Source organism: Paludibacterium yongneupense DSM 18731 (genome assembly GCF_000422925.1).
GTDB classification, from domain to species: Bacteria; Pseudomonadota; Gammaproteobacteria; order Burkholderiales; family Chromobacteriaceae; genus Paludibacterium; species Paludibacterium yongneupense.
This window is the reverse complement of sequence record NZ_AUGZ01000004.1, coordinates 282,715-339,657: the sequence shown is the minus strand read 5'-3', so window position 1 is coordinate 339,657 and position 56,943 is coordinate 282,715. Positions and strand designations below refer to the sequence as shown.

Sequence of the window (56,943 nt, the reverse complement as noted above, 5' to 3'; positions counted from 1 at the left end):
CTTCACAGTAGACGATGCCTTCGCGCAGCAGGGGTATCGCTTCCATTTCGAGGCGCAGATCACAGGACAGCATTTCGTGCGGATTCTCACCGATATAGAGCTTGCCGAGATCCTGCAGATTGGGCAGCCCTTCCAGGAACAGAATGCGCTCGATCAATGCATCGGCATGCTTCATCTCGTCGATGGACTCGTGGTACTCGTGCTCGTTCAGGCGCGCGAGGCCCCAGTTTTTGTACATGCGGGCATGCAGAAAATATTGATTGATGGCGGTCAGCTCGTTGCGTAGCGCCAGATTGAGAAACTCGAGAACCTTGGGATCGCCTTGCATGTTTGCCCTCCCTTGCAGTAAGTTGCTTCAGTATGACAGAGCGGGCGAACGAGACAAGACAAATCAGGCGGCCTGGTCTGCCGCGCCGAACACCGGCTCCGGCAGCGCGGCCAGCGCAAGGTCGAGCTCGCGCTGCGCCGCCTCGGCGCAGCACCCGCACCCCGTCGCCACACCCAGCTCGCGGCGCAGGTCGCACATCCGCGTTGCGCCGTTGTTCACGGCGTCGCGGATCTGATGGTCGGTGACCGATTTGCACAGGCAGATGTACATGGCTTTCAATGATAACGAGTCTCATTAGCATAGTAGGATCATCGCTCATGACTGTCAACCCGAAGGGCCCCGAGACGCGCTGGAAACCCAACGTCACCGTTGCCGCCTGCATTGAGCGCGAGGGCCGTTTCCTGCTGGTGCACGAGCATACGCAGCAAGGGCTCCGCTACAACCAGCCTGCCGGCCACCTCGAGCCCGGCGAGACCCTGCTCGAAGCCGTCTGCCGGGAGGTGCGCGAAGAAACGGCCTGGCAAGTCGAACCACAGGCCCTGCTCGGCATCTATCTGACACATGGTGCCGCGACGCAGTACTTGCGCTTCTGCTTCGTCTGCCGTCCGCTGGAAGACCTCGGTACGCCACTGGACGATGGCATCGTCGCGGCCGACTGGTTCAGCTACGAGCAGATCCTCGCGCTGCGCCCGCTGCACCGGACCCCCGCCCTGCTGGCCGGCATCGAGGACTTCCGCCGCGGGCAGCGCCACCCGCTGGAACTGCTGCACGATCTGGCGGCCACTTGAGCGCAGGCGGTGCAAGCGCGGCGACGCTCTGCTACCATAAGGCACGCGGACGGCGCAAACGGCCCGCCCGCGCATTGCAAGGCCAGGCCCCGCGAGGGGCCTTGTCGATTCAGGGAAAAGGAAGCCCCCGTGACGGGTAAGAAAAAGATTGTCGTCGGCATGTCCGGCGGCGTCGACTCATCGCTGACCGCCTGGCTGCTCAAGCAGCAGGGGCACGAAGTGATCGGCGTATTCATGCAGAACTGGGAAGATGATAACGACAGCGAGTACTGCTCGATCAAAGAAGACGCGCTCGATGCGATGAGCGTGGCCGACATCGTCGGGATCGACATGGAGGTCGTCAACTTCGCCAAAGAATACAAGGACCGGGTCTTCTCCTACTTCCTGCGCGAGTACGCCGCCGGACGCACCCCGAATCCGGACGTGCTGTGCAATGCAGAAATCAAATTCAAGGCCTTCCTCGACCACGCGATGGAGCTCGGCGCCGACTGCATCGCTACCGGCCACTACGCGCGCAAGGCCGTGCGCGATGGCAAGCACTACCTGCTCAAGGCGGTCGACGAAAGCAAGGATCAGAGTTATTTCCTCTACCGCCTGAACCAGGCCCAGCTTTCGCGCTCGATCTTCCCGCTCGGCGATATCCGCAAGAGCGAAGTGCGCCGCCTGGCGGCCGAGGCCGGCCTGCCGACCGCCGGCAAAAAAGACAGCACCGGCATCTGCTTTATCGGCGAGCGGCCGTTCCGCGAATTCCTGCAGCGCTATCTGCCGAAGCAGCCGGGCGAAATGGTCACGCCGGAAGGCCGCGTAATGGGCGAACACGCGGGGCTGATGTATTACACGCTAGGGCAGCGCAAGGGGCTGGGCATCGGCGGCTTGGGCGAACCCTGGTTCGTTGCCGGCAAGAATATTCCCGAAAACAAGCTGATCGTCGTTCAGGGGCATGATCACCCCTTGCTGCTGAAACACGAACTGGCCATGACGGATATGAGCTGGACCCTGGACGGCCCCCCCGAGGCCGGCGCCTACAGCGCGAAAAACCGCTATCGCATGCCGGACGCACCCTGCACGCTGTCCTACCCCGACAATGAAGCGATATTGCGTTTCCGCGATGCCCAGTGGGCGATCACGCCGGGACAATCGGCCGTCCTCTACCAGGGCGATGTCTGCCTGGGCGGCGGCATCATCGTCTGAAACCGGACTGCGGCGCAGGTCTGCACCGCAGTCCGGCGCTCAAGCCGGATTGCGGTTCAGCTTCAGTTTGCCCGACAACCAGGTATGGTCGTAGCTGACGATTTCGAATGGATTGCCGAAAGGATCGACAAAAGAAATCGAGCAAAAAAACTGATGATCGCGCACCGAATCGCGCGCGATGTTCTGACCGTCGCGGCTGGCGACCCGTTCGCCGGCCAACTGATCGATCCAGTCGAGGAAATCCTGACCGTTGACGACAAACGCGACCGCGCCCGGCAATGCCGTTGTTCCGGCGTCCTGGCCAACCGCGAGGCGAACCGTCCCGCTCGGGTTCGCCATCATGGTCATGGCGTGTTCCCCGTCCTGCAAGGGTTTGTAGCGCGGGTCGGCGCTCAGGCCAAGCACCCGGTGGTACCAGGCGATGGCTTTGGTGACATCCGAAACACGGATGTGTATGTGGTCGATCTTTCCTAGCGACAGCATGCTTTCCTCATCGTGTGCAACTCGTCCATTCCGGACCACGGTCATTCTAACGTGTTTTCGCGCCGGGCCGACTATTTCATGCCCGGCGATCGACCGCGCCGCGAAGCTCAAGAATTCAGCATCGCACGCAGATAATGCCCGGTATGGCTGCCTTCGAAGGCGGCCACCTGTTCCGGCGTACCCGACACCAGGATGCGGCCGCCACCCTCGCCCCCCTCGGGCCCGAGATCGATCAGCCAGTCGGCGGTTTTGATGACATCAAGATTGTGCTCAATCACAACAATGGTATTGCCATTTTCCCGCAAGCGGTGCAAAACCTTGAGCAACAGGTCGATATCGTGGAAGTGCAGACCGGTCGTCGGTTCGTCCAGAATATAAAGCGTACGCCCGGTATCACGCTTGGATAACTCCAGACCGAGCTTCACGCGCTGCGCTTCGCCCCCCGACAAGGTTGTCGCCGACTGCCCGAGCCGGATATAGCCAAGGCCGACATCCATCAGCGTCTGCAGCTTGCGCGCCACGGACGGCACGGCGCTGAAGAACTCCAGTGCCTGCTCCACCGTCATTTCCAGCACCTGCTGGATCGTCTTGCCCTTGTAATGCACTTCGAGGGTCTCGCGGTTGTAGCGTTTACCGTGGCACACATCGCAGGGCACATAGATATCCGGCAGGAAATGCATCTCGACCCGGATCACACCATCGCCCTGGCAGGCTTCGCAGCGCCCGCCCTTTACGTTGAACGAAAAACGGCCCGGCCCGTAGCCGCGCTCGCGCGACAAGGGCACACCGGAAAACAGTTCGCGAATCGGCGTGAACAAACCGGTATACGTCGCCGGATTGGAGCGCGGCGTCCGGCCGATCGGGCTCTGGTCGACATTGATCACCTTGTCGAGCAGGTTCAAGCCGGTGATCTCGCGGTAAGGCGCCGGCTCTTCGCTTGCGCCATTGAGTTCGCTCGCGGCGATCTTGTACAGGGTATCGTTGATCAGCGTCGACTTGCCCGAGCCCGAGACGCCGGTCACGCACACGAGCATGCCGAGCGGCAGTTCCAGCGTCACGTCCTTGAGGTTGTTGCCGCTGGCGCCCGCCAGCGTCAACAGACGATCGGGATTGACTGCACGCCGCTCGGCCGGCACGTCGATGCGGCGGCGCCCGGACAGAAACTCGCCGGTCAGCGAACCTTCGGCCACCAGAACTTCCTGCGGCGTACCGGCAAACAGGACATGGCCGCCATGCTCGCCGGCCCCCGGCCCCATGTCAACCACATAATCGGCCGCGCGAATCGCATCTTCGTCGTGCTCGACCACGATCACGCTATTGCCCAGATCCCGCAGGCGGCGCAAGGTGCCGAGCAGGCGATCATTATCGCGCTGATGCAGGCCTATCGACGGCTCGTCCAGCACATACATCACCCCGGTCAGGCCCGAGCCGATCTGGCTGGCAAGGCGGATGCGCTGCGCCTCTCCCCCCGACAGGGTATCGGCGGAACGGGCGAGGCAGAGATAGTCGAGACCGACATTGTTGAGGAAGGACACCCGGTCCCCAACTTCCTTGACGATACGCTCGGCCACCGCCTGCTTGTGCCCTTCGACCCGCAACTCGGCAAAGAATTTCGCAGCGGTGCGCAAAGGCATCTGGCTGATGGCGTGCAAGGTCTTGCCGCCGACCAAGACATTGCGCGCCTCCAGCCGCAGCCGCGTGCCCTCGCAATGCGGACAGGGCTGATTGTTCTGATACTTGGCCAGTTCCTCGCGCACGGCGCTGGACTCGGTCTCGCGGTAACGGCGCTCCAGATTGGGGATGATCCCTTCGAACGGATGGCTGCGATTGAAACGCGTGCCACGCTCGGACATATACGCAAACTCGATGCTCTCACGCCCCGAGCCGTGCAGCACCACATGCTGGACATTCTCCGGCAGCGAGTCGAACGCCTGTTCTAGCTCGAAACCGTAGTGGGCGGCCAGACTCTGCAGCATCTGGAAATAGAACTGGTTGCGCTTGTCCCAGCCCTTGATCGCGCCACTGGCAAGGCTGAGGTCCGAATGCGCGACCACGCGGCGTGGATCGAAGAAGGTGATTTCGCCCAGGCCGTCGCACTTCGGGCAAGCCCCCATCGGATTGTTGAACGAAAACAGGCGCGGCTCCAGCTCCGGCAGGCTGTAGGAGCAGACAGGGCAGGCGAATTTGGCGGAGAACCAGTGCTCCTTGCCGCTGTCCATTTCGACAGCGATCGCGCGCCCCTCGGCGTGGCGCAGCGCGGTCTCGAAACTCTCGGCCAGCCGCTGCTTCATGTCCTCGCGCACCTTGACGCGGTCGATGACCACCTCGATGGTGTGCTTTTTATTCTTGTCGAGTTTGGGAACGGCATCGACCTCCACCACCTCGCCATCGACGCGCACCCGCACAAACCCCTGGGCGCGCAGCTCTTCGAACAGGTCGATGTTCTCGCCCTTGCGCCCCATCACCGCCGGAGCGAGGATCATGACGCGGGTTTCCTCGGGCAGAGCCAGCACATGATCGACCATCTGCGACACGGTCTGCGAGCACAGCGGGACATGATGGTCGGGGCAATGCGGCTCACCGACGCGGGCGAACAGCAGGCGCAGATAGTCGTGGATCTCGGTCACCGTGCCGACGGTGGAACGCGGATTGTGGCTGGTCGCTTTCTGCTCGATCGAAATCGCAGGCGACAAGCCCTCGATCAAGTCGACATCGGGTTTTTCCATCAGCTGCAAAAACTGGCGGGCATACGCCGACAACGACTCGACATAGCGGCGCTGCCCCTCGGCGTAGAGCGTGTCGAAAGCCAGCGACGACTTGCCGGAGCCGGACAGCCCTGTAATCACGACCAGCTGGTTGCGCGGCAGATCGAGACTGATATTTTTAAGATTGTGGGTGCGTGCGCCACGAATGCGGATGGTGTCCATGCCTGACTCACAGGATCGGGGAACCTGTTAATATACCCGAGTTGGTAAGGCGGACTCCACCCGCTTATCTCAAACCAGCCAATTTAGACGAATCCGTTCCAACAATCGCAGCGCCTTCGGGCATATGGTTTACGATCACGATGAATCCGCTTGAGTTACGTGCCAGTCTTGGCCTGTCCGGCATTTATGCGCTTCGCATGCTCGGAATGTTCCTGATACTGCCTGTCTTCGCCCTCTACGCCAAGACGCTTCCCGGCGCTTCCAGCGCCACCGAAATCGGTTTCGCCCTGGGCGCCTACGGCATCATGCAGGCCCTGTTGCAGCTGCCGCTCGGCATCCTGTCCGACCGGATCGGCCGCAAGAAAGTGATCTACGGCGGCCTGCTGCTGTTCGCCGCAGGCAGCTTCGTCGCCGCCTCGGCACACGACATCGTCTGGCTAACCGTGGGGCGCGTGGTGCAGGGTTCGGGCGCGATCTCGGCCGCCGTCACCGCCCTGCTCGCCGACCTGACACGCGAAGAGAACCGCACCAAGGCAATGGCGATGATAGGCATGAGCATAGGAACCACCTTTGCCGTCAGCCTGGTGCTCGGCCCGCTGCTCGGCCACTGGATAGGCGTCGACGGCATTTTCGCGCTGACCGGCATTCTGACGCTGCTCGCGCTGCTGGGTGTGCGCTTCATCATTCCCGACCCGGTGATTTCGCGCTTTCACTCGGACACCGGCACCAATACCGGCCGCCTGCGCGATGTCCTGCGCGACCCGCAGCTGCTGCGCCTTAATTTCGGCATCTTTGCGCTGCACAGCGCGCAGATGGCGATGTTCGTGGTCATCCCCTTCGTTCTGATCGACGCCGGCCATCTGGACAAGGCCCGCCACTGGCTGGTCTATCTGCCGGTCTGTGTAATCGGCTTTCTGCTGATGGTGCCGGCGATCATTTATGGCGAAAAAAAGCAGCAGCTCAAGTGCGTCTTCGTCGCTTCGGTCGCATTGATGGCGGTGGCTCAGCTCGGAATGGCGCTTGCGCTGAGTTCGTTCTGGCAGATCGTCGTCTGGCTGACCTTCTATTTCATCGCTTTCAATGTTCTGGAAGCGACCTTGCCGTCGCTGATTTCCAAGATCGCCCCGGCCGACGCCAAGGGAACCGCGATTGGCGTGTATAATACGGCCCAATCCATAGGTATCGCCGTCGGCGCCGCACTCGGGGGCTGGTTGTACGCCCACTGGGGCAGCGGCGGCGTGTTCGGCTTCACCACCGCCATCATGCTGTGCTGGCTGTTGTTCGCCTGGACCATGCGCGCGCCGCAGGCGGTCAAGTCGATGATGTTCCATATCGGCGAGCAGTGGCGTGGCGACCCGGTTGCGCTATCGCGCATGCTGGCGTTGCAGGATGGGGTCAAGGAAGCGGTGGTCATGCGCGACGAGCGCGTAGCCTATCTGAAAGTTTCCCAGCACAGCTGGGACGAAGCATCGGTTAAACAATTGATTCAGGAGACCTATTAATGGCGTCCGTCAACAAAGTCATCGTCGTGGGCAATCTCGGCCGCGACCCGGAAGTCCGTTACATGCCGTCGGGCGATGCCATCGCGACCCTGTCGGTCGCCACCACCGACAACTGGACCGACAAGACCACCGGTCAGCGGCAGGAAAGCACCGAATGGCACCGCGTGGTGTTCTTCGGCAAGACGGCGGAAGTCGCCGGCCAGTATCTGAAGAAGGGTTCTCAGATTTACGTCGAAGGCTCGCTGCGCACGCGCAAGTGGACCGACAAGGAAGGTCAGGAGCGCTTCACCACCGAAATCCGCGGCGATCGCATGCAAATGCTGGGCGGTCGTAGCGGCGGCGGCAGCAGCGCGCCGATGGACGACGGCGGCGACTACGGCGACTACTCGCAGCAGCAGGCTCCGGCCCAGGCCCCGCGCCAGGCGCCGGCCGCTCCGCGCCGCATGGAAGCCAAGCCGGCTCCGAAAATGGACGATATGGACGACGATATTCCGTTCTGACGGTTACTAACACGTCACGGTAAACATCAAAAGCCAAGCTATTCATTTAGCTTGGCTTTTTCCTTGTTATGTTTTCAAAACTGTGGCATTGAGAACAATCATGCCAGCACATTTGCTAAACAGCGCCATCAGCATTATTCACGGTCAGCTCGAAGCGTTCTACGCTGTCCAGTACGACATCAAACGACGGTATTTCACCGAAAACCATCCCGGCCATTGCTTCGTAATCTCTTTCAAGTGCGTCACGCATGGCGGCGCTCGGCGTTAATGTGAACGTGCCGGGTACTGCAATATCCAGCCCCAGATCGGCACTACCGAAGAACAGCCTCGCATGGCGGGCGCAGTCGATCGCCAGCGCGTAATCGTTTTGCCATACTGCCGCCAATTGAGCTTGCATCAGTTGATGTACGTCGTAGTAGTGGCGCGAGACACGTTGGCCACCGTGCCGTAGCTCGCCGCGACGGTCGTGCCACTGGCGTAGTCCGTGCAAGATCATGACCTTGTCCCAGAAGGTGCGTTCCGGCTTCACCGTGATTACGTTCCTCACGGTCAAGTCCAAGTTGGGCAGATCCTGAGTGACATACGGCGTGACTGTGGCCGCAACATGTGGATCGAGTGCTGATTTGGCGCCGGCTTCAATCTTGACAGCTGAGCGGATGTAATCGCCGGCGTTGGCTGTGACCGCCTGATACCAGAACAGCAGGCTCTGACCATCCTTGTCGTCAGGGTCGAGCTCCAGTCGAAACGATCTTCTGGGATGATGGATGCCGCAAGATGATTGAACCGCGCTGTCAACGGCCCCGCGATATAGGCCTGGCATGCATCGCGGATGGCATCGAGACGTGCACGGCGCTTCTTCCCGCTCAGCGCATCCAGGTCAGCAACTTCAGCTCCCTGTCCCAAGTCATCACGAAACACTGTGATGTCAATGTCTTCAGAAAAGCGGGAGATCAGGTCAAAGGCCTTGGAAAGTGATGTGCCGCCCTTGAACAACAGGCGAGGATCTCCGGCTTCCAGACCGTTGAATAACGCATCCAGTGTCCAGCAGACCCAGAAGTCCTTTTCGACGTTCTGGACGGCCGTGCCAAGGCGAGCTGCAGCGCCAAGGAACAAATCTCGCCGCTCGGCGTCGCTGGCGGTGACGACAGTATGGGATGCTGGGGTCAATGGGCCTCCCCGAGGTTGACCGAACGGTGGCATGCAGACGGTGGCTTTTCATCACAGGGGGATTGAGGTATTGCGGTTGAGACCGTCTGCGGGTCGCACCCGGGGAGTTCTCGGACCAGACTTTGCATCCACGCTGGCAACGCATTGAAACCATCAAGCAGATCCTGGCGGATCACAGCGCCGTGAGCTGGGTCGAGTAACACATTGGCCAACTTACTCAGGATAAGATGATTTCAACCACAGGCAAGAACGACACCATGGTTGACGGTAGTGCGCCGAGCCCGCTCCACCGAACAGCGAAATCACCCTCCACTTGATCAAGGCATGTTGGCGAGACTGCTGTGACACAGGTACAAAGTGTAAACAAAACAGCCAGACCGACACGTGTTGTTGACGACTTATCGCAAGCATTCACTCACACCCTATGCCAGCCAAAGCGCACAGCACTGTTTGCGTTTTTTAGTCACCACAACCGTTCTAGACCTGAAAGTCATGACGGTTTAGAAACCCTGGCCATTGATGTAGCTAGGATTTTTTCGTTTGAGCAATGCGGGCTCGAGCTTGACCCGCTTGCTCCGTTTCGGTTCGCCCATTGCTGCTCCTATGCAGACACCCTGCCGGATGACCGTATACACCGAACGGGTCACACCCTCGATTGGCATCGCTGTAGCGGCGGCCACGTATCCTATTTGCGAATAACAATATCAATTTGTAATCAAATGTAATCCCCTGTAATGGAGCGCCCGCCCTTGCGTGAGCATAGTGAACTCCATCAACGGCGGCCCTCAACTCGGCCGGTCCTGACGGCAACCCTGTCGCTCGGGCCCCGGTTGCGAAATCAGCCCGAATCCCGGCTGTCGACGCGTTGCGCAAGCCGCCGTTGAAAGCATGGCAGGACTGGACACGCGTCCGGCTTTCAGTGCGGGGAGTCGCATCCTCTCAGGGAGAGTCCGTCCAGTCGGCCGTCGAGCCCGCAGAATGACTCAGGCATGACCGTGGCAGGGCGGGCAGACCTTCTCATCCCCAAAGCAGGAGTATCGACAATGGCTACAAATTACAACCTCCACCTCATCAACGAGTCCGATAGCCCGCAACTCTTCTGGCTGTTTCTGCAGCCCCCGGAAGAGTTGGCTTCCGATCCCGATGTCTATGCCAATTCCAGCGTTTCTCTCCTGGTCAAACCAAACACATCCGGCAGCAACATTTTTACCGTCCCGGTTCAGTATATGGTGGGGGCCGGTGCCAGCAATAAAGCGGTTGGTCTGGGTATTAAAGTCACATCGGATACCACCCAGCAAGCCGAGTTGCAGCAAGTCTTCGATGCGACCTACTACGATACGCCTCCCAATCAAGGCCCTGATCTGGAACTGGCGGCCGGCGCCGCTCCGAAGAACATGATTTCCATCGTGACCAACGCCTATGAAAAAGCGCACAACGAAAACGACGGCTGGTACAGCAACCAAAGCTTCGGGATCGAAACCGAAGCCGGATACATCGGAATGAGCTGGTCACCTGCGCCCAATAAGAAGCGTACCCTGACGCCGAAGCTGGCGTTCTATGTCAGCATCGGCAGCTATGGCAGCAACCGCCTGGCGGACTGGACCGATGTTTCCAATGATGCGGCAACGATTCTGGTTCCAAAGGACTTCGACCATCTTGATTGCACTGTGACGTATACCAGCAATGGAACCTGGGTAGTCAGCAAGGGAAAACCCGAAAACAGGGTATCCGCGCAGTCTCAAGACTTGCTATCCAGTCACCTGTCGCTTTGCCGGGCTCATGAACGCCTTGTCGCCTCGAGCCTTGATTCCGCCAGCATCGCCCCACTGGCCGATGGGCAAACTCAAGTGGATACGCTTACCGAGGTCGTCTGGAACAATGATGAAAACAGGCTTATTGCTGATACGGGCCTGAATTTCATAACGGGGACGATAAGCGTTCAAACCGCACTTCTTGCCAGTTTCGCCTTTTTCGTCATCAATGGAATCGACTTCAAGATCACGAAGAACACAAAAGGTCAGAGCTCGGTCAGCTTCAGTTACTCGGGGACCCGCTCGTTGGCAGAGATCAAAAAACTGTTCGTGAAGGGGGTTACTCTGCTCTTCAAGAATAAATAAGTCCCGGCTTAGAGCGCACTGTCTACTGCCTTTCAGATGCCGGCCTCAACTACCGGCATCTGAATTCCCGAAAGAGCTGGAAAGGTCCATGCACTGGCTGCGCACGGAACTGAACATATCATCGTTCAAACCATAGCCCAGCTATCCGACCTGCCTTTGTGGATACCATATCGCCATGCCGTTCAAACCGACCGTCACTCAGCTAGCCTACGCCAATCAGCGTTTCCCACCCCTTCTACCGCAAACACGTCTGACAATGGCAGAGTTGCCAGATACCAGCGTTAAAATAAGTTGCACAAATGATCAAGAAATCGGCCTAGGTGTGGCTTTTGCCGCAACAGGCACAATACAGGGCACAATGAGACTGGCCGGCATTCAGACTGTAGATACATTTGTCGTCATAGATTTCAACCAGCAACTTCCATTGTACTGGATGGCTTCTGTCCTCAGAAAAGGAGAAATAAGCCCAAATCAGATGATACAGCCTTACACAGGAGACAGCGATGAATTCGACATGAAATTCAATTCATCGATCGCGTTAGAGCATAGCGATACAGGGTGGAAAATTCCAATATACGATTCGACCAAGTATGAAATATATATTGGATATGGCATGGGAAGCAGCCTCGTATGCTGGGGCTATACCATCCTCTGCAGTCCGAACAAAAACATCAAAATCAATGCTGGTCCTTATATTATTTTCCGCCTGGATGGATCTGAAGAAATCGGCAACATAGTGACCCCGTCACCGTCAGATAGCTGGGACATATCCATGGCCTGCCATTATTTGCTGGACTTCAACTCACAAGGCGTCGGGACTTTGAGCAAGCTGTAACTTTCGCCTTGAAGGCAGATCAACACTCTCGTCGGCTGAAACTTATTTTCATCTTCCACATGCGATCAAAGTAAAAAAAGCATATGTTATTAAAAAAACCATAGCACCATTTTTATTTAACGCAGCGCCGATTTTAATTCTTGTACATCAGACACAGGCAATGTATTTAGACAGCGAAAATATTCATTCGCTCACAAATACCATCCAGCATTTCCATCCACACCATGGGAACAAGAACCATAGCAAAATCAACATTTGATATTATACAAAATTCAGATACAAGCATGTTACATCAAACAAAAACAATCCAGGGTCATGGTTCTGCTGCGCCAACCGTTTCCCGAAACGTTCAAGTGCACCGGAACAGACTAGCCGCCTGTTAATTTTAAATACGAGTCGTCTCTGGGAAAATCAAGAAAGCTCCCATTTTCAGTCCGAGACAATTATTTAAAACTAGATAAAACCCAGGAGCACTGACCATGAAACAAGCCGGACATCCATTTAATTTTGACGATATTGCTTCGATTGAAAGTGCACTGTTTCTTGAAAATGACATCATCGCCAAACCCGGGAAAAACCGCTATAGTTTGCATGTCAACAAGCTGGCTGGGCAGGCGAATGCAATCCAGGCTTGTTCACCTCCCCGAATACTTCTGATCTCTTTTTTCATGAGCACTAATGAGGAACATACCAAGATTCGTATTCGTCTGGTCGATGAGGCCATCGATCTGGGAGAGCGGGAACATCACTACCTGCTAGCGACACTCGCACGGAAACGGCTGGCGGATTTTTCTGCCGGCATCGACTCGACTGCGCAAGGCTGGCTGGAACGCCCGGAACTGGCGACCATGCTGGGGATAGATGTCCAGCATGCTAATATCCATATCTTCAGGGCGCGGCAGCAAATAGCAAAACTGGCTCCGAGCCACGGTGAACTCAATCACATCATCGAATGCCGCCGTGGCGGCATTCGCCTGGCGGCCGTGCCGTTCGAGATCTATCGCGGGGCCCGCATCGAGGGCAGCTACGCGCCTTAGCACTGCCATGGCGGGGCGGCGATACCGGTTCCGTTTCGGGGCGGAACCGTAACGTAACGACGCGCCGGGAGTGCTCCATTCGAGCCCGTATCGTGCCAGAAGCTGAGGACAGGGCCGATGCGGTCCGTCCTGCGAGCCGCCCGCGCTCTACCGGAACACCCTTCTTCCCGCTACCGATGCCCGTCCCATCCCGGACCCGCCTTGGCTGGCGCCTTCCCGCATCTCAGCCAACTTGCACTTCAGCCGCCCGACGGCCTCATCCCGATAGCACAGTCCGGCCGGCGCGGACTTCATGCGCGCCCATTCTGGCCAGCCGCCCGCGGCGAAGCCGGGCTCGCGCCCGTGCCGGCTGCGGCCATGCCCAGCTGCACGCACAGCACACTGGCGAGCACCACGAACAAGCCCAGCAGGGAAAGCGGCGACAAGGCCTGACCGAGCAGCCCCCACCCCAGCAGCACCGCCGTCAGCGGGCTGAGCAGCCCAAGCGAGGACACGGCCACCGGCGACAGGCGGGCGATGCCGCGAAACCACAGCAGATACGCAAACAGCGCGCCGAACAGACTCAGATACCCATAGCCCAGCCACTCGCGCAGGGCGAGAGCGGGCAAAGGCGGATCGCAAGCCAGGGCCAGGGGCAGCAACATCAGTCCTCCCAGCAGCAATTGCCAGCCGGTCATGGCGAGTACGGGCATGCCTGACTGCCAGCGCCGCCCCAGAAACGTCCCCCCGGCCATGCTGACGGCGCCGGCGATGGCCGCCACGATGCCGAGTCCGTCCCAATGGCTGCCCGGCGACACGAGCAGCGTCGCCATGCCGGCCACGCCGGCCAGGCCGCCCAGCACCAGCCGACGCGAGGGCCGTCTGCCATCCAGCCCCCAGGCGAAAAGCATCACCAGCAGCGGTTGTGTCGCACCGACGACGGAGGCCAGCCCGCCAGGCAGGCGGTAGGCGGCCACGAACAGCAGTGCCTGAAATGCGCCGATATTGAGTGCCGAGAGGGCCAGGATTCTCCCCCATAGCGCGCGCGGCAACCGATGACGGCTGGCGAGCACCAGCAACAGGCCGGCCGGGAGTACGCGCAGCAAGGCGGCGGTAAACGGACGGTCAGGGGGCAATAGCTGGGTCGTGACGATATAGGTGCTGCCCCAGATGGCGGGGGCAATGCCGGTCAGCAGTACATCGCGCCAGCGGTGCGCTGTCGAGGTCGACGCCATGACTTCTCCTTGTTGCGGTATAATCCGGGCACGGAATTTACTTGAATTCAAGATAACATATATGTTGAATTCAAGACAAATAAACCTTGAATTCAAGACAAATATGACCCAAGCCAACAATGAAGACGCGGTAGAGCACATTCTGGAGCAGTGGCACAAGGAGCGGCCCGATCTGGATGTATTTGCCATGGGTGTGCTGGGCCGCATGAAGCGCTGCACCCTGCTGCTGGAGAAACGGCTGGATGCGGTGTTCGCCGATTTCGGGATGAACGCCTGGGAATTCGACGTCATGGCGACCTTGCGCCGCTGCGGCGCACCCTACTGCCTGTCGCCGACGGCGCTGTTCTCGTCGCTGATGATCACGTCGGGCACCCTGACCCACCGCCTGCGGGTGCTTGAAGAAAAGGGCTGGATCGTCAGGGTCGACAGTCCGCAGGATGCGCGCAGCACGCTGGTCAGGCTCTCGGATGACGGCTTTCGGCGGATCGATGCGGCGGTGACCGCGCACGTCGCCAACGAACAGTCGCTGTTGCAGGGGCTGAGCGCGTACAAACAGCAGGGGCTGAATCAGCGCCTGGCCGAGCTGCTGGCCAGTCTTGAAGGCGAGAATCGCAAGGACTGACAGGCCGACGCGACCGAGCCCGAGGCACAACGACGCGCGGGTCGCATCGACGCCGCTGCGACCCGTGGCTGCAGGCCTTGAACGCGGTCGCGCGCGGCTGCTCCGATCGAAGGCCGTCGCCTGCGCATCCGATTGCGCCGCCCGCCCACCGTCAGTCACCGACTCTCACCGTGCATTGGCCGAATTCAGGGCGTCACAAGGCCGGTGTTTCGCCAGAATGGCGACACGCTATCCCGCGACACGCCTGAAAGGAACGACCATGCACAACCTTGCCATCGCATCCGCCGACCGGCGGCGCCTGCACCAGCGCAAACATCTGCTAGCCGGAAGCGCGTTGATCGTGATCGGAACCGCCCTGGCCCTGGCCGGCCAGGGGCTGATCCCGTTCGCCACCGCCTGGGATCTCATTCCCGCACTGATTGCCCTTTCGGGTATCCTGCGTATCGTGACCGCGCGGCATTACTACCCCGCCGCCAAGGGTGTTCTGCACCTGGCCTTTGCCGCCTGGCTATACCTCTGCCTCGGACAGCGCTGGGGCTGGAACTTCCATGACAGCTGGCCGACCGTCCTGATTCTGCTCGGCGCCAGCGCCTTGCTCAAAGGCTTGGGCAAACGCAACAAAACGATTCGACAAGAAGGAACAGACTAATGCGCAATCATCACAGCCACGACTGGCAGAGCCACCAGCGACGGCGCATCGTCCTCGGCCTGTGCTTCGTCCTCGGCGGGATACTCGCGCTGCTGGGCAATCTGCGGCTGATCGATATCGGCAATGTCAGCAACTACTGGCCATTGCTGTTCTGTGTCATCGGCCTCGTGCGTCTGACTCATCCACGCCGCGTGTCGGGCGTCATGTTCGGGCTCGGCCTCATCGCGCTGGGCGTGGGCTTGACCCTGCAGAAGCTGGGGCTCGTGCATCATGTCATGGCGATCCTGATTCCGATATTCCTCATCCTCGGCGGCATCGGCGTCATCGTGCGCGGCTTCATGCCACGGCGCAGCGACAAGCGCTGCAATCCTTTGCCGCCGCCGAGCATGGAACACAAGGACAGCATCAACAGCTCGGCTATCATGGGCGGCGCCAATGTGCGCTGCGACTCGCCGGATTTCAAGGGCGGAGAGCTGAACGCCATCATGGGGGGGATAGAACTCGATCTGCGCCAGGCGTCCATCCAGTCGCAGGCCGTGCTGCGCGTCTATTGTGTAGCCGGCGGCATCGCGATCCGAATCCCGACGGACTGGCAGGTCGTACGGCGCGTTTCATCCGTGCTCGGCGGCGTCGACGACAAGACTATCCCGCCGATGCAGGCGGATAAAACCCTGCTGCTGCAAGGCGAGGTCATCATCGGCGGCATCGAAATCAAGAACTGAGTCCGACATCCATGCATCCGATTCTGGCGGATCTGCGCAAGCTCCTCGTCTATGTCCTGGCCTGCCTGCTGGCCGGCTCGGTCGCCGCCGGCCTGCTGTGGTTCGGCGGGACTGCCGATGGGTCGCCGGCGCTCGCGTTCGCCCTGCCTTTATGCCTGGTCTATGGCTTTATCGTCCTGTCCGCCTACCCCGTCTGCCGCGCCCTGCCCTATGTGCGTCGCCGCCCCGTCGCCGCGCTCGCCCTGTTCGGAGGCACGACACTGGTATCGGCCAGCGCCTGGCTCGCGCTGGCCACCGCCTGGAACGTTGCCGGCCAGGCCTTCGGGCTGGATGCGGGGTTTATCGCCATGAATGCCAATCTGCGGCTGATCCTGTTCCTGGCCGGTGCCGGCGCATATGTATTATCTCTCCTCGCGCACGATGTGCTGATCGCCTTCGAGAACGTGCGTGCCGCCGTGGCCGGCGAGGCCGAGTCGCGGCTGATGGCGCGCGATGCCGAGTTGCGCATGCTGCGCAGCCAGATCGATCCGCACTTTCTGTTCAACTGCCTGAATTCGATCAGCGCGCTCACCAGCCTCGATCCGGCCGCCGCACGCGACATGACGATAGACCTCGCGCAATTTTTCCGACGCACCCTGGCGCTGTCGACCCGCGAAACGATACCGCTGTCCGAGGAGATGGCCTTGTGCGAACACTACCTGGCGATAGAGAAACGGCGCTTCGGCTCCCGGTTGAATGTCGAGTTGACGATAGCGCCGGGGGCTCTGCACTGCTTGCTGCCGCCGCTTACCTTGCAGCCCTTGCTCGAGAATGCCCTCAAGCATGGCATTCGCGAGCTCGACGAAGGCGGCACGGTGACGGTCGTGGCGCTGGCCCGCGACGAATGGCTGCATCTCGCGGTAAGCAACCCGCTCGCCTCGCATCCGGCGACGGCCAGCGACAGCGGGCTGGGACTGAAAACCTGCCGCGCACGGCTGACGACGCTGTACGGCGAGCGCGCACGCATCGTCTGGCAGCGCAAGGACGGGCAATTCAAGATCGAACTCGCCATCCCGCAACCGAAGGAGATCGAAGCATGAGCCGCCGTTTAAGCGCCCTGATCGCGGACGACGAAGCGCTGGCCCGTCATCTGATCCGCGACTACCTCAGCCGCCACATCGATATCGAGCTCGTGGCCGAATGCGACAACGGCCTGCAAGCGGCCAAGGCGATCGCCGAACGCACGCCCGATCTGGTATTTCTCGATATCAGGATGCCGAAGCTCGACGGCCTCGAAGTGCTGGAACTGACCGGGCGCCGCAGCGGCGTGATATTCACCACCGCCTACGACGCGCATGCGCTCCAGGCCTTCGATCTGCATGCCGTCGACTATCTGCTCAAGCCGTTCTCGCAAACCCGCTTCGACGAGGCGCTGCACAAGGCCCGTTCCTTGCTGGGGCACGCCGCATCCGCGCTCGACACGCTGCTGCAGAGCGCGCCGCCCTTGAAACGGGTCCTGATTCGCGACCGCGACCAGGTGCAGATACTGGCGGTCGAAAGCATAGACTATATCGAAGCCCAGGACGATTACATCGCCATCTGCGCCGGCGGCAAGGTCTATCTGAAGACGCAAAGCCTGGCCGATATCGAGGCACGGCTCGACCCGCAGCTATTCGTGCGCGTGCACCGTTCCTATCTGATCAATCTCGCGCGCCTGCAGGCGATCGAGCGACACGGCCGCGACGGCCATGCCGCCTGCCTGCAGGGCGGCAAGCGGATACCGATCAGCCGCGCCGGCTATGAGCGGATACGCGGCGTCATCTAGATCGCGCCGTCCGGGAACACGGCTTGACCCGCCTATGGCTTCACAGTCGAAACTGCCTGCATCGTGACGGCGGCTATCGCCGTCGTTCCCTGGCCCAGGCTTCGCGCGGAGACCCATCACATGTTCCTGATCAATCGCAATTTCGCTTTACTATGGACAGGCCAGCTGGTTTCCCAACTCGGCGACAAGATCTACGGCATCGCCATGTTGTGGTGGCTGCTGGAAAAAACCGCGTCCCCGGTTTTCACCAGCGCCTTTCTGATTCTGGCCATGGTGCCGGAGATGCTGCTCAGCCCGGTGGCCGGCGTCTATATCGACCGCTGGAGCACGAAAACCGTCCTGATCGCGACCGACCTGCTGCGCGCGGCCATCGTCCTCGCGCTGGCCCTGCTCTACCGCGGCAACGCCTTACAGGCAGGGCATGTCTATCTGGCTGCCTTCGCCATCTCGCTGTGCTCGGCCTTCGCCAACCCGGCCACCATGGCGCTGATCCCGGCCGTGGTGGATAAAGCGTCGTTGCAAGGCGCCAATGCCCGCAGCCAACTGGTGGTCGGCGCCACGCGCATTCTCGGCCCGCTGCTCGGCGCATCGAGCGTGGCCATGGCCGGCTATATGCCGGTGCTGCTGTTCAACGCCGCGTCCTACCTGTTCTCTGCCGCCGCCGTAGGGCTGCTGCTGTTGCGCCCCGCGACGGCCGCATCGGTCGAGCCGCTATGGTTCGGCCTGAAGCAGGGCTTGCGCCATATGGCGTCGGATAACCGGGTTACGACTGTCGTCTCGCTCGTCGCCCTGGTGCACGTCTGCTTCGGCGGGCTGATCGTCGCCCTGCCCTTCATCGCGCGACAGATGACGGGCGCCGGGATCGACAATCTGGGAATGTTGGAGTCGGCGCTCGGGCTCGGCATCGTGGCCGGATCCCTGCACCTGGCCCGCCGCTCGCCGGCGCCGGTCCACATCGCGCGCTTCGTGCAACCGATAGCGGGCATGGCACTGTGCATGTTCATGTTCGGTCTGCTGCTGCACACGCAGACCGGCCGTCTGGCCCTCTGCTCGCTTCTTTGCGCAGCGATAGGCGGCTGCATCGCCCTGCTCGGCATCTTCTGGCAAACCGTCATCCAGAACTGTGTTGCGGCCGACATGCGCGGTCGGGTGTTCAGCGTGCTCTCGTCGACCGGCAATATCGCACTGCCGCTGTCGATGGCCGCAGGCGGCTGGCTGCTGCGATGGGCGGCGCCGTCCATACTGCTGATTGCAAGTGGCCTGGGACTGGCGGCGACCGGACTCGCCCTGGCCGACCGTTGCCGGCGCGGCGTCTACCCGATCTGAACACGACAGATGGCAGCGCTGGCGGCAAACGCGGATAGTACGTCCTGCTGAACCGGGCGTGCCGCTCGCTGCCGGCTGCCGACAGATATGGAGCCCCTATGTACACCATCACTCAACTCGCCCGGCGCTTCGGGCTCGCCCGCAGCACCCTGCTCTACTACGACCGGATCGGCTTGCTGCCGCCCAGCGCGCGCAACGCCAGCGATTACCGGCTGTACTCGGAGCAGGACTGCGCCCGGCTGGAAACCATACGCCGCTATCGCCAGGCGGGCATCCGGCTCGAGCAGATCCCCGCCCTGCTTCGGCCCGGCGAAGCGCATACCGCCAAGGGCATACTCGCCATACAGCTCAACGAGCTCGGACAGCGGATTGACCAGCTGCGCGCGCAGCAGGCGATCGTGACCCGCCTGCTTCTCTCGCATGACATCCCCGACACACCGCAGAAAATCGGCAAGACCGAACTGACCGCGCTCTTGCTCGCGGCCGGTCTCGACGATGCGCAGCTGGAGCAGTTGCACGCCCTGCTCGAAGCCAGCAATCCGGCGCTGCACCAGGCCTTTCTCGAAAGTCTTGGCATAGAAGAGTCCGATATCCGCGACATCCGGGCAAATTCGCGCGCACGCGGCCACGATCGAACATAGTTTCCGCTTGCAGCAGACACCGGACCGGCCAACCGTGTGTGCCTACCGGTGGCAAGCCGGCATGGTGGCGCCATGTCATTCCAACAAAGAATGCAAAGCATAATTTTTATTCTTTTTTGCTATCAATGCTTTGCCGCTATGATGAGGCATCAGATTCGGGCCACCCCGCCCCGACATCCACTGGAGCGAAGCGACATGAGCCGTTCGACGCAAGAACAGACTGCTGAAACCCTGAAGAATATGTATTTCGACCGCGACAACGCCGATTTCGACTACGCGAGTCCGAAACCGCTGCTGGCCCGCGCCAAGGCAAAATTCATCGCCGGACTCGAGGCCTGCCTGACCGCGATGAACCGCGTGCCTTTCATCATCGAATCCTGACGCGGGAAGGCATGCCTCCGCCGCAGCGGAAGGCATGGCCGCCCCGTTCCCGCCTGATTCAATACACGGCGACCGACGTAGCGGATCCGGCATCGGCCGGCAGGTCGCGGCTGAATACCGCGCTGCGCGCATCGAAGAGATAACGCAGATTGAGCGAGCCCTGCCACTGACGGCTATTGCCCGGCGAGGCGGATGCAGCGGCCGTCGCGCTCAACTGCCAATGCGCAGCGAGCTGCATCGCCGCCGACAACTGGACATTGGCGGCGGGGCCATAATGGCTGGACCCGGCGAAGCTCAGCGTCTGCGACGACGCGTCCCGATACAGCACGGCGGCCTGTCTGTCCTGGCTGTAACCGGCGGCCAGGCTGCCGCGCCACTGCCAGCGGCGACCATCGACCGACAGCCACTGCAATCCGCCACCGACGAAGACATGCGACTGCGGGCTGTAATAGCCGCCTTGCCCCCATGTGTAGTGGCTCTGATTGTAACGATAGCCCTCGACACTGAGCTGCGGCCCCAGCGTCGCATAGCGATAGCCGGCCGGCTTCAGGTCATGGCCCAGCCCCAGAGCCAGATGCCAGGCCTGATTGTTGGCGACATTGTCGCCCATCAGCAGCTCCTGGCTCGCGGCCAGCGACATGCCCCAGTTACCGCCGAGCGCGTCGAACAGCCTCACCCCCACACCATTGCGCGTCACTGCCCCCCAGTGCGCGGCCGGATTGGCCGGGTCGCTGAGTCCGCGCCACGACAACACCGACTCTTCCACTGCCCGGCGCGAGGCCTGCAGTTCCCAGTAGCCATTGCCGGTCTGCTGACGCAGCCTGGCCATGCCTTCAAAGCCCGTCGCCGCATCGCCGCCCTGAGTCGCCGCCACGCCGAGTTCCCAGCCGAGCCAGCCCTCTTCTCCCCAGCGGGCGGCCACCTGCTGCAGCTCGGCGCTCGTCGCCGAACCCGTACCCGCAAACCGTCCGCCCGCCAGCATGGAGCCGATCGCCGCCTGCGCCGGTGCGGTCCCGGCATCGAGCCAAACGGTCCGGTATTGCACATCGAGATAGCGCGGCCCGGCGATGTACTCGGCGCCTAGCGCTTGCGAGCGTGTCGTCAGCCGCGACGTGCCGTCATCGCCGGATTGCGAGGAAAAAGCCAGCCCGCCGTTGACTGACGGGGAGGCGATCGCCCCCATTACCGGAGCATCGGCCTGCGCGGGGCGCCCGTCCAGCGCCGCCACCCGCGCCTGCGCCGCCAGATACAATTCGCGCCCGGCCAGCCGCTCCGACTCGCGCGCATGGTATTCGTCCGTCAGCGTGCCGCTGCCGCCGTCGAGCTCGCGCTGCAGAGCATCCCAGCGTTCCAGCGCGAGCGAAGACAGGACATAGCCGCGGGCGCTATCCAGGTCGCCGCTATCGCGGTACAGCGCGCCGAACAGGGGCGCAGCGGCAGCGAAATCGTGCAGGCCGTAGCGGTTCCATGCCCGCAGCGCACGCATCGGGTGCGGATCCGCGCCCAGGTTTTCCGACTCGTCCAGCCACTGTTGGCTCAGGGCAAATTGTCCGGCGCGGTTGGCCGCCACCGCACGCTGAACGGCGATATCGGCCCGCAGCGACTTCGCGGCCGGAGCCCCCTCCTTCGCCGCGACCTCTGCCAGCCGGTCGGCCTCGTCGAGCCGGCCGAGCTTGAAGGCCATCAAAGCCAGCCCGTAGCGCGCATCGGCCAGCTCCGGGCGCCAATCGACCGCCCGCGCGAACCAGCGTTGCGCCGAGGCAATGTCGCCTTGCTGGTATCGTATCCAGCCGCCCAAATCCGCGCCGTCGGCTTCTCTTCGCCGCACGATGGCCGCGCTTTCGGCCTCCAGCGCCGCCGCGGCCTCGGGCGAAGCCGGATCGAGCCGGGACAGTCGATCCATGCCACGCTGGTGACGCAGGGTTTGAAACCGCTCTTCGCTGGCCGCATCGCGGCGACCGCCGGCCGCTTCTGCCGCGATCAGCGTCTCCGCCGAATCATGATCGAGTAGGGCGGAGGCCAGGTATAGATTGTCGATACGCTTGCGAGGCGAACGGCAGGCGACGAGCACGCGTCGATAGAGCGCAAGTGCCGCATCGGGGTCGGCAGCCGCATCGAGCAGGGTCGCCGCGCGTTCGACGCGGTCGGGACGACGGCAGGACACGGTCGCCGGCCGCTCGCGCAGCAGTGTGCGCACCGCATTGACCTCGCCGCCGGCCAGGACAGCCTCCGCCTCGAGGTCGTCGCGCAGCGCCGCCATGCGCGGCGGTATGCGACGATCCGGATCGGCGAACAGCGCCCGATCGTACTCATGCAACTTGCGAGCGGCAAGCCAGTGCCACAGTGTAGCTTCATCCACCCCAGCCGCCGCAGCCGGACTCGGCGCAGGGGCCGCTGCAGGCGGAACGGCGGCGGCCGGGCGTGCAGGCGCCGCTCCTTCGATCGGCACTTGCAGCGGCAACAGAGCGGACTGTGCGGTGTTGCGCATGGACAGCACCGTACTCTGCCCGCCCGATGCGCTCACCACACGCGGGGTGGACGGCAACCGTCCGGCAGCCCGCCTCGCCATGCTCTCGGCCACGTCACGGCGGCCGAGTTCACCCGAACGCAAGACATACTCTTGCCCGTGCCGCTCGATATGTACGCCAGGAATGCCATGCAAGCGCTGCGGCGGAGCCAGCGTCAACAGATGCTGAACCGTGGCCGCGTGGGCAAATTCGATGTGATAGCTCTCGGCCGCGACGCCTGCATGGCAGGCGAGTCCGAGCATCAATCCGGTCAGCCAGCGTCTCATGGCGCAGACTCGTCGTTGGCGATACGCCCGAGCAGGTATAACGCGGACGGGTAATAGTCACGCAGTTCGGCATCGGGCAAAGCGATGTGGCGCCGCTCGCGTAGCGACTGAATGCAGGCGGCGATGGCCGCCGGCGCAGCCGCAGCCTCCACGCTGTCGTCGGTCAAATCGGTGCCAACCGGTCGCTGCGGCGCCGAATCGAAAGCGCTCCAGAAAGCCTCGAACGGCTGCCAGCGTGCGCCGTCTCCGAGGCCGGCCCAGCGCAAGTAGAGCGGAATGCGGATGGCGTTGTAACCATAGCCGCGCCCCATCTCGGTCGCTACAGACATGCTCCCGCTGGCCTCATCGATGGCCAGCCAGTCGGGGGGCAGGCCCCAACGGCCAAAGCGCGCGCGCGCAAGCAGCTTCAAGCCGCTGTCTTTCAATCCGGCCCATACCGGATCGGGATCGATGCGGGCGGCGAGATCGAATGCGGGAAAGATCCAGTAGGACAAATTGACCACGCGCCGTCCATCATGTTCGAAACCGAACTCGCCCGGCATCAGCAACGGCCCCCAATTCGAGCTTGCAATCATCTTGAGCCGCAGATCGTGCAGAATCGCGCGCGCCGCCACCGTATAGCTTTCCTCGCCCCAGCGCTGGCCGGCGCGGGCCAGGGCCCAGGCGATCAGCAGATCGCCATCGCTGGCATTATTGCGGTCGGCGACATGGCCTCCGTTCTCCGGCGTCCATTTCCAGGCAAACAGGGCATCGCCGCGCACGCCAAGCTCGACCCGGGTCCAGTGCCAGAGGCGGTCGAACGCCGCCCGGTCGGCATTGGTCTCGGCCAGCAGCATGCCGTAGCCCTGCCCTTCGCTATGACTGACACCCTGGTTGGCGGTATCGATCACCCGCCCTTGCGGGTCGATGAAGTTGCGCGCAAACACCGGCCATGCCGCATCGCCGCCACAGGCTGGCAAGGCGAGCAGCAGCCACAGACTCAGAAAACCCGCCCAGCGCCGCATCATCGCCCGGTACCATCCTGATGGTAGCGACGCCGGAACCGGCGCAGCAACTTGATGGTAAGCAGGGTCAGGATAAGAACGGCGGCGAGGGACAAGCCCGCAAACAGCCAGGGCCGCTGCGAGAACACATAGCCGATCTGATCGAAGCGGTTGATTTTGCCGACGGTGTAGTCCGGCCCCAGTCGCTGCGTAGACAGAGCCCGGGTCGCCAGATCGAACACGGACACGTCGCCGGCCAGCTGCCCCCAGCCACCGGGTTCGACCAGCGCGGCGCTGCCCTGCCACAGATCGGCAGCCGTGGAAGCCGTGACCACGGTCAGACTGTAGCCGCTACTCAGCGGCGAACGGTATTGCATCATCAGCAACTGCCCATCCAGGCGCGCGACGCTGGCGGAGCGATCCACACCGGCATAGAGCCAGGGGGCGCCGGAGCGCAAGGCGGACGGCAGAGTTGCGCTCGTGCCGACAAATAGCAGGTCGCGCCCCGCAGCGGGTGCCCCCGTGGTCAAATAGGCGTTCCACAGCGGTCGGTGCCCCTGCTGCGCGAGTTTGCCGAGCAGCGTCCAGGCCGCGCCGACGGTATCGCTGTCCGTGCCGCCTAGCACGATGCCGACATCGCCGCCGCCGACATGCGGCGCATAGGGAAAGGCGGTTTTGGCAAACAATGCGAGGTCGGGCAGGCGCACGTAATGCGAGGCGGCCGGCAGCACCACCGTCGAATTACCGAATAGCGTCAAGCGCAGATTGCCGCTCTGCCCGGACTGGCAGCTGCCATAAGACATCGGATGCATGCGTGGCGAAAAGGTCACGACATTATGGCCGGGCAGGAAGTTTTGCAGCGGGATCTGCACCAGATAGTGCTCGATCATGCCGCCATGCGGGTCGTCCAGTGCAATCGCCTGCTGCAGCTTGCCATTGAGCAGGATATTGATGACGGAATCGTCGCGCATCCGCGCACCGACCGCATAATTCAAGTCCAGCGTGATTTTGGCCGTCTCCGGTGCGTACAAGTCGGGCGGCAGCTCCAGCGGCAATTCGATATCGGGGGGAAACTCCCCCGCCATCTCCGTGTTCGCCACGCCCAACGCATCGAAGCGGGTATGGCTGCCCACCTGCAAGACGCCGCTGTGCGAATCGGCGGCAGCCCCCGCCCGGACGTCGCCGCTCACCGTCATCTCGGCCTGATGCGGGAAAGGCAGGGAACGGGCGACAAAGGTGCGAGCCGCCGCGTCGACCTCGCCGGCGGTACGCCCGGAGACCACGATCATGAAATGACTGGCGTCGTTATCGACCGGATAGACCGCGAGGAAGCCGCCGTGGATGCGGGCCGCGACGGCGGGATCGATGAAGGGCCGCAACTGATCGCGGGTTCCGGCCAGGATGAAATCGGCCCCGGCCAGCGGTGCGAGATCCAGGCCCGGCGTCACCCCACGGCCGTTATGCGCGGGACGGGCAAAGACCTGGCGCAGCGGCAGCGGAACATAAGCCATGCGCAGCGCGGCGCCCTGCGCCAGCAGCCCGCCCAATTGCAAGGCATCCGCGTCGATGCGCGCCTTGCCCGGGGTCACGATGTCCAGCCGGCGGCCGCCCCACAACGTGGGATCGATCAGGGTATCCAGATCGGCCAGCGTCGGCGTCAACGGCTTCAGGACCGTATCCATCCGGAGCGACGATTTGAGCGTGTCGATCTCGGTCCACAACTCGGGCGCCCCCGGGTCTTCGCACTGACTGGTCGCATGCTGCGCGACGGCAAAGGTCAAGCGGTTATAGCCGGGAACAAAGCGCTCGACCGGCAGACGGATATCGGCGGAGACCTCGGGCTGGCTCGGCGACAGCGGCAGCTGAGCGAGAACATGGTCGTTGAGCAGGACCAGCAGTTCCGAGCGTTGCGCCTGCAGCGAAATCGAATTGGTTGCGAGCAGGTGCAGAGTCGCCCCCTTGAGGGTTTCCCGCGCCGAGAGCGGCAGACTCAGGCTCTGCCGTCCACTGGCGCCGTTCAATCGGAGCGGACCGACTTGCGCCGTCAACTCGGCCAGCGGAATATCCTTTCCGCTGCGACCGTCACCGGTTCCGGCGGCCTGCGCCGCCGACGCCACTATCGATCCGAGTGCGAGCGCACACAGCGCCGCCCGGAGGGTTTCCATTATTTTCATGATTTCACAGAGTCCCGGCTCACATCCTGTTCATCCAATACCCAGCGGCAACACTTCCGCCAGAAACGGCCCAACGCCCGCCGCCATGGCAGCGAGTAATACAGTAGCAAATCGAATGCATACCGCGCCGCCTGCTGCGCGATAGAACGGTAGTGTGCAAACGCATAACGACCGCCGAGCAGAATGAGCAGGCCGAAACTGCGCATGAAACCGATGCGCTGCTTGCGCTCTTCGCGGTAGCTTTGCCAGCGACGGCTGTCGCCATACATCAGCAGCGCGATGCGGGAAATCTGCTCTTGCGTCTCGTTGATGAACTGGACGCCGATGGCCAAGCCGCCTTTTTCGGCAGGACGGCTGCTGCGCACCAGCACCGACAGCTCCAGCCACTCCTGGCTGACCGTGTCGAAAATGGAAATCCGACCGCGTGCTCCGGACGTGAGCGGCGTCGCCAGCGATCCGAGAACCAGTGCGCCGTGCATGGACAGATCGTCCACCCGGCACGCGCAGCACTCGCCCGGTGCGTCCACGGTCAGGCGCGCGTCGAGATCGACCGGCATCCGCGGAAACTGCCGCCGCTGGCGGCGCTCGAACAAGGCGCCCATCGCAGCATTGAGCAGCAGCAAGTTGAAGAGATTCCAGCCCAGCGTCACCAGGGTGATATCGCGGTGCAGCGGATAGGCAAAGAAACGCCATGCCGCAAAGCCGACCCCGATCAATACCAGCAGATAGACCAGGTAGAACGGCCCGGCCAGGCGCGAAATAAAATCGGTATCCAGTTGTTCGCCCTTGGGCGTCACATTGAACGTCGGCGCCCTCGGATTGCGCAGCACCTGCAAAATGCCGGGCAGGGCAAAGAACGCCTGCATCAATTCATACAGCTCGGAGATGAAGGCCCAGCGGACCTCGCCGAACAGCAGATCCGACATCAGCATCACGCCGACCACATGCGGAAAGCCATACGCGAGCACCTCGGTAAACGAGGCATTGTAAATTTGGAGCCCGAACAGCAGATAAGCGAGCGGCGCCAGCAGAAATACCATGCGCGCGTAGCCGAAGAACCAGAAAAACGAGCTGGAGAAATAGCACAGCCGCTGCCAGATTTTCAGGCCGGGCTGCAGCAGCGGGTTTTTCAGCAGAAAAATCTGGATCATGCCCTGCGCCCAGCGCACGCGTTGCACCACGAAGGCGGTAAACGTCTCCGGCTGCAAGCCCGATATCAGCGGAATGCCGAGAAACGCGCTGTGATAGCCGCGCGCGTGCAGCTCGAGCGCGGTCTCGGCATCTTCGGTGATGCTATTGCCCTGTATCCCTCCGACCTCGTCGAGGCAGCGGCGGCGCAGTATCGCGGCCGAGCCGCAGAAGAAGGCCGCGTTCCAGAAATCGAGCCCGGGCTGGATCACCGAATAGAACATCTCGCTTTCGGACGGCATCTGGCCGAACATCTGCAGATTTTTCTCTACCGGGTCGGGATTGATAAAAAAGTGCGGAGTCTGCACCAGAAACATTTTTTCGTCGGCGAGAAAGAAACCGGTCGTCTTTTCCAGAAAATCCACGGTCGGCACATGATCGGCGTCGAGAATCGCGACCAGATCGCTCGATACATGGGCGAGCGCGGCATTGATATTACCGGCCTTGGCATGTTCGTTGCGCTCGCGGGTCAGATAGCGGGCGCCGAGCCGGGCAGTCAGTTCCTGCAAGGCGCGATGGCGGCTCCACGCCTCTGCGGCCTTGAGCGGATCCGCCTGCGCGCGCTTCTGCACCGTACCGCCATCGTCCAGCAGATAAACGTGAAAACGGTCGCGCGGATAACGAATGTTCAGCGCCGCGCGCAGCGTGATATCCAGCATGTCCAGCGGTTCGTTATAGCTGGGGATCAGGATATCGACCGTCGGCCATTGCGATCGGTCCGCCGGCAAAGGCACGGGCTCGCGCCTGACCGGCGCGACGTTGACGAAAATACCGAGCAGCGCCACCACGATCCCGTACAGCTCGGCCAGGTAGAGCAGTACGGCGGCGAGCAAATCGAAGGGACCGTTATAGCCGAGTGTCGATGTCGTGCGCCAGTACACATAGCGCAACGTCAGTTGACAGCACAGCAAGAGGAAGAACAGGCGCCAGCGCCGGGCGGCGCCCGTCAGGCGCAACACCAGCAACAGTGCCACGACGCCCCAGCCGAACTGGATCTGAATGCTGAGCGAAAGCGGAACGCTGGCCAGGAACAGCAGAAGGCCGAGGCAGCAAAACCAGGCGCAGAGGAGCGTGCTGCGCCGCTTTAAAGCGAAACGCAATGCGCATGCCACACGCGATTGAAGCGCAAACATCACCTGCTCCCCGTCCGGTCCGTATCGAGTGCGGCCAGGCACAGCCCCTGCGCCATGCCACTTCCCGATAGATGAGATTGTTCGTTATTCAACAAAACCGACGACCTTTCGAATTCATGCCGAAATGAGTCGTTATCAATTCTAATTACTGTTTTAAGCGATGTTAGCAATAAACATATCAAGTCGTAATGCTAAACAATGAAAATATAAATCAAAAAAAAACGTAAGTTAATCTTATAAAACGAAAATATCATTACAATGACGCGCAAAACGTTCGTTTTTGTAAAAAATCGCGATTGCGGCGGCCGAATGCAAAGCGGCCCCGGCAGACGCGAAGGTCTGCCGGGGCCGCCGGTATCACGAAAAAAGATCAGCCTGCGAGTCGCTCGTGCATGCGATCGCACCAGTCTTCGAACTCATCGTGGCCAATGCCGAGCAAGCCGAGCACGGGGGCGCGCAGCGCGTCCCAGCCGGCATCGCGATTGCCCGGGATCAAGGTTCGCCAGACATGGGTCGCCGCCCGGGCAACCGCCATCGTATAGCGCGCCTCCGGGCTGAGCGGCAGCTCCGAGTTCGAATCGAACACCGCCGCATCGTGCTGCAGCAGAATCATCTGGCAAAACGACTCAGGCATATTCCAGGCCGTCCCGACCAGGTAGCCGACGATATCGTGGCTGGTTCCGTGGATCTCGTTCTCAACCCGCGAAATACGGTCGTCGCTGGCCATTTCGATCAACCCCAGCGTGCGCTCATAGCTGGGATAGCGCATCAGCATCAGGGCGATGCCGCAGCCATGAAACAAGGCATAGCTTGCGCAGTCTTCCGGTTCATGACGCAGATGCTGGGCCAGCGCCGTGCTGATCATGGTGACCAGCATGGCCCGCTCCCAGAATTGCTCGATGCTGTTCGGCATATCGCTGGTCAGGCGCGTGCGTAATACCAGCCCGCTGACCAGGTTCACTACATTCTTGACCCCCAGCAGATTGATCGCCTGCGCAACCGAGGCAATGCGCCGCCCGCGGCTGATCAGCGGGCTGTTGGCAGCCTTGAGCACGGCCGCCGAAAGCGCGAGGTCGGAGGCGATGAGCTGCCCGATTTTCTGCATGTTGACGCCGGGATCATTGCGCAGCTTCATCAGGCTGTCGAGCACGACCGGGCGCGGCGGGATGACCAGATTTTTCAGCAGTTGCTCGCGGTCGGCCGCGCTAAGAAGCGAAGATTGGGTTACCGCCATGTCGAGACCTTCTGTGTTATCGATTCTGTAAATCGTGGATGATATCCCGTTCGCCGCCGAGACTGCCATGACTCATCTCATACCGGCTGCCTGGGCGCTGGCCCGTCCGTGCCCTCCTCGGCACGGGGGCCGTGCGAAAGGCCGTCCAGCGTCCGGACGGAAGCACGCTCGAACCAGCGCACCAGGGTCTCGTACAAGACGTCGGGGTCGACCGGTTTGCTGATGAAATCATTCATGCCGGCTGCCAGGCATTTCTCGCGATCCTCGGTAAAGGCATTGGCCGTCATGGCGATGATGGGCACCTCCGCGCAGCCGGCGAGCCCGCGTATGGCCCGGGTGGCCGCCAGACCATCGAGCTCGGGCATCTGCATGTCCATCAGAATGGCGGCATAGCCGGTATCACCGGCCATGCGCAGCGCCTGCGCGCCATCGTGGGCGATGTCGACCTCGAGTCCGGCCGCTTGCAGTATCAGCCGCGCGACCTCCTGATTGATCGCATCGTCCTCGGCCAGCAATACGCGCTTGCCCCTATGCTCGCGCTGCAGTATAGCCTCGGCCGCCCCGGCCGGGCGGTCGACATCGGCGCAAACCGCCGCCGCACGCTCCAGCCTCACCGTCAGCCAGAAGCGGCTGCCCTGGCCGGGCGCACTGTCCACGCCGACTCCCCCCCCCCATCAACTGCGCGAGTCGGCGATTGATCGCCAGGCCAAGCCCGGTTCCGCCATGCTTGCGCGTCGTCGAGTTGTCCGCCTGCTCGAAGACATTGAACAGGCGCGCTTGCTGCTCGGCGCTCAGACCGATGCCGGTATCGCTGACATCGAAACGCAGGGTATAGCCGTCCGCCGACGCGTCGAGCAGGCTTCCGCTCAAGGTAATGCTGCCGCGTTCGGTAAATTTGAGCGCATTGCTGATGTAGTTGACCAGGATCTGCGATAGCCGCGTCTGGTCGCCGCAGACGGTTTCGGGCAAACCCGACACTTTGATGAAGAATTTGAGCCCCTTGGCCTTGATCGCATCGCCGTTGACCGCCATCACCCCCTTGAGCAGATTGGCGATGGAGAAATCCTGACGCTCGAGTACGATTTTCCCGGCCTCGATTTTCGACAGGTCCAGGATGTCATTGATGACGCCAAGCAGATGCTTGCCTGCCGCAGCGACCTTGGCCAGCCGCTCATCCTGCGCCGCCGTCACGCCTTCGCGCCGCATCAGATACACCATGCCGAGAATGCCGTTCATCGGCGTGCGAATCTCATGGCTCATATTGGCCAGAAAGGCGCTCTTGGCCAGAGTCGCGGCCTCGGCCGCGCTTTTTGCCCGCTCCAGCTCATCGGTCCGACTCTCGACCAGTTCTTCGAGATGGTGCCGATAGCGGTCGAGCTCCTTTCCCGTGCGCTTGCGTTCGGTAATATCCTGCTGCACCGACACGTAGTGGGTGATACGTCCGTCCGGCTGGCGCAAAGGCGTAATGATAGCAAATTCGATATATTCGCTGCCGTCGCGGCGGCGATCGTAAAATTCGCCCTGCCAGGCCCGGCCCTCGCTCATCGCCTGCCACAGATCGGTATAGGTCTCCGGCGGCGTGTTTCCCGACTTGAGAATGCTCGGGTTCCGGCCGATGACTTCCTCGCGGCGGTAACCGGTCTGACGCACGAAAGCCTCGTTTACATACTCGATCTCAGCATCAATATTAGTGATAAGTATGCTCTCGGGACTTTGCTCGACAGCCTGCGATAATTTCAGCAACTGCGCGTCATGGCGCCGCTTTTCTGTCAAATCGCGGCCGAAAGCCAGATAGCGCCCGTCCAGCAAACGCTCGGTGGTCAGTTGGACGCTGACGAGCCCTCCCCCCGTGTGCCGGAGTTGCCATTCCCGGCGCACGACCTCTCCTGTCGCTAAAATCGCGAGATGCTCTCCCCATTCTCCGACAAAATCTTCGCGGATCAGATCGGGGAAATGCATGCTCTCCAGCTCGGACGCCGCATGCCCCGTCAAACAACAGGCGGACGGGTTCGCATAAACCAGCAAACCGCTGGGATCGCCTATCCAGATCGCATCGCCCGCTTCGTGCAGTACGGCGCGCAAGTCGTCCTCGGCCCGCTTGCGCGCCGTAATATCCTGAATGGTGCCGACCAGGGCCATCGGCTCGCCAAGCGGGTCGAACTGAAGCTGCCCCTTGCCGTGGACCCAGCGCATCTTGCCGTCACTGAAGCGGGTGATCTGGTATTCGCGATCGAAAGTCAGCCTCAGTTCAATCGTTTTTTGCAGATAGGCGCCCATCTCGTCGCGAAAGGCCGGCGACACCAATTGCAGCCAATGGCTGGCATCACGCGGGAAATCAGGGCCGATACCGAAAATGTGATCGAGAATGTCGGAACTGGTCCAACTGTCGCGGCGCAAATCGTAGCGATACTGGCCGAGGTTGGCGATTTCCTGAGCCAGACGCAACGCTGATTCGCTGGCCTTCAGCGCCTGCTCTGCCTGCTTGTGCCCAGAGATATCGCGCGAAATACCGAATACCCCGACAACGCGCCCGTCGACATCGTGGACCGGACCCTTGGTGGCCTGAAATATCGTTTCCCCGTCGGGAGTCGATAGCTTCTCCTCATAGGTGTGGGCGCGATCTTCAGCCATGACCAGCCGGTCATTGCGGCGGATAAGGTCGGCCTGCTCCGGTGGAAACAATACCGAGTCGTCGCGGCCGATGACCTCATCGACCTGCTTGCTGAGTACCGCGGCCGCTGCCCGGTTCAATACCAGATAGCGCCCTTGCAGATCCTTGACGAAAATGGCATCGGTCGAGTTGTCCGCCACTTCGGACAACAGGAGCTGCGTCTGGGCTTTCGCCTGCAAGGCATCGGCCTCGCGCCGCGACAGCAGCACGGCCTGCGCGATCAATCGCCGGGTGAGGCCGAACAGCATGATCGATGTGACCGCGACGAAGAGCCAGCCCTTCAGGGTATTCGCTACCTGCACGGTGAGCGGATCGCGAAACGCGAGTGTGACGATCCGGTCCGAAAGCAGGATCCACACTCCGGAAACAAGGGCATAGCCGAGCACCACTCGCAGCGGGCCGGAAACGGCATGGTCATGTGCGGCGCGCAGCGCCACCGTGTCGGTCTCAGAACGCATTACCACCTCAATCGGCACCAGGAAACAAGATCCACAATCGCTGCGCGCCTCTCGCACGCAAGGGATACGTGCGGGGTCGGGCACACAGCCGTCCGTGAAGCACTCTTTGTTGAGTGTAGCGGATGAATCGCCGTTGCACCGCGCCCGGGCTGCACTGCCTTTGACCGCAATGGCATTTTTTATCCATTTTTTATATTGCAGGAAGTAGAACGGTGAGATGAACCCGCTCCGCCCCCATTGCCCGTGCTGCCTGCACGCGCTCGAGCCGCCGCAGCGCGGACAGCATCTGCCCTGTCCGCACTGCTCAGCCATGCTCGCCATCTCGCCCCCTTTTCTGCCCACGCGCAGCGGAAAAGCGCTGTTTCTCGTCCTTGCCGCTCTCGTCGGCAGCAGTCTGCCCTGCGTACTCGCCGCTCTCGGCTTCCCCTCCACCGGCGGCTGGCGCGCACTCCTTGCGGTCGCGATCGCCTGCGGCTATTACGGCTTTTGCCGCCTCGCCTATGCCATGAATCATCCCCCGCTCGTGATCGATACGGTCCCGCCCGCAGACCGGCCGCACGGCGAAGCGAAAGCGGCAGTCCCCCAATCCGGTAGTTCCTCGGCATGCACTGACCGGATGGGGCATTGATCGCCGCCGTGCAGAACGCTAGGATTCAGTAACCAAACCGGTTTGAATCGTGTCATCCCGCACGTTGCTCCGGTCCTTGACGGAGAAAAACCCATGCGCCTCCTCCCGCTACTGCCGGCCTTCGCATTCGCCGCGCCCGCTACCGCCGCGGCCTTCAATCCGCCCGATGTCTCGGTCCAACTGTTTCGCTGGCCGTGGGAAGCCATCGCCCGGGAATGTCGCGGCACACTCGGCCCCGCCGGCTATGGTGCGGTTCAGGTCTCGCCGCCGCAGGCCGCGCGCGTGACAGGAAACTGGTGGGATATGTACCAGCCCGTCAACTTCGCCAGCCTGCGCAGCCGCATGGGCGATGAAGCCGGATTCGCCGCCATGATAGCGAGCTGCCACAGGGCAGGCGTACGCGTCTATGTCGATGTGGTCAGCAACCATATGGCGGCGGGAAGCGGCACGGCCGGCCAGACAAGCGACGGCTCGAGCTGGGACTCGGCGACGCTGTCGTATCCCCAGTTCTCCGCCGGCGATTTTCATCCTCCCTGCACAATACGCGACAATGACTACGGGACGCCGGGAGACCGGCGCAGCGTGACCGAATGCCGCCTGCTCGGACTGCCCGACCTGGCTCAGGAAAACGCGCCAGTGCGTGCCATCCTGCTCGCCTATCTGGGCAAGCTGCTGGCGCTGGGGGCCGATGGCTTCCGCATCGATGCCGCCAAGCATCAGGCCCCGGGTGCGTTGCGCGCGCTATTCGATGCGCTGCGGCAAGACTGGCCCGTCACCCGTGCCGGCGAACCGGTCTGGATTGCGCAAGAAGTGATACCGGACGGCAACGTCAACCGGCGCGACTATCTGCCGATCGGCCGCCTCAACGAATTCAAATTCAGCTATGCGCTTCGCGATGCATTTCGCGGCAATGACGGACTCGCCGCTGACTCCTTGCCCGCGCTGATCGGGGTTCCCGGTGCCTGGGGCGGCAGTTGGGGCTTGCTGGACAGCAGCGAGGCGGTGGTATTCGTCAATAACTGGGACACCGAACGCAGCAACGATACGCTCAATGCCAGCAATGAAAGCGGTGCCGGCAACGATGTCGGCGCCAGCCGCCGCTACGACCTGGCCACGATCTTCATGCTGGCCTGGCCTTACGGACAGGCGCAGATTCAATCCGGCTTCCGCTTCACCCAACGCGATGCCGATGCGCCATCGACCCCACCGCTGGACGACAGCGGCGCACCACAGACCGCCGCCGGCTGGGACATGGTCCACCGCTGGGCCGACATCACCGCCATGATAGCCTTCCGCCATGCCACGGCCGGACTCGGGGTAGACCACTGGCAGACCGGTAGCCGGCAACAGATCGCTTTCGGACGCGGCGGCATCGGCTTTGTCGCACTCAATAACGACATGCTCCCCTGGCGCGCGCGCGTGCAGACCGGGCTGCCCGCCGGACGCTACTGCAATGTCGTCGCTGGCCTGGCGGCAGACGGCAACTGCCGCGGCGACACGCTCACGGTCGATGCGCAGGGCACGCTCGATCTCGACCTGCCGCCCAACGATGGCCGGACGGTGCCGGCGGTCGCCCTCTACCTGCGCCCGACGGCACGGAACATCCGCTAGCGGCGCGGAGATGTACGGTAGCTTGCAAAGCCGGGGATCTTCTCGGCGACGGGCCCGGCCGGCGAAGCGCTAAGTGCCCGGAGCGGGTTCGCGGCCACCGGTGCGCCGCCCTGCCTGTCATGAAAACGATGTGCCGACACCGGAAGCGGAGGAGCGCGTCAGCACGAAAACCGGGGCCCCGGAAAATGGGATGAGGGTGCGCGGGGAGGACCGTGCCCGTGGCTCCGGCCACGGATAGGGCGCCGGCGGCGTTGACCTTGTCCGGCGGCGAACGCACAATCGGCGACAGGGGTTTTCTTTCGCTGCACGCGACACCCGCCGCACGCCCCCTCTCCAACAAGGAAGCACGCATGGAATATCGCAAGCTGGGCCACAGCGACCTGAATGTCAGCCTGATCGCACTGGGAACCATGACCTGGGGCGAACAAAATACCGAGGCGGAAGCACACAGCCAGCTCGATCTGGCGCTCGAACACGGCATCAACCTGGTCGATGCCGCCGAAATGTATCCGGTCCCGCCGCGCCCGGAAACCCAGGGACTGACCGAAGCCTATATCGGCAACTGGCTGGCCCGCAGCGGACAGCGCGACCGCATCGTACTGGCCACCAAGGCGGCCGGACCGGCGTCCGACCCGAAACGTCCCGGCCATATCCGCGACGGCCAGCCGCACTTCGACCGCAAGAACCTGACTAGCGCGCTCGACGACAGCCTGCGTCGCCTGCGCACCGACTACGTCGACCTCTACCAGTTGCACTGGCCGGACCGCAATGCCAACTATTTCGGCCAGCTCGGCTATGCATGGAGCGACGATGCGCCGGGCAGCACCCCGATCGAGGAAACCCTGCGCGTCTTGCAGGACTTCGTCGCCGCCGGCAAGGTCCGTACCATCGGGCTATCCAACGAAACGCCGTGGGGCGTGGCCCGGTTTCTGAACGCGGCCGCGACGCTCGGTCTGCCGCGCGCCGTCAGCATCCAGAACCCCTACAGCCTGCTCAACCGCATTTACGAGATCGCGCTGGCCGAATTCAGCCATCGCGAAGGCGTCGGCCTGCTCGCCTACTCGCCACTGGCGTTCGGTACGCTGTCCGGCAAATACCTCGACGATGCGCGCCCATCCGGCGCACGGCTCACGCTGTTCGACCGTTTTACGCGCTATTCGAATCCGCAAGTCGCAACCGCCTGCCGCGACTACGTCGCCCTGGCGCGCGAGCACGGCATGTCGCCGGCACAGATGGCGCTGGCCTATGTCAATTCGCGCCCCTTCGTCACCAGCAACATCATCGGTGCGACGTCGATCGCGCAGCTTGAAGAGAACCTCGGCAGTCTGCAACTTCGGCTCGACGACACGGTCCTGGCCACTATCGAGGCGATTCACCAGCGCCAGCCCAACCCCGCGCCTTGACTCCGCTGCGCCGCCGCGAACGGCGGGCGGCGATTCAAGCCGCCCGGGCCTCAACCCGGCGCCGCAGTGGGCCAGTCATCCCACTGCGGCTGCGGCGGGAAACGCTGCGCAAGAAAATCCAGCAGCGTGCGCAGGGCTAGCGGCATATGCCGGCGCGAGGCATACACGGCATAGATGCTCATGTCGCGCGGCTTCGCGCCAGGCAGTACATTCAGCAGTTCTCCGCTACGGATCAGGGGCGCGGCCAGATAGGTCGGCAGCATGGCCACTCCGGCCCCCGCGCGCGCCGCCTGCATCAACGATACCGCTTCATTGGCGCTGACATTGCCGCCGACCGCGACCGCGACCGGTTCGCCATCGCGCTCGAACTGCCACACGCTCCTGCCGTAATAGGAATGCGTGAGACAGTTGTGCAGCGCGAGGTCTTCGATACGCCGCAGCGCAGGCTTGCCGCGCAGATAATCCGGCGCCGCACACACGACCGAGCGGCAGACGGTCAGTCGGCGGGCGATCACGTTCGGATCGAGATCATTGGTGATGCGAATGGCCAGATCGATGCGCTCCTCGACCAGATTCACGGCCCGGTCCAGCAGCACCATGTCGACCGCCACCGCCGGGTGGAGGCGCACAAACTCGGTGACGGCCTGCGCCAGTTGCGCCTGCCCGAAAGAGGTGCTGACCGTGATGCGCAACAAGCCTTGCGGCGCCTCCTCCGGCGCCGACACCGCCGTGCGCAGTTCATCGCTCAACGCCAGGACCTGCCGGCACCGCGGCAGCGTCTCCTTGCCTGCAGCGGTCAGGCTCAGTTTACGCGTCGTGCGGTGCAAGAGGCGCGCACCGGTCCACTCTTCCAGTTCGGCCAGATAGCGCGACACCACCGGACGCGACAGATCGAGCCGCAGGGCCGCCGCCGCCTGGCTGCCGCAGTCCACGACCGTTACAAACACGCGCATTGCCGTCAATCTGTCCACAATATGACCGCTTTTAGCAACAAACAATACTCAATAATAGCCTTTTTAGTGTCGATAAATGCAACTAAACTCCGCTCATTCCTTCATGACCGACACCGGAGATTCAGAATGTTGTCCCGATTCAAAACCCGCTCCCTGCTGGCAGCCGCCACCCTCGCCTTCGGCATTGCCGCGGCCGCATCGGCCGCCGACGCGCTCAAACTCGATGTCTACAACCCGGGTGCCGCGGCCCTATTCCCGGTATCGTCGGTTCTGGTCAGCGGCGAGCATGATGCGATTCTGATCGACGCCCAGTTCGGCAAGTCGCAAGCCGCCGAGCTGGTCGCGCGTATCCGCGCCAGCGGCAAGACGCTGACCACGATCTATATCAGCCACGGCGATCCGGATTATTATTTCGGACTGGAAACGCTCAGGGCCGCCTTTCCGGACGCCCGCATCGTCGCCTCGGCACCGACCGTCGCCCATATCCGGCAGACCATGGCCGCCAAGCTCGCCTTCTGGGGACCGAAGCTCGGAGCAGACGCACCGACGGCCACGGTGCTGCCCGAAACGCTGAACGGCGATTCCTTGCAGCTGGAAGGACGACGGCTGGACATCGTCGGCTTGCATGGCAGACAAGCCGAACGCAGCTTCGTCTGGATTCCCTCGCTCAAGGCCGTGGTCGGCGGCGTCGTGCTGTTCAACAACCAGCATGTCTGGATGGCCGATACCCAGAGCGCGCAGTCGCACGCCGACTGGCTCGCCACCCTGCGCACCATCGCCCGCCTGAAACCGCGTATCGTCGTCCCTGGGCACGCGCTGCCCGGCGCATCGACACCGCTGCAGTCGGTCGCGTTCACCGCCGGCTATATCCGCGCCTTCGACGCGGCGGCAGCGCGCTACCATGACTCGAGAGCCCTGATCGCGGCGATGAAGGCGCGCTATCCCCAAGCTGGAGAAGAAGGCTCGCTCGAGATCAGCGCCAAGGTCGCCAGCGGCGAGATGAAGTGGTAAGCCGTTAAAATCCGGGGCGGCGCAAGCCGCCCCTACACGCGGGACATTCGATGAAGACACGCTTGCTTCACTATATCTACGATCCGCTGTGCGGCTGGTGTTATGGCGCCGCGCCGCTGATACGCGCGGCAGCCTGCCGGCTGACCGTCGTCGCCCATGCCGGCGGCATGATGTGCGATGAAAACCGCCAGCCGGTGAGCCCCGCCCTGCGCGACTACGTGCTGCCGCACGACCGCCGCATCGAAAGCCTTACCGGCCAGCGCTTCGGCCGCGACTACACGGACGGTCTGCTGCGCGACCATGCCGCCGTATTCGATTCCGAGCCGCCCACCACCGCCATCCTGGCCGCCGAAGCGTTGGCCGGACAAGGACTGGCCATGCTGTCACGCTTGCAGATCGCACACTATGTCGAGGGCAGGCGTATCGCACAAAGCGGAGTGCTCTCCGAACTGGCCCGCGACATCGGCCTCGACGGCGAGGGTTTCGATGCGGCATTCGGGCAGGCGAGCGGCGCGCCGACCCGCGCGCATATCGGCGCGAGCCGCGCGCTGCTGGCCCGGGTCGGCGGCCGGGGTTTCCCGACACTGGCGCTGGAACGCGAGGGGCGCTTCGATCTCATCGATATCGGCCCCTGGCTCGGTCGGCCCGAAGCATGGGAAGCCTGGCTGGACAGCCCCGCCGCGAACGCAGACCGAAGCGGCGCCCCCGTCTGCGGGCCCGGGCACTGCGAAATCTGACTCACGGACTGGCGGTGATCCAGCGCGACTCCGGCAAGCGGATCTCGTCGCAATTGGGACCGGGGCCGCCGTAGTCGATCACCAGAAAATCGGACACGGCGTCCAGCGCGAGCAGCGGGTGATGCCAGACGCCTCGGGCGTAGTTCACCCCCTGGTTGCCTTGCGCGAGGAATACGCGCAACGAGGCCGGATCGATGCCGTCGCCGGCCGGCGCCACCGCCACCAGATAAGGACGGCCATCGAGCGGCATGAAAGCCTGGCTGCCTTTGGGGTGGCGCTCCAGCATGGTGAGCTCGAAGGGCAGCGGGCGCGGCTGGCCGCGAAACACGCTGACGACAGGATGCCCCTCGGCCGCCAGATCCACGCGCATCAGATCGTGATAGCGCTCGGTATTGCCGCCGTTGATACTGAAATGCCGGACCCCGTCGTCCGCCGCGATGACGTCGCCGAAGGGTGCGAAGGCCTCGCGCGTCAGCGGTTGCGCCCGCAGCCACACGCATTCGCTCATGGCGCGATCCGTCCCCAGATGCGCAGCCGCGAGACCCCGCCATCCGGAACGATGTTGAAACGCACATGCGTGACCGTGCCGAGGGCGGCCAGGCCGTCGTCGAAGCGGTGTTCGCGATCGGCCGCCAACGGGCGCTCCGGCAGCAGCAGCGGCCAGAACATGCTCTGCGTCACCAGCGACTGATCGGTTCCGCCCTCCACCCGCGCCGCCTGCAGCAGGCAGCGATCGGGGTAATTCCCCTTGAAATGCGCGGTATCGACCTCGATGAATTCGATGATTCCGGGCGCCCCGAGTTCGATGATGCACCAGTCGTTGCCAGGCTCGCGCCGACGCCGGGTCTCCCAGCCGTCCCCCATATCGACTCCGCGTCCCGGCAGCAATAAATTGGACGGCTGCCCGAAATGGGCATCGTTCCACGCCACCGCGCGTGCGCCGTTGCCGAGTGCCGCCAGATCGTACAAGGCGCCGGGTTCGTCGAAGACACCGACCGGCTGCCCATAGACGCGCAAGCGGGCCACACCGCCATCCGGGTAGATATTCACGCGCACATGCGTCCACACCCCTTCGCTGTCGATCGCGAGCAGATGATGGCGATTGCCCCCCAGGCTGCTGGCCGGCAACAGCGGCGTCCACTCGGCATGGCCCAGCACCTCGGCATCATCGCTCGGGCTCGCGCAGCCCTCGATCATGATCGCCGGGGCGAAATTGCCGGTGAAATGGCTGGTATCGATATCGAAACCCGCGATGCGCCCGCGTCGGCCGAGTTTGACGATGGCCCAATCGTGGCCGGTGCTGCGCTTGCGCCGTGTCTCCCAGCCATCCATCCACTTGCCGTTATCGTCGTATTTGCCCGGCACAAACACCGCCGGACGCGGATCGAGCATACGTTCCAGCGGGGCGAAAAATTCGTCGCTGGCGACGATGCCGCGCGCACCCAGACGGGGGTCGGCCAGGTTGACGGCGCGCTGTGCCCAGTCGGGCAGGTCGGCCGGCACGGAAATCAGTTCTGACATCTGCTTCATCCTTGTTGGTTTGCCGTCGCCGGGTGGCGTTCGTGCCAGTGGCGGGCGATATCGACACGCCGGCACACCCAGACGCGATCGTGATTTGCGACATGATCCATGAATCGTTGCAAGGCGCGCAGGCGCCCCGGCCGCCCCAGCAGCCGGCAGTGCATGCCCACACTCATCATCTTCGGGCTGTACTCGCCCTCCGCGTACAGGACATCGAAACTGTCGCGCAAATAGGTGAAAAAATCATCGCCGTGCGCAAAGCCCTGCGGCAGGGAAAAGCGCATATCGTTGACGTCGAGCGTATACGGCACGACCAGGCGCTGGACGGACTCGCCGTCGCTACGTTGCACCGGGGTCCAGAATGGCAGGTCGTCGCCATAATAATCGGAGTCGTACAGCAAGCCACCGTCGTCGGCGACCAGGCGCCGGGTGTTCGGGCTGTCGCGGCCGGTATACCAGCCCACTGGCCGCGTTCCGGTCATCTGTTCGATGATCTCCAGCCCCAGCCGCATATGCTCGCGCTCGGTCGCTTCGTCCACGGACTGATAGTGCAGCCAGCGCCAGCCGTGGCAGGCGATCTCGTGCCCCATCTCCCGGAAGGCGGCCGTCGCCTCGGGATTGCGCTGCAGAGCCATGCTGACACCGAATACGGTCAGCGGCCAGCCGCGGCGCTCGAACTCGCGCAGGATACGCCAGACGCCGACGCGAGAGCCATATTCGTAGATGGACTCCATGGACAGATGGCGGTCCGCAAAACTCGCGGGATTGAACATCTCGGACAGAAACTGCTCGGAACCCGCGTCGCCATGCAATACGGAGTTTTCACTGCCCTCTTCGTAGTTGAGTACAAACTGGACGGCGATCCTGGCGCCGCCCGGCCAGTCGGCCGACGGCGGATTCCGGCCGTAGCCGACCATATCGCGCGGGTAGGATTGTGACGGATGCATGTTCGCACTCCAGCAAAAAGACATCATGTGTTCAGCAACTGTCGTGCCAGCGCATCATGCCGCGCAAGCCGGGCCGCGGGCGGCCCGATGACCGTCCGGGTGATATCGGCCTCGTCGGCCAGGGCATGCTGCCGGGGCAACGCTCGGTGACGGGGCCCGTTCTGATCGCAGGGCCGGATTCATGCCTCCTCCCGCGTCGCGGCGGGTTCGCGCCTCAGCAGCAACTGTGCGGCGATGGCAATCGCGATGGATGCCGGGTCCTTGGCGTGAATGCCGGGCACGCCCACCGGGCAGATCATGTCCGTCGCATCCAGCCCGCGCTGAGCCAGGCGCCGGACAAAGGACGCGCGCTTGCTGCGAGAGCCTATCATCCCGAAATAGGCGAAATCTGCGCGCGCCAGAATGTGTTCGGCCAGGAGCAGGTCGAGATCGTGACGATGCGTCATCACCAGATACCAGGCCCCGCCCGGCGCGGCGGCGATACACTCTTCCGGCGCGTCGGTCGACTCGATCTTCACTCCGGCCGGCCAGGGATGCTCGAAGGCCGGCATCTGCTCGCGCGTGTCTATCCAGTGCAGCGGCCAGCCGGTCGGCGCCAGCACCCGCACCAGCGCTTCGCCGACATGGCCGGCGCCGAACAACAGCAAGGGCGCGGCCGCGGGCGGCAGAAACTGGCTGAAATGCCATTCCTCGCCAGCGATGAGCACGCCCGCATCCGCGGGGGCAGCCGTATCGTCTGTCGTCCATGCGCTTGCCCGTCCCCGGCTCACGCGCCGCACGCATCCGTGGCCGCTATCCAGCGCCGCCGCCAGCGGCAGCCAGTCGGCCAGCGCCGAGGCGCGGATACGCTCGTACACCAGCCAGACCACGCCGCCGCAGCACTGCCCGAGCCGAGCCGCCAGATTCTGTTTTTGCAGCTGCCGCGCCGGCCCGCCATCCAGCAGGGTGCGCGCAGTCTCCGCCGCCTCCCACTCCAGATGACCGCCGCCTATCGTGCCGACGATGTCACCGGCCCCCACCAGCATCGCGGCCCCCACTTCGCGCGGCACGGAGCCGTCGGTGCGGGCGACAGTGACCAGAACCAGGTCTTCGCCTCCTGCCAGCCGGGCCACCAGGGTCCGCCACAGAGCCGGCACGGCTATGCCCCTCCCAACGCGCGCAGCACCGATTCCGGAGTCGCCGGCGCCGCCAGCGCCGGCAGCGAGCCCGGGCCGAGCGCGCTCGCCGCCGCGTCGCGGATCGCAAAAAAGACAGACAGAGCCAGCATCAGCGGCGGCTCGCCCACCGCCTTCGAGCGGTAAATGGAATCCTCGACGTTCGCGTTATCGAACAGCGCGACGCGGAACACCGGCGGCACGTCATGCACCGCCGGAATTTTGTAGGTGGATGGAGCATGGCTCATCAGTTCGCCCGCACGGTTGCCATCCGGCCTCCGCCACACTTCTTCCGTCGTCAGCCAGCCCATGCCCTGGATAAACCCGCCCTCGATCTGCCCGATGTCGATGGCCGGATTCAGGGAGCGTCCGACGTCATGCAGAATATCCACCGCGAGCAGCCGCGTCTCCCCGGTCAGCGTATCCAGCGCCACCTCGCTCACCGCCGCGCCATAGGCGAAGTAAAAAAATGGACGCCCGAGGCGGGTGACCGGATCGTAATGAATCTTGGGCGTGCGATAGAAACCGTCGCTCCACAACTGGATGCGCGCCATATAGGCACGCGCGGCGACCTCGGAAAAACCGGCATCGTACCCCGGCGCGCGCACGCGCCCGCGCTCGAACACGACGTCTTGTGGCGCAACGCCGAGTTCGCCCGCCAGCCACTCGGCCAGCCGCCCGCGCACCGTCAGCGCGGCGGCCTGCGCCGCCTTGCCGTTGAGATCGGTGCCGCTGGAAGCGGCAGTGGCCGAGGTGTTCGGCACCCGGGTGGTATCCGTCGATGCGAGCCGGATGTCCGCCAGCGGGAGTCCGAAGGCATCGGCGACGACCTGGCGCACCTTGGTATGCAGCCCCTGCCCCATTTCGTTTCCGCCGTGGCTGAGCAACACCGTGCCGTCGGAATAGACATGGACCAGGGCACCGGCCTGGTTATACTGCACGGCGTTGAAGGAAATGCCGAATTTGACCGGCGTCAGGGCGATGCCCTTCTTCAGTATGGGGCTGTTTGCATTGAATTCGGCAATGGCCGCCCGTCGCTCGCGGTAGCGGCTGGAGACCTCCAGCTCGGCGACCAGCGCCGGCAGGATATTGTCCTCGACCTGCATCCGGTAAGGCGTCCTGTCGCGTCCCGCGGCGGGGTCGGGGTCGTAGAAATTGACCCTGCGCACGTCGAGCGGGTCGCGCCCCAGCCGCCGCGCCACATCATCGATCACGGCCTCGATCGCCATCAGGCCCTGCGGGCCGCCGAAGCCGCGAAACGCCGTATTCGATGCCGTGTGGGTCTTGCAGCGCAGATTGCGGACGGCGACGGCATCCAGATAGTAGGCATTGTCGACATGGCCGATCGCGCGGTCGTTGACCGGCCCGGACAGATCGGCGGAGAAGCCGCAATCGGACGCCAGTTCGAATTTCACCCCGGCCAGCCGGCCATCGTCGTCGAAACCGGCCTCCCAGCGCAGACGAAACGGATGACGCTTGCCGGTGAGCGCCATATCGTCGTCGCGGTCCAGCCGCATCTTGACCGGGCGCCCGGTACGCGTCGCCAGCAAGGCGGCCAGACACGCCCATTGCGCCGACTGCGTTTCCTTGCCGCCGAAGCCGCCCCCCATGCGTCGGCACTCTACGCTGACCTGATGTGCGCGCCAGCCTAACGCGTGTGCGACCAGATGCTGCATTTCGGTCGGGTGCTGGGTTGAACACCAGACGTGCACGCTGTCGTCCTCGCGCGGCAAGGCATAGCTGATCTGCCCTTCAAGGTAGAAATGCTCCTGCCCCCCGAGGCGGGTTTCGCCGTGCGCCCGATGGGCGGCGCCGGCAAGCGCCGCCTCGACGTCGCCACGCGCGAGATCGGCGGGCGGCAAAACCCATGACTCGGCGTCAATCGCCTGTTCCAGCGTCAGAATTGCCGGCAGCGGCTCGTAGTCGACGCGCGCGCGCCGTGCCGCGCGACGGGCCGCATCGTGCGTCTCGGCAGCGACCACGAATAGTGCCTGGCCGAAGAACTGGACGACGCCATCGGCCAGCAAGGGGTCATCCGGCAGAATCGGCCCCCCGTTATTGGCGCCGGGGATATCGGCGGCCGTCATGACCGCGACCACCCCTGGCGCGGCGCGGACCGCATCCAGGTCCAGCCGCCTTATCCGCCCATGGGCGCACTCGGCCATGCCGACGGCGGCATGCAGGGTGCCGGCCAATTCGGCCATATCGTCGACAAAGGTCGCGCGTCCGCTGACATGCAAGTGCGCGCTTTCATGCGGCAGCGGCTTGCCGACGAGCGCGGCCGGCGTCTCGTTCTTCAATGCATTCATGGCGTGGCCTCCAGCGCTTCGATGGAAACCGGCAGCGCGGTACCGATTTCGAGCCAGAACCGTCTCAGCAGATTCGCCGCCACCGTCAACCTGTAGTCGGCGCTCGCCCGCACATCGGACAGCGGGGTGAAATCGGCGGCGACAGCCGCAGCGGCGGCCTCGAAACTCGCGGCGCAGAACGGCGCGCCGATCAACGCGGCCTCGGCACTGGCTGCGCGCCGTGGCACCGCCGCCATGCCGCCGAAGCCCAGCCGCGCCGTGCGAATCGTCCCATCCGTCACGGTCAGTCCGAAGCCGGCGCAGACAGCGGAAATATCCTGGTCAAAACGCTTGGAGACCTTGTAGATCGCAAAATGCCGTCCGGCTTCGGGCGATGGCAAAGGGATGCGCACACGGCACAGGATCTCGTCCGGGGCAAGCGCGGTACGCTGATAGGCAAGATAGAAATCCTCCAGCGCCAGTTCGCGCTCGCCGCCGACGGAAGCCAGTACGACGGTGGCCCCGGCAGCGATCAAGGGGGGCATGCTGTCGCCGATGGGAGAGCCGTTGGCGACGTTCCCCCCCAGCGTGCCTGCGTTGCGTACCGGGCCGGAGGCAAAGCGGCGCCTCAACCCGTCCCAGGCCGGATGCAGCAGGGCCAGTTCTTCGAAGGCGCGCTCAAGCGGGACGGCGGCGCCGATTTCGAGCCAGGCCCCGTCGTTGGACACGGTTCTCAACTCGGCAACGCCGCCGACGAAAATCACCTCTCCCGGATCGCGCAACTGCTTGGTCACCCACAGGCCGACGTCGGTCGCGCCGGCCACCAGCCTGGCTTGCGGCGCGCGTGCGCGCCGCTCGAGCAGATCGGCCAGCGTCCTCGGGGCCGCGTAACGGGCGTCGCCCTCCCTCCCCTCCAGCACCGGCAGTTCACGCAGGGCCTCGAGCGCCGCCGCGATCGGGCCGCGCTGAAGCTCGACTCGCGGCGAGGCATAGGCTGCCCGCGCCGCGTCCATGATGGGGCGATAGCCGGTGCAACGGCACAGATTGCCGGAGAGCGTGTCTTGCATCGCCTCCTGCGATGGGCAGTGCGGGTGGTTCTCGTACATCGCCCACAGCGACATCACGAAACCCGGCGTGCAAAACCCGCACTGCGAGCCGTGGCAATCGACCATCGCCTGCTGGACCGGGTGCAGAACGCCGCCCGCGGCCAGGTCCTCCACGGTGAACAGGGCCTTTCCATCGAGCGAGGGCAGAAAGCGGATGCACGCGTTGACGGCCGCCAGTTCGAGCCTGTCGCCCACGCGCTCGCCGATCACCACGGTGCAGGCGCCGCAGTCGCCTTCGCCACAGCCTTCCTTGGTGCCGACGGCGCCGATGTCTTCGCGCAGATACTGCAATACCGTGCGCGTAGGCGAACTCACCGTCAGTGTGCGCACGGCGCCGCGAAAGTAAAACTGAATCTGGTTTCGTGTCATGGCTACGCTTCCGGTCCGAATGAGAATGGGGCGCGCCCCAAAAGCGGGCATCCGCCGCCCCGGGCGGTGGCGCCCGGCGGCGGTTTTACGCTGTCATTGTGGAATTTAGCCCAGCGCGGCCCGTCGCGACTATCCGTATTCACAGTATAAAGTTTATCGGCCGGAGGCAATGGCGGCGGCGGAGCTTGGAACGGGAATTGCTTTCCCTGAAAATACCGACAGCTACGGAGCACTGACAATGAAAATGTCCTACTCGTGGGAATCAATCGACGTGCACCTGTTGCAGATTCTGCGCGCCCTGCTCACCGAATGTAGCGTATCCAACGCCGCGCGCCGGCTCAATCTGTCGCAACCGGCGGTCAGCACGGCCCTGCGTCGCCTGCGCGACATCACGGGCGATCCCCTGCTGGTGCGCAGCCGCAACGGCATGACGCCGACCGAGCGCGCAACAGCGCTGCTCGAGCCGGTCAAGATCGCCTTGCAGCAGATCGAGACCATCGCCATCCAGCAAATCCGCTTCAATCCGGCGCAAACCAGGCGCGTTTTCAATATCGCGACCCCCGACTATCTCAACGCCTCCTTGCTCAGCCATCTGGTCGGCCGCTTGCGCCAGATCGCGCCGCTGTCGCAAATCGCCATCCATTCGCTGGGACCGAATTTCGACGCGGTAGGGGCACTGGAAAACGGCGAACTCGACGTGGTGGTCGGCAATTGGCCGCAGCCGCCCGAACAGTTGCGCATGATGCCGCTGTTCGAGGACGACGTCGTCTGCCTGATGCGTGCGGGGCACCCGCTGGCCGAGCGGGTGATGGATGTCGAAACCTATCTGGCGGCCGATCATGTGCTGCCCAGCCCCTATTCGGTCGGCCAGCGCGGCGTGATCGATCTGCACCTGGCGCGCGAGCGCCTCAAACGCAATGTCGCCGCCTATGTACCCTACTTCAATATGGTGCCCTACCTGCTGGCGCAGAGCGACATGATCTTTTCCGGGCCGCGCCATTTCGCAGAGTACTTCTGCCAGCACATGCCCCTGATCGTGCGCGAGGTACCGGTCGCCTATCCGCCGATGAATTTCTATCTGTTGTGGCACGACCGCACGCACACGGCCGAAGAGTGCCGCTGGTTGCGCGACCAGATTGTCGCGATGGCGCGCAGTCCGGTGTGGCGGGCAACGAAGCCCCCGCTCGCCAGCGTGGCCTGAGCAGGACGCCGAGACGACAGACGACACAGGCCCGCCATCCCTGCGGCGAAGCGGCTCCGGTCAAGCCAGCCGGTCCAGCAGTCTCCAGCGAGCGATGCGGGCGACCTCGGCCAGCGCGGTGGCGAGTGCCACGTCCGGCGCATCGTCAAGCCGCGCGCGCAGGCTGGCAATGATGTCCTGGCGACTCAGTCCGCGCACGGCGATCACGAAAGGAAACCCGAAGCGCTCGCGGTAGGCGGCATTCAACTGCTGCAAATCGGCAAACTCGTCGGGCGAGCACTGGTCGAGCCCGGCCCCGTGCTGTTCGCGGTTCGATTCCGCAGTCAGCTCGCCGCGCACGGCGGCCTTGCCGGCCAACTCGGGGTGGGCGCACAGCAGTTGCAGCTGCTGCGCGCGTCCGGCGCCATACATCGCCTGCTCCAGTGCATGCGACAAGGCCGCGCTATCGGCGAAAGGCCGCCATGCCCAGGCGGCGGCGGCCACCCACGGCGAATGCTCGAACACGCCGTCCAGCACCGCCACGAACCCGTCGCGCGGCATGACGGACAATTCGGCCAAGGTATACTTCATCGCTGCCTCCTGTGAATAGCCTGCTGTCTGCAGCATACGAAGTCCGCCGCGAAGCCTACAAGTGCGATTCCGTTATAAAGATGTTGCCATTATTCGCGGGCGCCCCGCGTTATCCACGGCGAGCTATACCAGTTATTCATACGGATCGGCGGAGCTGACTTTATACTTTTTTCATCCTCCATCACCGCAGCGGCACCGCCATGAGCCAACTCTCGATCCATGTTCTCGACACCGCCAATGGCGTCCCCGCCGCCGGCATGGCCTACTGCCTGCTCCGAGCCGGCGAGGAATGGCCGGTGGCGCAAGGCGTCACCACCCTCGACGGCAGGGCCGATGCCCCCCTGCTGGCGGGCGATGCGTTCCGCGCCGGCGTATACGAGTTGAGCTTCGAAGTGGCCGCCTACTTTCGCGCACGCGGCGTCGATCTGCCCGAGCCGCCCTTTCTCGATCGGGTGACCTTGCGCTTCGGCGTGGCCGATGCCGGATCGCGCTACCATATCCCGCTCCTGGTTTCGCCGTGGAGCTATTCGACCTACCGGGGGAGCTGAGATGGACAGCGCCTATCTGATCGAATGCGCAGGCCTGCTGCTGCGCTGGCTGCACCTGATCGTCGGAATCGCCTGGATCGGCGCCTCGTTTTACTTCATCTGGCTCGACGACAGCCTCAAGGAGCCGACCGATCCCGGACTGATAGAGAAAGGCGTCGGCGGCGAGCTGTGGGCCGTGCACGGCGGCGGATTTTACAATCCGCAGAAGTACCGCGCGGCCCCGCAAACGCTGCCGCAGGAGCTGCACTGGTTCAAGTGGGAAGCCTACTCCACCTGGATCACCGGCTTGCTGCTGGTCTCCACCCTTTATTACGTGCAGGCCGGCAGCTATATGATCGCGCCGGACAAAGCGTTGCAAAATCCGGCCGCGGCCGTTGGCACCGGTATCGCGACACTGGTCGGCGGCTGGCTGGTCTACGACGTGCTGTGCCGCCTCTTGTTCAAACGCAGCCCCCTGCTGTTCGGTCTCGTCTACGGCGCCTTCGTGATCGCGATGGCGGCCCTGCTCGATCACCTGCTGGCCGGCCGCGCCGCCTTCTTGCACATCGGCGCGATGCTGGGTACCACCATGGTCGCCAATGTCTTTTTCTGGATCATTCCCGGCCAGAAAAAAATGGTCGATGCCATGCGCCGCGGCGAGCGGCCAGACCCGATTCATGGACTGCGCGGCAAGCAGCGCAGCGTGCATAACAACTATCTGACGCTGCCGGTGCTGTTCGCCATGATCAGCAATCATTACGCGTTCACCTATAACGCACCGCATGCCTGGCTGGTGCTGGCGCTGATCATGATCGCGGCGGTACTGATCCGCCACTTCTTCAATCTGCGCCATAAAGGCGTCTACGTCTGGTCCTACCCGGCTGCCGGCGCGGCGATTTTGCTTGCCACGCTGGTCTGGATCGCGCCGGCGCCGCTCGCAGGGACGGCCGCCGGCAAGGCGCCGAGCCTGCTGCAAGTGCGCACGGTGTTCGATGCGCGCTGCATTGCCTGTCATTCGGCCCATCCCACGCTGGTGGCGGCCGCCCCCAATGGAGTCCGGCTCGACAGCGATGCCGCCATCCGTGCCGCGGCGCCGCGCATCTACCAACAGGTGGTGCAGCTGAAAGCCATGCCGCTCGGCAATGTCACCCACATCAGCGACGATGAGCGCGACCTCGTCGCCCGCTGGTACCGCGGCGGCGCCCAGTAAACCGGGGGGGCGGCCCCGCCGAAGCCGCCCCCGTGCGCCCGCATTGCCATCCGCGCAACACCCCACCGCCCCGACCACCGTTATTTCTTGCATGTTCCACCCCGTCAGCCTAAAAATGTAATCGCTTACATAGCCAAAGCGGGAATGCGCTCTTGCGCGGATTTCCGCCGTGGCGACAAGCGGGCGCCTACGGGCGACCCGCAGTAAGGAATCGCGCCGCCCGCTCAACGCTCGCGGTCGGGCGCGAGCCGTCGGGCAAGTGCCCGGCCGCGTCACCGAAGTCCAAACAGAGAGACAGAGGCAATGATCATGGATGGAACCCCCCGCGCTGTTACAAGCCCGCCGAGAATCCGTCGTATGCAGACGCTCGCACTGAGCCTGCTGATGCTGGGCGGCATCGTCAACTACCTGGACCGGGGCGCTCTGGCCGTCGCGAACCAGGCTATCCGTAGCGACCTCGGGCTGTCGCTCGGGCAGATGGGCCTGTTGTTATCGGCCTTCTCGTGGAGCTATGCCCTGTTTCAGCTGCCGGTCGGCGCGCTGGTCGACCGTTTCGGTCCGCGCAAATTGCTGGGGACCGGGCTGGTTCTGTGGTCGCTCGCACAGCTGGCCGGCGGCCTCGTTTCGACGTTCGGTTATTTCATCCTCGCCCGCATCGTACTCGGCATCGGCGAGGCGCCTCAGTTTCCCTCTGCCGCCCGCGTGGTCAGCGACTGGTTTCCGCTGCGCTCGCGCGGCGTTCCGACCGGGATCTTCAATTCGGCATCGCCGCTGGGAACCGCGCTGGCCCCCCTGTGCCTGTCCATCGTGGTGGTGTCATTCGGCTGGCGCTACGCCTTCTTCGTGACAGGCGGGCTCGGACTGGTGGTCGCCGCCATCTGGTTCGCGCTATACCGCGACCCGGTCGCGACAGCGATGAGTGCGCAAGAGCGCAACTACCTGGACGAGGGCAAGGTCGAACCGCAGCACAGCGCTGGCAAGCTGACATTTTCAGACTGGCGCCGCCTGTTCGCGCATCGCACCACCTGGGGCATGCTGATCGGCTATTTCGGCTCGGTCTATCTGAACTGGGTTTATCTCACGTGGCTGCCCAGCTATCTCACACTGGAGCGGCACATGAGCCTGCTGCACACGGGTTTCGCGGCCGCGCTACCCTTTTTCTGCGGCTTTATCGGCTCCCTCGTCGCCGGCTGGTTTTCCGACACCATCACCCGGGGCGGCAACGAGCCGGTGACGAGCCGCCGCCGCGCGGTCGTCATCGCGATGCTGGGCATGGTGGCCTTTACCATCCCGGCGGCGCTGGTCGAGAGCAATGCCGTGGCACTGGCCTGCATCTCGGTCGTCATCTTCCTTGCCAACGCCGCATCGGCATCGTCGTGGGCGCTGGCCACCGCCGCCGCGCCGCCCAGCCGGGTGGCCTCGCTGGGCTCGATCCAGAATTTCGGCGGCTTTCTCGGCGGAGCGCTTGCTCCCATCCTGACCGGATTCATCGCGCAGGCCTGGTCCTTCGTTCCGGCGCTGCTAACCGCCGCCGCCATCGCCTTCGTCGGCGCCATGAGTTATCTGCTGCTGGTCCGCAAACCGATCCCGGAGCAAGCGTCCATGCCGTTACCGCACGCGACGCGGTCCGTTTGACGCCCCCTCAACCCGACACTTTCACCGAGAACACAGACATGGTCCAAACCTCACGTTTCAGCACCGTAGTCGAAGGCATTGTCCCGGTCATGCTGACCCCGTTCGACGAATCCGGCGCGATCGACTACTCCGGCCTCGAACGCCTGATCGAATGGTATATCGCGCACGGCGCCGACGCGCTGTTCGCTGTCGCGCAATCGAGCGAGATGCAATACCTCTCGCTGGACGAACGCGCCGCGCTCGGCCGTTTCGTGGTCGAAAAAGCGGCCGGCCGGGTACCGGTAGTCGTCTCCGGCCACATCAGCGACGACATCGGAGCCCAAGTCGAAGAATTGCAGGCCGCGGTCGAAACAGGTGCCCAGGGGGTGGTCATCGTGACCAACCATCTCGACCCGCAGCGCCAGGGGCGCGCCGCCCTGACCGCCAATCTGGAACACCTGCTGGCCCGGCTGCCGTCCTCGCTGCCGCTCGGCTTGTATGAATGCCCGGCCCCCTATCGCCGCCTGCTCGACGACGACGAGCTGGCGTTCTGCATCGCAAGCGAACGCTTCATCATGCTCAAGGATGTCAGCTGCGACCTGGAAACGGTCAAGCGCCGCGTCAAACTGGCACAAGGGTCCGCGCTCAAGATCCTCAACGCGAACGCCGCCATCGCCTGGGATGCGATGAAGGCCGGCTCGGCCGGTTTCAACGGCGTATTCACCAATTTTCATCCCGACCTGTATCAATGGCTGCGCCTGCGCAGCGACGCCGATCCGGCGCTGGCGGAAGAACTGGCCACCTTCCTGGTGCTCAGCGCCGTATCGGAGGCGCTCGGCTACCCGGCGCTGGCCAAGCTCTATCACCAGCGCATCGGCACCTTCGACTCGATCCGCTGCCGCGTCATCGACTATGATATCCGCGAACGTTACTGGGCACTGGATGCCGTTCTCGACAAAATCGTGCAGGGAACCGAGCATTTTCGCGCCCGTATCGCAGCGCTGCCAGGGCGCTGAACGCGAACGACCGCAGCCGGGCGGCGACGAAGGCCGCCTGCGCGGGTTAAGATGCGTGTTCTTGTTCCGACATCCGCGAAAGTTACGATGCCAAGCTCGACCAAGCCCACGCCCCCCTCCCCGCGCGCCGCGCAATCGCGTGCGCGCCGGGGGACAGGCCGTGCGGTACTGGACGATGTGGCCCGGCTCGCCGGCGTCTCGACCGCAACGGTCTCGCGTGCATTCAACGAACCCGACAAGGTTTCGCCTGCCGTGCGCGAACGCGTGCAGCAGGCCGCGCTGGCGCTCGACTGGCTGCCCAACGCCGCGGGCCGCGCGCTGGCTTCGACTCGAAGCCATATCGCCGGCACCATCATTCCAACCCTGGACGACCAGGTTTTCGCCTCCCTGGTCAGCGGCACGCAATCCGTCTTCGCCGCACGCGGCATCACCTTGTTCCTTGGCTGCTCCAACTACGATCCGGCCCAGGCGCTGACCCAGGTCAGGGTCATGCTGGAGCGCGGCGTCGAAGCCATGACCATCGTGGGAGAAGCGCATCCGCCCGAGCTGTTCGAAGCACTGACCCGCTACCGCGTACCCTATGTTGTCGTCTACTCCTACCGTGCAGAAAGCCCGCACCCCTGCATCGGTTTCGATAATCGCGCCGCTTTCGCCAGCCTGACCGACTACCTGATCGCACAAGGCCACCGCACGTTTGCCGTCGTCATGCAGCCGGCGCGCGACAACGACAGGGTCCAGGCGCGTCTGGATGGCATACGCGACGCGCTGGCCGGCCACGGCCTCGCACTGCTGCCGCAGCACCTGCACGAGGGCGAATCGGGCATGGCCTTCGGCCGGCGCAGCCTGCGCGCGCTCTGGCAGGCGCCGGGTCCGCGGCCCAGCGCCATTCTATGCGGCAACGACCAGCTAGCCTTCGGCGTTTTGCGCGAAGCGGCCGAGCTCGGAATCGACATTCCGGGCCAACTGTCGGTTGCCGGCTTCGACGATGTCGCCATGGCACGCGAGATCACGCCGGCACTGACGACGATGCGTGTGGACACGCACGAGATCGGCCGCCTCTCGGCCCTGCATCTGCTGGAAATACTGGATGGTGCCGCGGCGGCGCCGGGTCGCCGGGTCGAGGCCAGGCTCTGCCCGCGCGCATCGACCGGACCCGCGCCGGCAATGGACTCGACAAGGCGGTAGCCGACAGCCCGCCGACTCGCCCCTGTCGGGAACATCGGCCGCCATGCGCGGTCTTATCCGCTCGTTGATTTTCCGCTATTTCACGCGACGCCGCGTACCTTGCAAAGGCCCACTATGGAACACCCGTCCCGTTCGTCGAACCCGCGCATCGAGCACCGGAAATCCCGTTTGGGAAATTTGATTTTTCTAAGCCGATGGCTACAGCTGCCGATCTATCTGGGGCTGATCGTGGTACAGGGCGTTTATGCCTACAAATTCCTGCACGCACTATGGGAAATGATGAGCCATTTGCCATCGCTCACCGAGACCGAAATCATGCTATCCGTCCTCGGTCTGATCGATGTGGCGATGATAGCCAACCTGCTGCTCATGGTCACGGTCGGTGGCTATGAAACCTTCGTCTCCCGGCTGCGCATAGACGAACACCCGGATCAGCCGGAATGGCTGGACCACGTGAATGCCTCGGTGCTCAAGGTCAAGCTGTCCATGGCCATCATCAGCATTTCGTCCATCCATCTACTGCAGACTTTCATCAATGTCGGCGATTTGCCCGAGCATACGGTCAAATGGCAGTTGCTGCTGCATCTGGCCTTTTTGCTGTCGGCCATGGCCATCGCCTACACCGACCGGCTGCTGACTCAGGCACACCGCGCCTGAGAGGCAGACGCAAAAAAACCGCCGGCAACGGCGGTTTGACACCGGCGCGCCTTCCCGGCGGGAAGGCGTCCGGTCATTTCGGGATATCGCTGGCCACGCCCTGCACGTAGAAATTCATCTTGCTCAAGTCGGCGTCGGAGTAAACCTTGCCGGCGGCGACAAAGACCTTGCCGCCCTGATCCTTGACCGGCCCGGCGAACGGATGCAGCTTGCCGCTGCGCAAACCGTCGCGGCGGGCGAGAACCAGCGCCTTGACATCGGCTGGCACCAGGGGGCTGAAGTGGCCGATATCGAGCGCACCTTGCTTGACGCCCCACCAGATATGGGCGGGCTTCCAGGTTCCGGCCTTGATCTCGGCAACGGCCGAGGTGTAGATCGGTGCCCAGTTCAGTTCGGAGGCCGCCAATTGCGCGTCGCCGCCGAATTTACTCATGTCCGAATCCCAGCCGAAAGCCAGCGCGCCTTTTTCCTTGGCCGCCTGCACCACGGCCGGCGAGTCGGTATTCTGCATCAGGACGTCAGCCCCCTGCGACAACAGACTGAGTGCGGCTTCGCGTTCCTTGCCCGGGTCGAACCAGCTGTTGACCCATACCACACGGGTCTGGGTGGACGGGTTCACACTGCGTGCCCCCAGGGTAAAGGCATTGATGTTGCGGATCACCTCGGGGATGGGGATGGATCCGACCACGCCGAGCTTGCCGGATTTGCTCATCTTGCCGGCCAGCACGCCGAGCAGATAGGCCCCTTCATAGGTGCGGACATCGTAGACCCCGAGATTGGGGGCCGTCTTGTAGCCGGTGGCATGCATGAAAACGGTTTTCGGGAAGGCGCGGGCCACCTTCTCCATCTGATTCATGTAACCGAAGGAGGTGCCGTAGATGACCTTGTATCCCTTCTGTGCAAGATCGCGGAACACCCGCTCCGAATCGGCGGTTTCCGGGACATTTTCGACAAAGGTGGTCTGTACCGCGCTGCCATAACGGGCTTCCAGCGCCTTGCGCCCCTGATCGTGCGAATAGGTCCAGCCGTGGTCGCCGGTCGGACCGATATAGACGAAGGCCGCCTTCAGCGGCTCGGCGGCCTGGGCCGCGAGCGAGAACATCATGCCCGCCGCGAGACAGGACAGCAGTTTGCTGCGAATTCCGAACATGCTCGACTCCTTGAATGACTGGACGGCGTAAACAGAAGCGCCCGCTACCCGCAGACGATCCGCATTGAACGACACGAGTGAGTCTAGCAGTCCACCCCGGCGCAACCCATCAGTTGCAATTTATGTTCAGTATTCGCTTTTCGATAGATACGGACCCGGCACCAGCCCGCATACTGAGAGCTGCCCGACCTCGAGGAGTCCACCGCCGTGACAACCCTATCGCCCGAAGACACGCACTTTCTGCAAATTGTCATACGGATGTCGCTGGAGGCGAGGCAAGCGGGAAAACATCCGTTCGCCGCCATTGTCGTCGACGCCTCGGGCGTGCTTCTGGCACAAGCGATCAATGATGCGCTGCCGCCCGACGGCGATCCGACCCGCCACGCGGAGTTGATCGCAGCCGGCCGGGCGACCCACGCCGCCGCACGGGAGCAGCTGGCCGACGCGACCCTGTACACCAGCGCCGAACCCTGCGCCATGTGTGCCGGGGCGATTTACTGGTGCGGCATAGGCCGCGTGGTCTACGCCCTGTCCGAAACCCGCTTGCTGACGCTGACCGGCAATCATCCGGAAAATCCGACCCTGGCCCTTCCCTGCCGCGACGTATTCGCGCGCGGACAAAGAAGGATCGCGGTTGCGGGTCCGGCACTCGAAGACGATGCCGCCGCCGCCCACCACGGATTCTGGAGTGCGCCCCGGTGAGCGGCGCCGCGGCAGTCATGGCCGACTGACCTCGCTGGCATATGAGATCACCCAGCGGTCGATGGCTTCGCGTTCGGCCATACTCAGGCTGTCGTCATCCGTCGGCGCCATGTTCTGCCCGCGCACCGCGCGGCAGGGTTCGGCAGTCGCGCTCCGCGGGCAGCGGGTCATCGCCTCCGGCCGCTCCAACGCGCGTTCCATACCGGAGCGGTAGGCCGTGCCGGAAACATACAGCGCGAGCAGCAGCCACCCCAGCCTGCGTCCCCAGGGGGGGCAGCCCCCGCCCCGGCAGTATCCGGCCAGCCACTGCCGCTGGCAACGTGCCGCGTGCATGCATCGCAATACCGCATTTTTCAGCATAAGGACGTCCTCCGCCATGGCTAGACACGCGGAACGCCCCCATGCCTGTGGCGAGCCGTCCGCTCACTAAGCATAAGAAATACTTTAATCTGTTTTTATATTTTGTTTATATATATTGATTCGGAATATTACGACTTTGTCCCGACCCGCTCAG

52 protein-coding genes and 1 pseudogene (2 of these 53 cut by a window edge) are annotated in these 56,943 nt (G+C 63.3%); 28 read left to right on the top strand and 25 right to left on the bottom strand.

The genetic code is table 11. The features are described 5' to 3' along the window. Positions 1–328 carry the 5' portion of a bacterioferritin gene (gene bfr, locus G520_RS0101660; protein ID WP_028534154.1) on the bottom strand. The gene continues 143 nt to the left of window position 1, outside the view, so the window shows 328 of its 471 coding nt (coding positions 1–328); it begins with the start codon at positions 326–328; its stop codon lies beyond the left edge, outside the window. A 63-nt stretch (positions 329–391) separates the two neighbouring features. Beyond that, positions 392–598 (bottom strand): (2Fe-2S)-binding protein, encoded by a 207-nt coding sequence (locus G520_RS21110; RefSeq protein WP_036664963.1) that lies wholly within the window; start codon positions 596–598, stop codon positions 392–394. A gap of 47 nt (positions 599–645) precedes the next feature. Here G520_RS21110 and G520_RS0101650 point away from each other — a divergent pair, with 47 nt between their 5' ends. Then, a complete protein-coding gene (locus G520_RS0101650) occupies positions 646–1,116 on the top strand; it encodes an NUDIX hydrolase (RefSeq protein WP_028534153.1) in 471 nt (156 codons plus the stop codon). 129 nt (positions 1,117–1,245) lie between these two features. Further along, a complete protein-coding gene (gene mnmA, locus G520_RS0101645) occupies positions 1,246–2,307 on the top strand; it encodes a tRNA 2-thiouridine(34) synthase MnmA (RefSeq protein WP_028534152.1) in 1,062 nt (353 codons plus the stop codon). A gap of 39 nt (positions 2,308–2,346) precedes the next feature. Here mnmA and G520_RS0101640 read toward each other — a convergent pair whose 3' ends face one another. Then, complete coding sequence (locus G520_RS0101640; protein ID WP_028534151.1) at positions 2,347–2,790, bottom strand: VOC family protein; 444 nt, start codon at positions 2,788–2,790, stop codon at positions 2,347–2,349. Between the two features lie 107 nt (positions 2,791–2,897). Continuing rightward, the gene (gene uvrA, locus G520_RS0101635) at positions 2,898–5,717 is read right to left on the bottom strand and encodes an excinuclease ABC subunit UvrA (RefSeq protein ID WP_028534150.1); all 2,820 of its coding nucleotides are present in this window, start codon (positions 5,715–5,717) and stop codon (positions 2,898–2,900) included. Positions 5,718–5,857: 140 nt separating this feature from the next. Here uvrA and G520_RS0101630 point away from each other — a divergent pair, with 140 nt between their 5' ends. Continuing rightward, a complete protein-coding gene (locus G520_RS0101630) occupies positions 5,858–7,219 on the top strand; it encodes an MFS transporter (RefSeq protein ID WP_028534149.1) in 1,362 nt (453 codons plus the stop codon). Further along, entirely contained in the window at positions 7,219–7,719 is a 501-nt protein-coding gene (gene ssb / locus G520_RS0101625) for a single-stranded DNA-binding protein (RefSeq protein WP_028534148.1), read from the top strand. The genes G520_RS0101630 and ssb overlap by 1 nt, the downstream gene beginning before the upstream one ends. 115 nt (positions 7,720–7,834) lie before the next feature. On the opposite strand, the gene G520_RS25630 is transcribed toward ssb, so the two are convergent. Next, a complete protein-coding gene (locus G520_RS25630; RefSeq protein ID WP_281424684.1) occupies positions 7,835–8,539 on the bottom strand; it encodes a nucleotidyl transferase AbiEii/AbiGii toxin family protein in 705 nt (234 codons plus the stop codon). Further along, a pseudogene (locus tag G520_RS25625) lies at positions 8,491–8,919 on the bottom strand (nucleotidyl transferase AbiEii/AbiGii toxin family protein); the annotation flags it as partial. The pseudogene G520_RS25625 and the gene G520_RS25630, both read right to left, overlap by 49 nt. Positions 8,920–9,929: 1,010 nt before the next feature. Here G520_RS25625 and G520_RS25300 point away from each other — a divergent pair. The 3 genes from G520_RS25300 (at position 9,930) to G520_RS21095 (ending at position 12,875) form a co-directional block, all read left to right on the top strand. After that, complete coding sequence (locus tag G520_RS25300) at positions 9,930–11,003, top strand: hypothetical protein (RefSeq protein ID WP_028534147.1); 1,074 nt, start codon at positions 9,930–9,932, stop codon at positions 11,001–11,003. A gap of 175 nt (positions 11,004–11,178) precedes the next feature. After that, positions 11,179–11,838: a hypothetical protein gene (locus G520_RS21100; protein WP_156876826.1), complete on the top strand. Its 660-nt coding sequence runs from the start codon at positions 11,179–11,181 to the stop codon at positions 11,836–11,838. Positions 11,839–12,317: 479 nt separating this feature from the next. Further along, a complete protein-coding gene (locus tag G520_RS21095) occupies positions 12,318–12,875 on the top strand; it encodes a hypothetical protein (protein ID WP_051228820.1) in 558 nt (185 codons plus the stop codon). Between the two features lie 290 nt (positions 12,876–13,165). Here G520_RS21095 and G520_RS21090 read toward each other — a convergent pair whose 3' ends face one another. Next, complete coding sequence (locus G520_RS21090) at positions 13,166–14,089, bottom strand: EamA family transporter (protein ID WP_051228818.1); 924 nt, start codon at positions 14,087–14,089, stop codon at positions 13,166–13,168. 103 nt (positions 14,090–14,192) lie between these two features. Here G520_RS21090 and G520_RS24720 point away from each other — a divergent pair, with 103 nt between their 5' ends. From G520_RS24720 to G520_RS0101555, 8 genes are all read left to right on the top strand, one after another. After that, a complete protein-coding gene (locus G520_RS24720; RefSeq protein WP_028534146.1) occupies positions 14,193–14,711 on the top strand; it encodes a MarR family winged helix-turn-helix transcriptional regulator in 519 nt (172 codons plus the stop codon). A 259-nt stretch (positions 14,712–14,970) separates the two neighbouring features. Continuing rightward, positions 14,971–15,360, top strand: a complete 390-nt coding sequence (locus G520_RS24715) for a hypothetical protein (RefSeq protein WP_028534145.1) — start codon at positions 14,971–14,973, stop codon at positions 15,358–15,360. Beyond that, a complete protein-coding gene (locus tag G520_RS23780) occupies positions 15,360–16,082 on the top strand; it encodes a LiaF transmembrane domain-containing protein (protein ID WP_028534144.1) in 723 nt (240 codons plus the stop codon). Before G520_RS24715 ends, G520_RS23780 begins: the two co-directional genes overlap by 1 nt. Before the next feature lie 11 nt (positions 16,083–16,093). After that, complete coding sequence (locus tag G520_RS0101575) at positions 16,094–17,161, top strand: sensor histidine kinase (protein ID WP_036664960.1); 1,068 nt, start codon at positions 16,094–16,096, stop codon at positions 17,159–17,161. Then, positions 17,158–17,886 (top strand): LytR/AlgR family response regulator transcription factor, encoded by a 729-nt coding sequence (locus G520_RS0101570; RefSeq protein ID WP_036664958.1) that lies wholly within the window; start codon positions 17,158–17,160, stop codon positions 17,884–17,886. The genes G520_RS0101575 and G520_RS0101570 overlap by 4 nt, the downstream gene beginning before the upstream one ends. Positions 17,887–18,006: 120 nt before the next feature. Beyond that, a complete protein-coding gene (locus tag G520_RS0101565; protein WP_028534141.1) occupies positions 18,007–19,212 on the top strand; it encodes an MFS transporter in 1,206 nt (401 codons plus the stop codon). A 98-nt stretch (positions 19,213–19,310) separates the two neighbouring features. Next, positions 19,311–19,853: a MerR family transcriptional regulator gene (locus tag G520_RS0101560; protein WP_028534140.1), complete on the top strand. Its 543-nt coding sequence runs from the start codon at positions 19,311–19,313 to the stop codon at positions 19,851–19,853. A 195-nt stretch (positions 19,854–20,048) separates the two neighbouring features. After that, entirely contained in the window at positions 20,049–20,234 is a 186-nt protein-coding gene (locus tag G520_RS0101555; protein WP_028534139.1) for a hypothetical protein, read from the top strand. 58 nt (positions 20,235–20,292) lie between these two features. Here the strand turns inward: G520_RS0101555 and G520_RS0101550 are convergent, their stop codons facing one another. From G520_RS0101550 to G520_RS23770, 7 genes are all read right to left on the bottom strand, one after another. Then, on the bottom strand, positions 20,293–23,028 hold the full coding sequence (locus G520_RS0101550) for a cellulose synthase subunit BcsC-related outer membrane protein (RefSeq protein WP_028534138.1): 2,736 nt from the start codon (positions 23,026–23,028) through the stop codon (positions 20,293–20,295). Continuing rightward, complete coding sequence (locus G520_RS0101545) at positions 23,025–24,035, bottom strand: family 8 glycosyl hydrolase (RefSeq protein ID WP_028534137.1); 1,011 nt, start codon at positions 24,033–24,035, stop codon at positions 23,025–23,027. The genes G520_RS0101550 and G520_RS0101545 overlap by 4 nt, the downstream gene beginning before the upstream one ends. After that, the gene (locus G520_RS0101540; protein ID WP_051228816.1) at positions 24,032–26,176 is read right to left on the bottom strand and encodes a cellulose biosynthesis cyclic di-GMP-binding regulatory protein BcsB; all 2,145 of its coding nucleotides are present in this window, start codon (positions 26,174–26,176) and stop codon (positions 24,032–24,034) included. The genes G520_RS0101545 and G520_RS0101540 overlap by 4 nt, the downstream gene beginning before the upstream one ends. A 5-nt stretch (positions 26,177–26,181) precedes the next feature. After that, complete coding sequence (gene bcsA, locus G520_RS21080) at positions 26,182–28,506, bottom strand: UDP-forming cellulose synthase catalytic subunit (protein ID WP_084637406.1); 2,325 nt, start codon at positions 28,504–28,506, stop codon at positions 26,182–26,184. A gap of 370 nt (positions 28,507–28,876) precedes the next feature. Continuing rightward, positions 28,877–29,740 carry an HDOD domain-containing protein gene (locus G520_RS0101530; protein ID WP_169449800.1) on the bottom strand — a complete coding sequence of 288 codons (864 nt, stop codon included), beginning with the start codon at positions 29,738–29,740 and terminating at the stop codon, positions 28,877–28,879. A 77-nt stretch (positions 29,741–29,817) separates the two neighbouring features. Further along, the gene (locus G520_RS25455; protein WP_051228814.1) at positions 29,818–30,354 is read right to left on the bottom strand and encodes a response regulator; all 537 of its coding nucleotides are present in this window, start codon (positions 30,352–30,354) and stop codon (positions 29,818–29,820) included. After that, positions 30,269–32,869: a PAS domain S-box protein gene (locus G520_RS23770; RefSeq protein WP_051228812.1), complete on the bottom strand. Its 2,601-nt coding sequence runs from the start codon at positions 32,867–32,869 to the stop codon at positions 30,269–30,271. Before G520_RS23770 ends, G520_RS25455 begins: the two co-directional genes overlap by 86 nt. Before the next feature lie 217 nt (positions 32,870–33,086). Here G520_RS23770 and G520_RS25170 point away from each other — a divergent pair, with 217 nt between their 5' ends. The 3 genes from G520_RS25170 (at position 33,087) to G520_RS0101510 (ending at position 36,511) form a co-directional block, all read left to right on the top strand. Next, positions 33,087–33,497, top strand: a complete 411-nt coding sequence (locus tag G520_RS25170) for a hypothetical protein (RefSeq protein WP_028534134.1) — start codon at positions 33,087–33,089, stop codon at positions 33,495–33,497. A gap of 93 nt (positions 33,498–33,590) precedes the next feature. Next, positions 33,591–35,108, top strand: coding sequence for an alpha-amylase (locus G520_RS21070; protein ID WP_051228810.1), 1,518 nt, complete (start codon positions 33,591–33,593; stop codon positions 35,106–35,108). Positions 35,109–35,458: 350 nt separating this feature from the next. Beyond that, a complete protein-coding gene (locus G520_RS0101510) occupies positions 35,459–36,511 on the top strand; it encodes an NADP(H)-dependent aldo-keto reductase (protein WP_028534133.1) in 1,053 nt (350 codons plus the stop codon). A gap of 50 nt (positions 36,512–36,561) precedes the next feature. On the opposite strand, the gene G520_RS0101505 is transcribed toward G520_RS0101510, so the two are convergent. Further along, entirely contained in the window at positions 36,562–37,464 is a 903-nt protein-coding gene (locus tag G520_RS0101505) for a LysR family transcriptional regulator (RefSeq protein ID WP_028534132.1), read from the bottom strand. A gap of 126 nt (positions 37,465–37,590) precedes the next feature. Between G520_RS0101505 and G520_RS0101500 the strand changes: the two genes are divergently transcribed. Beyond that, positions 37,591–38,475: an MBL fold metallo-hydrolase gene (locus G520_RS0101500; RefSeq protein WP_028534131.1), complete on the top strand. Its 885-nt coding sequence runs from the start codon at positions 37,591–37,593 to the stop codon at positions 38,473–38,475. A gap of 50 nt (positions 38,476–38,525) precedes the next feature. After that, positions 38,526–39,212: a DsbA family protein gene (locus G520_RS0101495; protein WP_028534130.1), complete on the top strand. Its 687-nt coding sequence runs from the start codon at positions 38,526–38,528 to the stop codon at positions 39,210–39,212. Between the two features lies 1 nt (position 39,213). Here G520_RS0101495 and G520_RS0101490 read toward each other — a convergent pair whose 3' ends face one another. The 6 genes from G520_RS0101490 to xdhA all read right to left on the bottom strand — a co-directional run bounded on the left by G520_RS0101490 (position 39,214) and on the right by xdhA (position 46,597). Further along, complete coding sequence (locus G520_RS0101490; RefSeq protein WP_028534129.1) at positions 39,214–39,720, bottom strand: ureidoglycolate lyase; 507 nt, start codon at positions 39,718–39,720, stop codon at positions 39,214–39,216. Next, on the bottom strand, positions 39,717–40,733 hold the full coding sequence (gene alc / locus G520_RS0101485; protein ID WP_028534128.1) for an allantoicase: 1,017 nt from the start codon (positions 40,731–40,733) through the stop codon (positions 39,717–39,719). Before alc ends, G520_RS0101490 begins: the two co-directional genes overlap by 4 nt. Before the next feature lie 5 nt (positions 40,734–40,738). Continuing rightward, positions 40,739–41,680 (bottom strand): allantoinase PuuE, encoded by a 942-nt coding sequence (gene puuE / locus G520_RS0101480; RefSeq protein ID WP_028534127.1) that lies wholly within the window; start codon positions 41,678–41,680, stop codon positions 40,739–40,741. A gap of 179 nt (positions 41,681–41,859) precedes the next feature. Beyond that, the gene (gene xdhC / locus G520_RS0101470; protein ID WP_028534126.1) at positions 41,860–42,816 is read right to left on the bottom strand and encodes a xanthine dehydrogenase accessory protein XdhC; all 957 of its coding nucleotides are present in this window, start codon (positions 42,814–42,816) and stop codon (positions 41,860–41,862) included. Positions 42,817–42,818: 2 nt separating this feature from the next. Continuing rightward, positions 42,819–45,143: a xanthine dehydrogenase molybdopterin binding subunit gene (gene xdhB, locus G520_RS21065; RefSeq protein WP_036664953.1), complete on the bottom strand. Its 2,325-nt coding sequence runs from the start codon at positions 45,141–45,143 to the stop codon at positions 42,819–42,821. Continuing rightward, the gene (gene xdhA / locus G520_RS0101460; protein ID WP_028534125.1) at positions 45,140–46,597 is read right to left on the bottom strand and encodes a xanthine dehydrogenase small subunit; all 1,458 of its coding nucleotides are present in this window, start codon (positions 46,595–46,597) and stop codon (positions 45,140–45,142) included. The genes xdhB and xdhA overlap by 4 nt, the downstream gene beginning before the upstream one ends. 238 nt (positions 46,598–46,835) lie before the next feature. Here xdhA and G520_RS0101455 point away from each other — a divergent pair, with 238 nt between their 5' ends. Next, on the top strand, positions 46,836–47,798 hold the full coding sequence (locus G520_RS0101455; RefSeq protein WP_211222730.1) for a LysR family transcriptional regulator: 963 nt from the start codon (positions 46,836–46,838) through the stop codon (positions 47,796–47,798). Positions 47,799–47,858: 60 nt separating this feature from the next. Here G520_RS0101455 and uraD read toward each other — a convergent pair whose 3' ends face one another. Beyond that, positions 47,859–48,368, bottom strand: a complete 510-nt coding sequence (gene uraD, locus G520_RS0101450; protein ID WP_028534123.1) for a 2-oxo-4-hydroxy-4-carboxy-5-ureidoimidazoline decarboxylase — start codon at positions 48,366–48,368, stop codon at positions 47,859–47,861. 200 nt (positions 48,369–48,568) lie between these two features. On the opposite strand from uraD, the gene uraH reads away from it, so the two are divergent. The 6 genes from uraH (at position 48,569) to G520_RS0101420 (ending at position 54,577) form a co-directional block, all read left to right on the top strand. Then, a complete protein-coding gene (uraH, locus tag G520_RS0101445) occupies positions 48,569–48,916 on the top strand; it encodes a hydroxyisourate hydrolase (RefSeq protein WP_028534122.1) in 348 nt (115 codons plus the stop codon). Between the two features lies 1 nt (position 48,917). Continuing rightward, positions 48,918–50,105, top strand: coding sequence for a urate hydroxylase PuuD (locus G520_RS0101440; RefSeq protein ID WP_028534121.1), 1,188 nt, complete (start codon positions 48,918–48,920; stop codon positions 50,103–50,105). A 357-nt stretch (positions 50,106–50,462) separates the two neighbouring features. Next, positions 50,463–51,740 carry an MFS transporter gene (locus tag G520_RS0101435; protein ID WP_246542745.1) on the top strand — a complete coding sequence of 426 codons (1,278 nt, stop codon included), beginning with the start codon at positions 50,463–50,465 and terminating at the stop codon, positions 51,738–51,740. A 38-nt stretch (positions 51,741–51,778) separates the two neighbouring features. After that, positions 51,779–52,735 carry a dihydrodipicolinate synthase family protein gene (locus tag G520_RS0101430; protein WP_028534119.1) on the top strand — a complete coding sequence of 319 codons (957 nt, stop codon included), beginning with the start codon at positions 51,779–51,781 and terminating at the stop codon, positions 52,733–52,735. A gap of 87 nt (positions 52,736–52,822) precedes the next feature. After that, positions 52,823–53,920, top strand: a complete 1,098-nt coding sequence (locus G520_RS0101425) for a LacI family DNA-binding transcriptional regulator (RefSeq protein ID WP_084637401.1) — start codon at positions 52,823–52,825, stop codon at positions 53,918–53,920. A 114-nt stretch (positions 53,921–54,034) separates the two neighbouring features. Then, entirely contained in the window at positions 54,035–54,577 is a 543-nt protein-coding gene (locus G520_RS0101420; protein WP_036664950.1) for a TIGR00645 family protein, read from the top strand. Between the two features lie 73 nt (positions 54,578–54,650). Here G520_RS0101420 and G520_RS0101415 read toward each other — a convergent pair whose 3' ends face one another. Beyond that, positions 54,651–55,727 carry a BMP family ABC transporter substrate-binding protein gene (locus tag G520_RS0101415; protein WP_036664948.1) on the bottom strand — a complete coding sequence of 359 codons (1,077 nt, stop codon included), beginning with the start codon at positions 55,725–55,727 and terminating at the stop codon, positions 54,651–54,653. Positions 55,728–55,934: 207 nt separating this feature from the next. On the opposite strand from G520_RS0101415, the gene G520_RS0101410 reads away from it, so the two are divergent. Next, entirely contained in the window at positions 55,935–56,429 is a 495-nt protein-coding gene (locus G520_RS0101410) for a nucleoside deaminase (protein ID WP_028534115.1), read from the top strand. A 15-nt stretch (positions 56,430–56,444) separates the two neighbouring features. Here G520_RS0101410 and G520_RS0101405 read toward each other — a convergent pair whose 3' ends face one another. Continuing rightward, a complete protein-coding gene (locus G520_RS0101405; RefSeq protein ID WP_028534114.1) occupies positions 56,445–56,789 on the bottom strand; it encodes a hypothetical protein in 345 nt (114 codons plus the stop codon). 150 nt (positions 56,790–56,939) lie between these two features. Then, positions 56,940–56,943 carry the 3' portion of a cobyric acid synthase gene (locus G520_RS0101400; protein WP_028534113.1) on the bottom strand. Its footprint extends 1,448 nt past the window's final position, so only the last 4 of its 1,452 coding nucleotides appear in the window; its start codon lies off the right edge, out of view — the gene reads right to left on this strand; it ends in the stop codon at positions 56,940–56,942.

Bases quoted from the DNA above. Each gene is read 5' to 3' on its own strand.
- G520_RS0101495 (WP_028534130.1), top strand. From the start codon at position 38,526: ATGAAGACACGCTTGCTTCACTATATCTACGATCCGCTGTGCGGCTGG.
- G520_RS0101560 (WP_028534140.1), top strand. From the start codon at position 19,311: ATGTACACCATCACTCAACTCGCCCGGCGCTTCGGGCTCGCCCGCAGC.
- G520_RS0101415 (WP_036664948.1), bottom strand. From the start codon at position 55,727: ATGTTCGGAATTCGCAGCAAACTGCTGTCCTGTCTCGCGGCGGGCATG.
- G520_RS24715 (WP_028534145.1), top strand. From the start codon at position 14,971: ATGCACAACCTTGCCATCGCATCCGCCGACCGGCGGCGCCTGCACCAG.
- G520_RS24720 (WP_028534146.1), top strand. From the start codon at position 14,193: ATGACCCAAGCCAACAATGAAGACGCGGTAGAGCACATTCTGGAGCAG.
- alc (WP_028534128.1), bottom strand. From the start codon at position 40,733: ATGTCAGAACTGATTTCCGTGCCGGCCGACCTGCCCGACTGGGCACAG.
- G520_RS0101545 (WP_028534137.1), bottom strand. From the start codon at position 24,035: ATGATGCGGCGCTGGGCGGGTTTTCTGAGTCTGTGGCTGCTGCTCGCC.
- G520_RS0101435 (WP_246542745.1), top strand. From the start codon at position 50,463: ATGCAGACGCTCGCACTGAGCCTGCTGATGCTGGGCGGCATCGTCAAC.
- G520_RS0101455 (WP_211222730.1), top strand. From the start codon at position 46,836: ATGAAAATGTCCTACTCGTGGGAATCAATCGACGTGCACCTGTTGCAG.
- G520_RS0101420 (WP_036664950.1), top strand. From the start codon at position 54,035: ATGGAACACCCGTCCCGTTCGTCGAACCCGCGCATCGAGCACCGGAAA.
- G520_RS0101650 (WP_028534153.1), top strand. From the start codon at position 646: ATGACTGTCAACCCGAAGGGCCCCGAGACGCGCTGGAAACCCAACGTC.
- xdhB (WP_036664953.1), bottom strand. From the start codon at position 45,143: ATGAATGCATTGAAGAACGAGACGCCGGCCGCGCTCGTCGGCAAGCCG.
- G520_RS0101430 (WP_028534119.1), top strand. From the start codon at position 51,779: ATGGTCCAAACCTCACGTTTCAGCACCGTAGTCGAAGGCATTGTCCCG.
- ssb (WP_028534148.1), top strand. From the start codon at position 7,219: ATGGCGTCCGTCAACAAAGTCATCGTCGTGGGCAATCTCGGCCGCGAC.
- G520_RS0101575 (WP_036664960.1), top strand. From the start codon at position 16,094: ATGCATCCGATTCTGGCGGATCTGCGCAAGCTCCTCGTCTATGTCCTG.
- G520_RS0101530 (WP_169449800.1), bottom strand. From the start codon at position 29,740: ATGGCGGTAACCCAATCTTCGCTTCTTAGCGCGGCCGACCGCGAGCAA.
- G520_RS0101440 (WP_028534121.1), top strand. From the start codon at position 48,918: ATGGACAGCGCCTATCTGATCGAATGCGCAGGCCTGCTGCTGCGCTGG.
- bcsA (WP_084637406.1), bottom strand. From the start codon at position 28,506: ATGTTTGCGCTTCAATCGCGTGTGGCATGCGCATTGCGTTTCGCTTTA.
- G520_RS23770 (WP_051228812.1), bottom strand. From the start codon at position 32,869: ATGCGTTCTGAGACCGACACGGTGGCGCTGCGCGCCGCACATGACCAT.
- G520_RS0101630 (WP_028534149.1), top strand. From the start codon at position 5,858: ATGAATCCGCTTGAGTTACGTGCCAGTCTTGGCCTGTCCGGCATTTAT.
- G520_RS0101550 (WP_028534138.1), bottom strand. From the start codon at position 23,028: ATGAGACGCTGGCTGACCGGATTGATGCTCGGACTCGCCTGCCATGCA.
- G520_RS0101565 (WP_028534141.1), top strand. From the start codon at position 18,007: ATGTTCCTGATCAATCGCAATTTCGCTTTACTATGGACAGGCCAGCTG.
- G520_RS0101640 (WP_028534151.1), bottom strand. From the start codon at position 2,790: ATGCTGTCGCTAGGAAAGATCGACCACATACACATCCGTGTTTCGGAT.
- G520_RS0101425 (WP_084637401.1), top strand. From the start codon at position 52,823: ATGCCAAGCTCGACCAAGCCCACGCCCCCCTCCCCGCGCGCCGCGCAA.
- G520_RS0101490 (WP_028534129.1), bottom strand. From the start codon at position 39,720: ATGAGCGAATGCGTGTGGCTGCGGGCGCAACCGCTGACGCGCGAGGCC.
- G520_RS0101540 (WP_051228816.1), bottom strand. From the start codon at position 26,176: ATGGAAACCCTCCGGGCGGCGCTGTGTGCGCTCGCACTCGGATCGATA.
- G520_RS21095 (WP_051228820.1), top strand. From the start codon at position 12,318: ATGAAACAAGCCGGACATCCATTTAATTTTGACGATATTGCTTCGATT.
- G520_RS25630 (WP_281424684.1), bottom strand. From the start codon at position 8,539: ATGCCAGGCCTATATCGCGGGGCCGTTGACAGCGCGGTTCAATCATCT.
- G520_RS25300 (WP_028534147.1), top strand. From the start codon at position 9,930: ATGGCTACAAATTACAACCTCCACCTCATCAACGAGTCCGATAGCCCG.
- G520_RS0101505 (WP_028534132.1), bottom strand. From the start codon at position 37,464: ATGCGCGTGTTTGTAACGGTCGTGGACTGCGGCAGCCAGGCGGCGGCG.
- G520_RS23780 (WP_028534144.1), top strand. From the start codon at position 15,360: ATGCGCAATCATCACAGCCACGACTGGCAGAGCCACCAGCGACGGCGC.
- G520_RS21090 (WP_051228818.1), bottom strand. From the start codon at position 14,089: ATGGCGTCGACCTCGACAGCGCACCGCTGGCGCGATGTACTGCTGACC.
- G520_RS21070 (WP_051228810.1), top strand. From the start codon at position 33,591: ATGCGCCTCCTCCCGCTACTGCCGGCCTTCGCATTCGCCGCGCCCGCT.
- G520_RS21100 (WP_156876826.1), top strand. From the start codon at position 11,179: ATGCCGTTCAAACCGACCGTCACTCAGCTAGCCTACGCCAATCAGCGT.
- G520_RS0101510 (WP_028534133.1), top strand. From the start codon at position 35,459: ATGGAATATCGCAAGCTGGGCCACAGCGACCTGAATGTCAGCCTGATC.
- G520_RS21110 (WP_036664963.1), bottom strand. From the start codon at position 598: ATGTACATCTGCCTGTGCAAATCGGTCACCGACCATCAGATCCGCGAC.
- uvrA (WP_028534150.1), bottom strand. From the start codon at position 5,717: ATGGACACCATCCGCATTCGTGGCGCACGCACCCACAATCTTAAAAAT.
- G520_RS0101570 (WP_036664958.1), top strand. From the start codon at position 17,158: ATGAGCCGCCGTTTAAGCGCCCTGATCGCGGACGACGAAGCGCTGGCC.
- uraD (WP_028534123.1), bottom strand. From the start codon at position 48,368: ATGAAGTATACCTTGGCCGAATTGTCCGTCATGCCGCGCGACGGGTTC.
- G520_RS0101500 (WP_028534131.1), top strand. From the start codon at position 37,591: ATGTTGTCCCGATTCAAAACCCGCTCCCTGCTGGCAGCCGCCACCCTC.
- xdhA (WP_028534125.1), bottom strand. From the start codon at position 46,597: ATGACACGAAACCAGATTCAGTTTTACTTTCGCGGCGCCGTGCGCACA.
- uraH (WP_028534122.1), top strand. From the start codon at position 48,569: ATGAGCCAACTCTCGATCCATGTTCTCGACACCGCCAATGGCGTCCCC.
- G520_RS25170 (WP_028534134.1), top strand. From the start codon at position 33,087: ATGAACCCGCTCCGCCCCCATTGCCCGTGCTGCCTGCACGCGCTCGAG.
- G520_RS0101555 (WP_028534139.1), top strand. From the start codon at position 20,049: ATGAGCCGTTCGACGCAAGAACAGACTGCTGAAACCCTGAAGAATATG.
- puuE (WP_028534127.1), bottom strand. From the start codon at position 41,680: ATGCATCCGTCACAATCCTACCCGCGCGATATGGTCGGCTACGGCCGG.
- G520_RS0101405 (WP_028534114.1), bottom strand. From the start codon at position 56,789: ATGCTGAAAAATGCGGTATTGCGATGCATGCACGCGGCACGTTGCCAG.